52 protein-coding genes (1 of these 52 running past the window's edge) are annotated in these 57,103 nt (G+C 62.2%); 26 read left to right on the forward strand and 26 right to left on the reverse strand.

The annotated features are described in order from the left end of the window. Nucleotides 1–28: 28 nt before the first annotated feature. The 5 genes from VRB54_RS24025 to VRB54_RS24045 all read right to left on the reverse strand — a co-directional run bounded on the left by VRB54_RS24025 (nt 29) and on the right by VRB54_RS24045 (nt 3,503). The gene (locus VRB54_RS24025) at nt 29–274 is read right to left on the reverse strand and encodes a GlsB/YeaQ/YmgE family stress response membrane protein (RefSeq protein WP_057006311.1); all 246 of its coding nucleotides are present in this window, start codon (nt 272–274) and stop codon (nt 29–31) included. 105 nt (nt 275–379) lie between these two features. Then, nucleotides 380–1,465 carry a 5-(carboxyamino)imidazole ribonucleotide synthase gene (locus tag VRB54_RS24030; RefSeq protein ID WP_338479001.1) on the reverse strand — a complete coding sequence of 362 codons (1,086 nt, stop codon included), beginning with the start codon at nt 1,463–1,465 and terminating at the stop codon, nt 380–382. Nucleotides 1,466–1,476: 11 nt separating this feature from the next. Further along, on the reverse strand, nt 1,477–1,968 hold the full coding sequence (gene purE, locus VRB54_RS24035) for a 5-(carboxyamino)imidazole ribonucleotide mutase (RefSeq protein WP_003231730.1): 492 nt from the start codon (nt 1,966–1,968) through the stop codon (nt 1,477–1,479). A gap of 196 nt (nt 1,969–2,164) precedes the next feature. Beyond that, on the reverse strand, nt 2,165–2,410 hold the full coding sequence (locus VRB54_RS24040; protein WP_338479002.1) for a hypothetical protein: 246 nt from the start codon (nt 2,408–2,410) through the stop codon (nt 2,165–2,167). 172 nt (nt 2,411–2,582) lie between these two features. Further along, on the reverse strand, nt 2,583–3,503 hold the full coding sequence (locus tag VRB54_RS24045) for a LysR substrate-binding domain-containing protein (protein ID WP_338479003.1): 921 nt from the start codon (nt 3,501–3,503) through the stop codon (nt 2,583–2,585). A gap of 182 nt (nt 3,504–3,685) precedes the next feature. Here VRB54_RS24045 and aspA point away from each other — a divergent pair, with 182 nt between their 5' ends. Beyond that, a complete protein-coding gene (gene aspA, locus VRB54_RS24050; RefSeq protein ID WP_338479004.1) occupies nt 3,686–5,110 on the forward strand; it encodes an aspartate ammonia-lyase in 1,425 nt (474 codons plus the stop codon). Nucleotides 5,111–5,203: 93 nt separating this feature from the next. Here the strand turns inward: aspA and VRB54_RS24055 are convergent, their stop codons facing one another. After that, nucleotides 5,204–6,409 carry an ISL3 family transposase gene (locus VRB54_RS24055; RefSeq protein ID WP_338479005.1) on the reverse strand — a complete coding sequence of 402 codons (1,206 nt, stop codon included), beginning with the start codon at nt 6,407–6,409 and terminating at the stop codon, nt 5,204–5,206. 405 nt (nt 6,410–6,814) lie between these two features. Between VRB54_RS24055 and VRB54_RS24060 the strand changes: the two genes are divergently transcribed. The 4 genes from VRB54_RS24060 (at nt 6,815) to VRB54_RS24075 (ending at nt 14,175) form a co-directional block, all read left to right on the forward strand. Beyond that, complete coding sequence (locus VRB54_RS24060) at nt 6,815–8,260, forward strand: alanine/glycine:cation symporter family protein (protein WP_338479006.1); 1,446 nt, start codon at nt 6,815–6,817, stop codon at nt 8,258–8,260. Nucleotides 8,261–8,337: 77 nt separating this feature from the next. Continuing rightward, nucleotides 8,338–9,315 carry an asparaginase gene (locus tag VRB54_RS24065; protein WP_338479007.1) on the forward strand — a complete coding sequence of 326 codons (978 nt, stop codon included), beginning with the start codon at nt 8,338–8,340 and terminating at the stop codon, nt 9,313–9,315. A 94-nt stretch (nt 9,316–9,409) separates the two neighbouring features. Then, complete coding sequence (locus VRB54_RS24070; protein WP_338479008.1) at nt 9,410–9,589, forward strand: hypothetical protein; 180 nt, start codon at nt 9,410–9,412, stop codon at nt 9,587–9,589. Further along, nucleotides 9,586–14,175, forward strand: coding sequence for a dermonecrotic toxin domain-containing protein (locus VRB54_RS24075; RefSeq protein ID WP_338479009.1), 4,590 nt, complete (start codon nt 9,586–9,588; stop codon nt 14,173–14,175). The genes VRB54_RS24070 and VRB54_RS24075 overlap by 4 nt, the downstream gene beginning before the upstream one ends. Here the strand turns inward: VRB54_RS24075 and VRB54_RS24080 are convergent. Then, a complete protein-coding gene (locus VRB54_RS24080) occupies nt 14,172–15,722 on the reverse strand; it encodes a PLP-dependent aminotransferase family protein (RefSeq protein WP_338479010.1) in 1,551 nt (516 codons plus the stop codon). The two genes, VRB54_RS24075 and VRB54_RS24080, sit on opposite strands and share 4 nt — an antisense overlap. Before the next feature lie 91 nt (nt 15,723–15,813). Here VRB54_RS24080 and VRB54_RS24085 point away from each other — a divergent pair, with 91 nt between their 5' ends. Genes VRB54_RS24085 through VRB54_RS24095 form a run of 3 tightly spaced genes read left to right on the forward strand, consistent with a single transcriptional unit; the run spans nt 15,814 to nt 17,577 of the window. Continuing rightward, complete coding sequence (locus VRB54_RS24085) at nt 15,814–16,452, forward strand: FMN-binding negative transcriptional regulator (protein ID WP_338479011.1); 639 nt, start codon at nt 15,814–15,816, stop codon at nt 16,450–16,452. Then, nucleotides 16,449–16,895, forward strand: a complete 447-nt coding sequence (locus VRB54_RS24090) for a GNAT family N-acetyltransferase (protein ID WP_338479012.1) — start codon at nt 16,449–16,451, stop codon at nt 16,893–16,895. Before VRB54_RS24085 ends, VRB54_RS24090 begins: the two co-directional genes overlap by 4 nt. 10 nt (nt 16,896–16,905) lie before the next feature. Further along, nucleotides 16,906–17,577, forward strand: coding sequence for a GNAT family protein (locus VRB54_RS24095; protein ID WP_338479013.1), 672 nt, complete (start codon nt 16,906–16,908; stop codon nt 17,575–17,577). 269 nt (nt 17,578–17,846) lie between these two features. Here VRB54_RS24095 and VRB54_RS24100 read toward each other — a convergent pair whose 3' ends face one another. Continuing rightward, entirely contained in the window at nt 17,847–18,749 is a 903-nt protein-coding gene (locus VRB54_RS24100) for a homocysteine S-methyltransferase family protein (RefSeq protein ID WP_338479014.1), read from the reverse strand. A gap of 114 nt (nt 18,750–18,863) precedes the next feature. On the opposite strand from VRB54_RS24100, the gene VRB54_RS24105 reads away from it, so the two are divergent. The 3 genes from VRB54_RS24105 (at nt 18,864) to VRB54_RS24115 (ending at nt 21,884) form a co-directional block, all read left to right on the forward strand. Beyond that, nucleotides 18,864–19,685, forward strand: a complete 822-nt coding sequence (locus tag VRB54_RS24105) for an ABC transporter substrate-binding protein (RefSeq protein WP_338479015.1) — start codon at nt 18,864–18,866, stop codon at nt 19,683–19,685. Further along, on the forward strand, nt 19,682–20,452 hold the full coding sequence (locus VRB54_RS24110) for an amino acid ABC transporter permease (RefSeq protein ID WP_338479016.1): 771 nt from the start codon (nt 19,682–19,684) through the stop codon (nt 20,450–20,452). Before VRB54_RS24105 ends, VRB54_RS24110 begins: the two co-directional genes overlap by 4 nt. Nucleotides 20,453–20,594: 142 nt before the next feature. Further along, entirely contained in the window at nt 20,595–21,884 is a 1,290-nt protein-coding gene (locus VRB54_RS24115) for an autotransporter outer membrane beta-barrel domain-containing protein (RefSeq protein ID WP_338479017.1), read from the forward strand. A gap of 84 nt (nt 21,885–21,968) precedes the next feature. Here the strand turns inward: VRB54_RS24115 and oadA are convergent, their stop codons facing one another. Continuing rightward, nucleotides 21,969–23,777, reverse strand: coding sequence for a sodium-extruding oxaloacetate decarboxylase subunit alpha (gene oadA, locus VRB54_RS24120; protein WP_338479018.1), 1,809 nt, complete (start codon nt 23,775–23,777; stop codon nt 21,969–21,971). An 11-nt stretch (nt 23,778–23,788) separates the two neighbouring features. Then, a complete protein-coding gene (locus VRB54_RS24125; RefSeq protein ID WP_338479019.1) occupies nt 23,789–25,204 on the reverse strand; it encodes an acetyl-CoA carboxylase biotin carboxylase subunit in 1,416 nt (471 codons plus the stop codon). A 194-nt stretch (nt 25,205–25,398) separates the two neighbouring features. Between VRB54_RS24125 and VRB54_RS24130 the strand changes: the two genes are divergently transcribed. Further along, the gene (locus VRB54_RS24130; protein ID WP_209986569.1) at nt 25,399–26,373 is read left to right on the forward strand and encodes a LysR family transcriptional regulator; all 975 of its coding nucleotides are present in this window, start codon (nt 25,399–25,401) and stop codon (nt 26,371–26,373) included. On the opposite strand, the gene VRB54_RS24135 is transcribed toward VRB54_RS24130, so the two are convergent. The 3 genes from VRB54_RS24135 to VRB54_RS24145 all read right to left on the reverse strand — a co-directional run bounded on the left by VRB54_RS24135 (nt 26,303) and on the right by VRB54_RS24145 (nt 30,612). Further along, nucleotides 26,303–26,500, reverse strand: a complete 198-nt coding sequence (locus tag VRB54_RS24135; RefSeq protein ID WP_338479020.1) for a PA3496 family putative envelope integrity protein — start codon at nt 26,498–26,500, stop codon at nt 26,303–26,305. The genes VRB54_RS24130 and VRB54_RS24135 overlap by 71 nt on opposite strands. Before the next feature lie 209 nt (nt 26,501–26,709). After that, nucleotides 26,710–27,576, reverse strand: coding sequence for a transcriptional regulator HexR (hexR, locus tag VRB54_RS24140; protein WP_003177007.1), 867 nt, complete (start codon nt 27,574–27,576; stop codon nt 26,710–26,712). Nucleotides 27,577–27,738: 162 nt separating this feature from the next. After that, nucleotides 27,739–30,612, reverse strand: coding sequence for a putative bifunctional diguanylate cyclase/phosphodiesterase (locus VRB54_RS24145; RefSeq protein WP_338479021.1), 2,874 nt, complete (start codon nt 30,610–30,612; stop codon nt 27,739–27,741). A 275-nt stretch (nt 30,613–30,887) separates the two neighbouring features. Between VRB54_RS24145 and uvrD the strand changes: the two genes are divergently transcribed. The 3 genes from uvrD (at nt 30,888) to VRB54_RS24160 (ending at nt 34,677) form a co-directional block, all read left to right on the forward strand. Further along, on the forward strand, nt 30,888–33,071 hold the full coding sequence (gene uvrD / locus VRB54_RS24150) for a DNA helicase II (protein ID WP_338479022.1): 2,184 nt from the start codon (nt 30,888–30,890) through the stop codon (nt 33,069–33,071). Between the two features lie 189 nt (nt 33,072–33,260). Beyond that, entirely contained in the window at nt 33,261–34,133 is an 873-nt protein-coding gene (locus tag VRB54_RS24155; RefSeq protein ID WP_209986582.1) for a Tim44 domain-containing protein, read from the forward strand. 136 nt (nt 34,134–34,269) lie between these two features. After that, complete coding sequence (locus VRB54_RS24160) at nt 34,270–34,677, forward strand: SMI1/KNR4 family protein (protein ID WP_003195742.1); 408 nt, start codon at nt 34,270–34,272, stop codon at nt 34,675–34,677. Between the two features lie 144 nt (nt 34,678–34,821). On the opposite strand, the gene VRB54_RS24165 is transcribed toward VRB54_RS24160, so the two are convergent. Next, entirely contained in the window at nt 34,822–36,585 is a 1,764-nt protein-coding gene (locus tag VRB54_RS24165; protein WP_338479023.1) for a cation:proton antiporter, read from the reverse strand. Between the two features lie 292 nt (nt 36,586–36,877). On the opposite strand from VRB54_RS24165, the gene VRB54_RS24170 reads away from it, so the two are divergent. After that, complete coding sequence (locus VRB54_RS24170; protein ID WP_028618540.1) at nt 36,878–37,354, forward strand: acyl-CoA thioesterase; 477 nt, start codon at nt 36,878–36,880, stop codon at nt 37,352–37,354. A gap of 62 nt (nt 37,355–37,416) precedes the next feature. Here the strand turns inward: VRB54_RS24170 and pdxY are convergent, their stop codons facing one another. After that, on the reverse strand, nt 37,417–38,289 hold the full coding sequence (gene pdxY / locus VRB54_RS24175; protein WP_209986591.1) for a pyridoxal kinase PdxY: 873 nt from the start codon (nt 38,287–38,289) through the stop codon (nt 37,417–37,419). A gap of 117 nt (nt 38,290–38,406) precedes the next feature. Here pdxY and VRB54_RS24180 point away from each other — a divergent pair, with 117 nt between their 5' ends. After that, the gene (locus VRB54_RS24180; protein ID WP_338479024.1) at nt 38,407–38,802 is read left to right on the forward strand and encodes a DUF3301 domain-containing protein; all 396 of its coding nucleotides are present in this window, start codon (nt 38,407–38,409) and stop codon (nt 38,800–38,802) included. On the opposite strand, the gene VRB54_RS24185 is transcribed toward VRB54_RS24180, so the two are convergent. The 4 genes from VRB54_RS24185 to dksA are packed head-to-tail and all read right to left on the reverse strand — an operon-like array spanning nt 38,796 to nt 42,084. Next, nucleotides 38,796–39,758 (reverse strand): CobW-like GTP-binding protein, encoded by a 963-nt coding sequence (locus VRB54_RS24185; RefSeq protein WP_338481154.1) that lies wholly within the window; start codon nt 39,756–39,758, stop codon nt 38,796–38,798. The two genes, VRB54_RS24180 and VRB54_RS24185, sit on opposite strands and share 7 nt — an antisense overlap. Nucleotides 39,759–39,802: 44 nt before the next feature. Further along, nucleotides 39,803–40,447: a DUF1826 domain-containing protein gene (locus VRB54_RS24190; RefSeq protein WP_338479025.1), complete on the reverse strand. Its 645-nt coding sequence runs from the start codon at nt 40,445–40,447 to the stop codon at nt 39,803–39,805. Then, on the reverse strand, nt 40,447–41,652 hold the full coding sequence (zigA, locus tag VRB54_RS24195; RefSeq protein WP_338479026.1) for a zinc metallochaperone GTPase ZigA: 1,206 nt from the start codon (nt 41,650–41,652) through the stop codon (nt 40,447–40,449). The genes VRB54_RS24190 and zigA overlap by 1 nt, the downstream gene beginning before the upstream one ends. Nucleotides 41,653–41,679: 27 nt before the next feature. Further along, nucleotides 41,680–42,084: an RNA polymerase-binding protein DksA gene (gene dksA, locus VRB54_RS24200; protein ID WP_338479027.1), complete on the reverse strand. Its 405-nt coding sequence runs from the start codon at nt 42,082–42,084 to the stop codon at nt 41,680–41,682. Nucleotides 42,085–42,209: 125 nt separating this feature from the next. Between dksA and VRB54_RS24205 the strand changes: the two genes are divergently transcribed. Beyond that, complete coding sequence (locus tag VRB54_RS24205; RefSeq protein WP_338479028.1) at nt 42,210–42,578, forward strand: glutamine synthetase; 369 nt, start codon at nt 42,210–42,212, stop codon at nt 42,576–42,578. On the opposite strand, the gene VRB54_RS24210 is transcribed toward VRB54_RS24205, so the two are convergent. Then, entirely contained in the window at nt 42,575–43,786 is a 1,212-nt protein-coding gene (locus VRB54_RS24210; protein ID WP_338479029.1) for an N-acetylmuramoyl-L-alanine amidase, read from the reverse strand. The genes VRB54_RS24205 and VRB54_RS24210 overlap by 4 nt on opposite strands. A gap of 128 nt (nt 43,787–43,914) precedes the next feature. Between VRB54_RS24210 and folE2 the strand changes: the two genes are divergently transcribed. The 6 genes from folE2 to VRB54_RS24240 are packed head-to-tail and all read left to right on the forward strand — an operon-like array spanning nt 43,915 to nt 49,124. After that, nucleotides 43,915–44,805 (forward strand): GTP cyclohydrolase FolE2, encoded by an 891-nt coding sequence (folE2, locus tag VRB54_RS24215; RefSeq protein ID WP_338479030.1) that lies wholly within the window; start codon nt 43,915–43,917, stop codon nt 44,803–44,805. Continuing rightward, a complete protein-coding gene (locus tag VRB54_RS24220) occupies nt 44,802–45,470 on the forward strand; it encodes a metal ABC transporter ATP-binding protein (RefSeq protein ID WP_338479031.1) in 669 nt (222 codons plus the stop codon). The genes folE2 and VRB54_RS24220 overlap by 4 nt, the downstream gene beginning before the upstream one ends. Continuing rightward, a complete protein-coding gene (locus tag VRB54_RS24225) occupies nt 45,470–46,336 on the forward strand; it encodes a metal ABC transporter permease (protein ID WP_003231793.1) in 867 nt (288 codons plus the stop codon). Before VRB54_RS24220 ends, VRB54_RS24225 begins: the two co-directional genes overlap by 1 nt. 11 nt (nt 46,337–46,347) lie before the next feature. After that, nucleotides 46,348–47,226 (forward strand): metal ABC transporter substrate-binding protein, encoded by an 879-nt coding sequence (locus VRB54_RS24230; RefSeq protein ID WP_338479032.1) that lies wholly within the window; start codon nt 46,348–46,350, stop codon nt 47,224–47,226. Next, the gene (locus VRB54_RS24235) at nt 47,223–47,783 is read left to right on the forward strand and encodes a DapH/DapD/GlmU-related protein (RefSeq protein ID WP_003231797.1); all 561 of its coding nucleotides are present in this window, start codon (nt 47,223–47,225) and stop codon (nt 47,781–47,783) included. The genes VRB54_RS24230 and VRB54_RS24235 overlap by 4 nt, the downstream gene beginning before the upstream one ends. A 3-nt stretch (nt 47,784–47,786) precedes the next feature. Then, nucleotides 47,787–49,124, forward strand: a complete 1,338-nt coding sequence (locus tag VRB54_RS24240) for a dihydroorotase (RefSeq protein WP_338479033.1) — start codon at nt 47,787–47,789, stop codon at nt 49,122–49,124. A gap of 10 nt (nt 49,125–49,134) precedes the next feature. On the opposite strand, the gene VRB54_RS24245 is transcribed toward VRB54_RS24240, so the two are convergent. Next, the gene (locus VRB54_RS24245) at nt 49,135–49,656 is read right to left on the reverse strand and encodes a DUF3617 domain-containing protein (RefSeq protein WP_015373352.1); all 522 of its coding nucleotides are present in this window, start codon (nt 49,654–49,656) and stop codon (nt 49,135–49,137) included. 89 nt (nt 49,657–49,745) lie between these two features. On the opposite strand from VRB54_RS24245, the gene cls reads away from it, so the two are divergent. Together cls and VRB54_RS24255 are read left to right on the forward strand one after the other, a co-directional pair. Further along, complete coding sequence (gene cls, locus VRB54_RS24250; protein WP_338479034.1) at nt 49,746–51,230, forward strand: cardiolipin synthase; 1,485 nt, start codon at nt 49,746–49,748, stop codon at nt 51,228–51,230. 123 nt (nt 51,231–51,353) lie between these two features. Beyond that, nucleotides 51,354–51,776, forward strand: a complete 423-nt coding sequence (locus VRB54_RS24255) for a hypothetical protein (RefSeq protein WP_231422254.1) — start codon at nt 51,354–51,356, stop codon at nt 51,774–51,776. Here the strand turns inward: VRB54_RS24255 and cfaB are convergent. From cfaB to VRB54_RS24280, 5 genes are all read right to left on the reverse strand, one after another. Then, entirely contained in the window at nt 51,764–52,951 is a 1,188-nt protein-coding gene (cfaB, locus tag VRB54_RS24260) for a C17 cyclopropane fatty acid synthase CfaB (RefSeq protein WP_231422253.1), read from the reverse strand. The two genes, VRB54_RS24255 and cfaB, sit on opposite strands and share 13 nt — an antisense overlap. 64 nt (nt 52,952–53,015) lie before the next feature. Then, nucleotides 53,016–54,923, reverse strand: a complete 1,908-nt coding sequence (locus tag VRB54_RS24265; protein WP_338479035.1) for a cation-translocating P-type ATPase — start codon at nt 54,921–54,923, stop codon at nt 53,016–53,018. Continuing rightward, nucleotides 54,920–55,954: a protease modulator HflK gene (locus VRB54_RS24270; protein ID WP_338479036.1), complete on the reverse strand. Its 1,035-nt coding sequence runs from the start codon at nt 55,952–55,954 to the stop codon at nt 54,920–54,922. Before VRB54_RS24270 ends, VRB54_RS24265 begins: the two co-directional genes overlap by 4 nt. Beyond that, the gene (locus VRB54_RS24275; protein WP_338479037.1) at nt 55,951–56,934 is read right to left on the reverse strand and encodes a protease modulator HflC; all 984 of its coding nucleotides are present in this window, start codon (nt 56,932–56,934) and stop codon (nt 55,951–55,953) included. The genes VRB54_RS24270 and VRB54_RS24275 overlap by 4 nt, the downstream gene beginning before the upstream one ends. A 12-nt stretch (nt 56,935–56,946) precedes the next feature. Further along, nucleotides 56,947–57,103, reverse strand: the end of a protein-coding gene (locus VRB54_RS24280; RefSeq protein WP_338479038.1) for a protease modulator HflK. The gene runs 1,748 nt beyond the window's last position; the window shows 157 of its 1,905 coding nt (coding positions 1,749–1,905); its start codon lies beyond the right edge, outside the window — the gene reads right to left on this strand; it ends in the stop codon at nt 56,947–56,949.

Genomic DNA, 57,103 nt, shown 5'->3' on the forward strand with positions numbered 1-57,103 from the left:
GCGCAGCGCAGAGGACTTTGTCGGCTGATCACTTCCTTTTGATCAGGCCGTAGATCACCAGCAGCACGATGGCACCGACCAGTGCACCGATGAAGCCTGCGCCTTGACCGGCCTGGTAGATACCCAGCGCCTGACCACCGTAGGTCGCGGCCAGGGAGCCGGCGATACCCAGCAGGATGGTCATGATCCAGCCCATGCTGTCGTCGCCGGGCTTGAGGAAGCGCGCCAGCAGGCCGACGATCAAGCCGATAAAGATGGTTCCGATGATACCCATGGCATTTCCCTCTGATTGGTGTGAGTCATGCCAAAGCCTGGTCAGGCTTTGCCATCCTGCAATCAGAGGGACGGCGGCAACCAATGGTTCCCGTCATCGCCAGGCTTATTGTTCGGCGATCAGCGCTTCGACCTTGAGGATCTGCGCCTGCAGCGTCGCATGGTCCTTGCAACGCAGGTTGGCGTGGCCGACCTTGCGCCCGGCCTTGAAGGCCTTGCCGTAGTGATGCAGGTGGCAATCATCGATGGCGATCACACGCTCCACGGGCGGCACCGAACCGATGAAATTGAGCATGGCGCTCTCGCCGACTTTGGCCGTGGAGCCCAGCGGCAAGCCCGCCACCGCCCGCAGGTGGTTTTCGAACTGGCTGCACTCGGCGCCTTCGGTGGTCCAGTGCCCGGAGTTGTGCACCCGTGGCGCGATTTCGTTGGCCTTGAGGCCACCGTCCACTTCAAAGAACTCGAAAGCCATCACCCCGACGTAGTCCAGCTGCTTGAGCACGCGGCTGGAATAGTCTTCGGCCAGGGCCTGCAACGGGTGATCGGTACTGGCAACGGACAGCTTGAGGATGCCGCTGTCGTGGGTGTTGTGCACCAACGGGTAGAAGCGGGTTTCACCATCGCGGGCACGCACGGCGATCAGCGATACTTCGCCGGTGAACGGCACGAAGCCTTCCAGCAGGCAGGCGACGCTGCCCAGCTCGGCGAAGGTGCCCACCACGTCGGCCTCGGTGCGCAGCACTTTCTGGCCCTTGCCGTCGTAACCCAGGGTGCGGGTCTTGAGTACCGCCGGCAGGCCGATGCGGGCGACGGCGGCGTCCAGGTCCGCCTGGGACTGAATGTCGGCGAAGTCCGGGGTCGGAATACCCAGGTCCTTGAACATGCTCTTTTCGAACCAGCGGTCGCGCGCAATGCGCAGTGCTTCGGCGCTCGGGTACACCGGCACGAATTGCGACAGGAACGCCACCGTTTCAGCCGGGACACTTTCGAACTCGAAGGTCACCAGGTCGACTTCCTCGGCCAGTTGGCGCAGGTGATCCGGGTCACTGTAGTCAGCGCGCAGGTGTTCACCCAGGGCGGCCGCGCAGGCGTCCGGCGCAGGGTCCAGGAAAGCGAAGTTCATCCCCAGCGGGGTGCCCGCCAGAGCCAGCATACGACCCAGTTGGCCGCCACCGATTACACCGATTTTCATCAATAACAACCTCAGGCGATGCGTGGGTCTGGATTGTCCAGCACGCTGTCTGTCTGCTCGGCACGGAATTTTTTCAGCACCGCGTGAAACTGCGGGTGCTTGGCGCCCAGGATGCTGGCCGCCAGCAAGGCGGCGTTGATCGCGCCGGCCTTGCCGATCGCCAGGGTGGCCACGGGGATGCCGGCGGGCATCTGCACGATGGACAACAGCGAGTCCACGCCCGAAAGCATCGACGACTGCACCGGCACCCCAAGCACAGGCAGGTGGGTCTTGGCCGCACACATGCCTGGCAAATGCGCCGCACCGCCGGCACCGGCAATGATCACCTCGATGCCACGGGATTCTGCCTCATCGGCATACTGGAACAGCAGGTCCGGAGTGCGGTGGGCGGAGACCACCTTCACTTCGTACGCAATGCCGAGTTTTTCCAGCATATCGGCGGTGTGGCTAAGGGTGGACCAATCGGACTTGGAGCCCATGATCACGCCAACCAATGCACTCATCGTCGTGCCTCTTCTCTCTGGGCGCCCGCGGGCGCGTCAAAAAACAACAAGCCACGCAGGAAATCCGGCGTGGCTTGTTGTACGAATTCAGGCCGGCGGGACCGGCCAAAGGCCGCGCAGTATACCGTAATAATCGGGATAAACAGCCCCTTGGATGACCATCTGTCCAGCAGCGCAAAGTGGCGGTTTTATTGACTCAGGAGTCAGCGACAAGGTTCAAGCGATGGGTCTTGGCAATGGCGCTGATCATGGCCGGTGAGACGCCCACTTTTGCAGCTATCGCTGGCCATTGCCGTACGGCCTCATGCACCTCTCGGATGATGTGCAGGGCTTTCATTCCCTTGATCTGACTTCCCACACTGAGCAGGTCATCCACCCCAAAGTTGTCGCGCTTGCCGTTAATGCTCATCTGATGGCTGTCGACCCAAAAATTTCCAGGCATGTAAATGCGCACAGTGTCGCTGTGTGAATTTTGTCGCCATCATCCGTACGGTCAAATCGCCTGGTCATAAATACGAATCACATGAGGGCGTACTTAATAAAATTTATGGATACAAAGATGATCAAAGTTTTACCAAAACCGACCAAATGATCAGAAAGTTATTCAATTTCAATCAGGCAGCACCTTGCCCACCCTGTGCTGCTCCACCTTCCAACTTGCGCCACAACAACCGCACATTCGCCTTGCGCACCAACGCGCAGCGATACAGGCGAATCTCCAGCGGCACATGCCATTGCGGCCCGCCGCACACCACCAGCTCACCCCGCGCCAGTTCCGCCCGCACGCTCAACTGCGGCACCCAGGCAATGCCCAGGCCCTCCAGCGCCATACTCTTGAGGCTGTCGGCCATCGCAGTTTCGTAAACGGTGGTAAAACGCAACGCACGCTGGCGCAGCAGTAAATGCACCGAGCGTCCGAGGAATGCGCCGGCGCTGTAGGCCAGCAGCGGCACGCTGCCCTCGCCTTCCAGGTCGAACAGCGGCTGGCCGTCGGCGTCGGCGGCGCATACCGGGAGCATTTCGGTGTTGCCCAGGTGCAGCGACGGGAAGATTTCGGCGTCCATCTGCATCGCGGCATCCGGGTCGTAGAACGCCAGCATCAGGTCGCAGCCGCCTTCGCGCAGGGCGTGCACGGCGTCGCCAACGTTGGTGGCGACCAGCCGCGTGGCGATGTTCAAACCTTCGTTGCGCAGTTGTGCGATCCAGCGCGGGAAGAAACCCAGCGCCAGGGAGTGGGCGGCGGCCACTTGCATGACTTCGCCCTGCCCGCCTTCCAGGTGATGCAAATGGCGCAGCACTTCACCCAGCTGTTCGACCACCGTACGCGCGGTGACCAGAAACAGTTGCCCCGCCGCCGTCAGCTCCACCGGTGTGCGCGAACGGTTGACCAGGGTCAGGCCCAGTGCGGCCTCCAGGCTGCGGATGCGCCGACTGAACGCCGGCTGAGTGACGAATCGCCGCTCCGCCGCCTGGGAAAAGCTGCGCGTCGCTGCCAGGGCGCTGAAGTCTTCCAGCCATTTGCTCTCAAGGTTCATCACTGCCTCCCAAGGCCACGCACCATTTTGGCACACACGCCCGTCATGATAGCCGGGTCACGCCGACATTATGCCGTTTGTGCATAGCCCAGTGTTTAACAGCATTGGCCCAAAAACGTCTACACGCCTAGCATTCGCAGCGTTCCGGCCTGTTCCGGGTCCCTATCGAGATGATTTCCGTCATGTCCTCCGCTGCATCATTCCGCACAGAAAAAGACCTGCTTGGCGTACTCGACGTACCCGCTCAAGCGTACTACGGCATCCAGACCCTGCGAGCGGTGAACAACTTCCGCCTCTCGGGCGTTCCGATTTCGCATTACCCGAAATTGGTGGTCGGTCTGGCAATGGTCAAGCAAGCGGCGGCGGATGCCAACCGCGAGTTGGGCCAGCTCAGCGAAGCCAAGCACGCGGCCATCAGCGAAGCCTGTGCCCGTCTGATCCGCGGCGATTTCCACGAAGAGTTCGTGGTGGACATGATTCAAGGCGGCGCCGGCACTTCAACCAACATGAATGCCAACGAAGTCATCGCCAATATCGCGCTGGAGGCCATGGGTCACCAGAAGGGCGAATACCAGTACCTGCATCCCAACAACGACGTGAACATGGCGCAGTCGACCAACGACGCCTACCCGACCGCGATCCGCCTGGGTCTGCTGCTGGGCCATGACGCGCTGCTGGCCAGCCTCGACAGCCTGATCCAGGCCTTCGCCGCCAAGGGCGTGGAGTTCGGCCATGTGCTGAAAATGGGCCGCACCCAGTTGCAGGACGCCGTGCCGATGACCCTCGGCCAGGAATTCCGCGCTTTCGCCACCACCCTCGGTGAAGACCTGGCCCGCCTGAAAACCCTGGCGCCAGAGCTGTTGACCGAAGTGAACCTGGGCGGCACCGCCATCGGTACCGGCATCAACGCCGACCCGCGTTACCAGGCCCTGGCCGTACAGCGCCTGGCCGTTATCAGTGGCCAGCCAGTGGTCCCGGCCGCGGACCTGATCGAAGCCACTTCCGACATGGGCGCCTTCGTACTGTTCTCCGGCATGCTCAAGCGTACCGCCGTGAAGCTGTCGAAGATCTGCAACGACCTGCGCCTGCTGTCCAGCGGCCCACGCACCGGCATCAACGAGATCAACCTGCCGGCCCGCCAGCCAGGCAGCTCGATCATGCCTGGCAAGGTCAACCCGGTGATACCGGAAGCGGTCAACCAGGTGGCGTTCCAGGTCATCGGCAACGACTTGGCGCTGACCATGGCGGCCGAAGGCGACCAACTGCAGTTGAACGTGATGGAGCCGCTGATCGCCTTCAAGATCTTCGACTCGATCCGCCTGCTGCAACGCGCCATGGACATGCTGCGAGAACACTGCATCGTCGGCATCACCGCCAACGAAGCGCGCTGCCGCGAACTGGTGGAACACTCCATCGGCCTGGTCACCGCGCTGAATCCCTACATCGGCTATGAAAACGCCACCCGCATTGCGCGAATCGCCCTTGAAAGCGGTCGCGGCGTGCTGGAACTGGTGCGCGAAGAAGGCTTGCTCGACGACGCCATGCTCGACGACATCCTGCGCCCCGAAAACATGATCGCTCCACGTCTGGTCCCGTTGAAGGCCTGATGTTCGTTGCACTGCTCACCAGGTTGAGGGACTAGACACCTCTCACCTTTTGAGGGCCTGAAGGCTCGTTCTTCAGGCCCTTTTTTTGGTTCTTCACGGATTACCGGGAAAGACGCTCTTGATCTTCATGAAAAAGAACTCGCTATCCCGGTAACCGTACGCCATCCGCTTGATGACCTTTATTCGATTGTTTATTCCTTCCAACTGACCCGTATGCATCGGCCAGCGAACCCGGCTTACGATGCCTCGCCAGTAACCCTTTAGCCGTTTGGCAAACTGCACCAGAGCCGGTATTTCGCTTTCATGAGCATGGCGCAGCCATTGTTTCCAAGCCGCTCGCCAAGCCCAGGCAGCGCTTGCTGTCCAGAGCGTTTTGAGCTCAGCCTTCATCAAATAAACCGTCATCAGCGATTGGTTGGCCGCCAACAAATCCTGCAAACGAACCTGTTGTTCCGGCGTTTTCAGATTCTGCGGATTGCGCAGCAACAGCCATCGCGCCTGCTTGATGACCTTGCGAGCCGGCTTGTCATGACGCAGTCGATTGGCCTCGTCGACGCGGACCCGATCTATCACCTCTCGGCCATATTTGGCCACCACATGAAAGAGGTCGTAGACCACTCGCGCTTTCGGGCAGTGCTGACGGACCTCCAGGTCAAAAGCGGTATTCATGTCCATCGCAACCGCTTCGATTCGAGCACATCCCTCTGGCCCCAGCTCTTCGAAAAAGGGCCGAACCGCCGCCCTGCTACGGCCTTCGCCAATCCATAGCACTCTTCGCGTATCGGCATCCAACACCACACTGGCGTAGCGATGCCCTTTGAACAGCGCGAATTCATCCATCACTAGGCGTCGTGGCTGCGCCTTTGGCAGCGTGCTCAACGCCGCCTGTAAGGCTCGACGCTCCAGCAACCGAACGGTGTCCCAATGCAGGCCAAACATCTGTGCCACGTGCAGGGTTGGAAGGCGCTCGCAGGCTTGAATGACCGCATCCGCCAAGCGGCGCGTCATCCGGGCATAGCGATCCAGCCAACTGACGGCCTCCATGCGTTTGCCACAGTCGCGGCAGCCAACCCGCCTGAGCAAAACGCTGAGGCGTACCGCGCGACCGAGAATGGGAAGATCACGAACGGTTCGCTCGCAATACTCATGAGTGGTTGAACAAGGTTTTTGGCAGCCACCGCAGGAAGGAAATCGAGTGGCGTGGGGAGCCAGATCGATCTGTAGGGTGTCACCATCAGTCTTGATCGTGACGACAGAAAAGCCCTCCCAAAAAGGAAGGAAAGTATTAATATCGCGCATAAGAACGCCGGTTTGTTAGATGTGTTTGCTCGCACGAACATCATCAACCAAATCGGCGTTCTTGTTTCTGTCTTTCCCGGGATTCCGTGAAGAACCTTTTTTTGCCTTGAGGTTGCGAAATGACGCCTATAAAAAATCCAACATCGCCCTGCAAACCCGACTTGTCCGATTCAGTGCTGCTGAAACCTTTAATCGGCCCGTGCAGACGGATCACGCGCGCCTAGGTATAGTGCCGCCCCTCATCGCGTCTGCGGCCATCGGTAACGGGGCCCGGAACAACGCGAAAGCGCATGAATAACAACACCCGCAAAAGGATTGGGGTCGAAGCATCGTGCACTGCCTGGTGCCGAGCGATGCATCGAACCGTCCTGCGTTTGCCATTAAAAAATCAGCGAGGAACACTCCATGCTCGAAGTCATCAACGACTTCCTCTCAGGGAAAGTACTGATCGTGCTCATTGTCGGGCTCGGTGGTTATTTCACGATTCGCTCGCGTTTCGTGCAGTTGCGCCACTTTTTCCACATGTTCTCGGTATTCAAAGACAGCCTGAAGAGCAGCTCCGGCCAACTCAGCTCGTTCCAGGCGCTGATGCTCAGCCTGGCGGGCCGCGTCGGTGCAGGTAACATCGCAGGCGTCGGCATTGCCGTGACCCTGGGTGGCCCGGGCGCCGTGTTCTGGATGTGGGTCACCGCGCTGGTGGGCATGTCGTCGAGCTTTATCGAGTGCTCACTGGGCCAGCTGTACAAGCGCACCGACGCTGACGGCGCCTACCGTGGCGGCCCGGCTTATTACATCCAGCACGGCCTGCACAAACGCTGGCTGGGCATGGTCATGGCGTTCCTGCTGCTGGTGACCTTCGGCTTTGCCTTTAACGGCCTGCAAGCCCACGCCGTGACCCACTCGCTGAACAATGCCTTCGGCCTCGACACCACCTACACCGGCCTTGCGCTGGCGGTGTTGCTGGGCCTGGTGTTCATCGGCGGGATCAAGCGCATCGCCTCGATCGCCGACCTGCTGGTGCCGGTCAAGACCCTGGTGTACATCGCCGTAACCCTTTACGTGATCGTGCTGCAGTTCGACCACGTACCGGCCATGCTCGCGACCATCGTCAAGAGCGCGTTCGGCCTCGACCAGGCCTTCGGTGGCCTGGTGGGCAGTGCGATCATCATGGGCGTAAAACGCGGCGTGTTCGCCAACGAAGCAGGTCTGGGCAGTGCGCCCAACGTGGCCGCCGTCGCTTCGGTAGAGCACCCGATTGCCCAGGGCGTGGTGCAAGCGTTCAGCGTGTTCCTCGACACCTTCGTGATCTGCACCTGCACCGCGTTGCTGATCCTGCTCTCCGGCTTCTACACCCCGGGCTTTGAAGGCGACGGCATTGCCCTGACCCAGAACTCCCTGGCCGCCGTGGTCGGTGACTGGGGCCGCATGTTCATCTCGGTAGCCCTGGCGTTGTTCGTGTTCACCTCGATCATGTACAACTACTACCTGGGCGAGAGCAACCTGCGCTTTCTGGTCGGCAATAACCGCAAGGTGTTGATGGGCTATCGCGCGCTGGTGCTGGTGCTGATCTTCTGGGGTTCGATCGAGAACCTGAGCACCGTATTCGCCTTCGCCGACATCACCATGACCCTGCTCGCGTTCGTCAACCTGTTCGCCCTGGCGTTCCTGTTCAAGATCGCCATGCGCATCCTGAACGACTACGACAACCAGCGCGCAGCGGGCATCAAGACGCCGGTGTTCGACTCCAGCCAGTTCCCGGACCTGGACCTGGACCGCAGCGCCTGGCCGGCCAATCCTGCGAAGCCGCAGCAGGCGCCAGCGGCTGAACTGAGCGCGCACCCACAGCGCTGAGCCTAGAGAGATGACACGCCGCCCGGCCTTGGGCATGCTCGGGGCCCGGCGGCGTTTTTCGTTCAGGAGATTCTTTGATGCAATCAGCCAACAACGTGATAGTGCTCTACACCGGCGGCACCATCGGCATGCAGGCCAGCGCCAACGGCCTGGCACCTGCTTCGGGCTTTGAAGCGCGCATGCGTGAGCAGCTTGCCGATGCGCAAGTGCCCACGTGGTGCTTTCAGGAAATGGCGCCGCTGATCGACAGCGCCAACATGACCCCTGCCTACTGGCAGCGCCTGCGCACCGCGGTGATCGAAGCAACGGACGCCGGTTGCGACGCCGTGCTGATCCTGCACGGCACCGACACCCTGGCCTACAGCGCCGCCGCCATGAGTTTCCAACTGCTGGGCCTGCCGGTGCCGGTGGTGTTCACCGGCTCGATGCTGCCGGCGGGCGTGCCCGACAGCGATGCCTGGGAGAACGTCAGCGGCGCCCTGGCCGCCCTGGGTACAGGCCTGGCGCCGGGTGTGCACCTGCACTTTCACGGCGCGCTACTGGCGCCGACCGCCTGCGCGAAAGTCCGCAGTTTCGGGCGCAATCCCTTTGCAGCCCTCAAGCGTCAGGGCGGCGTGGCACGCGCTACCGCTCTCCCGGCGGCACTGGATTATCGCCAGCCGAAAACCCTGGCCAGCGTCGGCGTGCTGCCGCTGGTGCCGGGCATCGGCGCAGCGCAGTTGGACGGCCTGATCGACAGCGGCATTCACGGGCTGATTCTCGAATGCTTCGGCAGCGGCACCGGCCCCAGCGACAACCCCGACTTCCTCGCCAGCCTCCAGCGTGCGCAGGACAAGGAAATTGTTGTGGTCGCGATCACCCAATGCCATGAAGGCGGCGTGGAACTGGACATCTACGAAGCCGGCAGCCGCCTGCGCGGTGTGGGCGTGCTGTCCGGTGGCGGCATGACCCGCGAAGCAGCGTTCGGCAAGCTCAACGCGCTGCTCGGCGCCGGACTGGATCACGCCCAAGTGCGGCGCCTGGTGGAAGCCAACCTGTGCGGCGAATTGGGCTGAGGCCCGCCCTTACATAATCACCGCCCTCCTGACCGAGCGGTTCCTAGTATGGAAACACCCCAGTTTCCATACTCAGGCTCGTCAGGAGTTTTCCATGGCTTCAACGCTTCCCCCACGCCCCAACCTCGCCGCCGTGCTGCTGCGCGAACAACTGCGCGAGCGCTACCCGACACTGGCCATCGACTCCGAAAACACACTGTTCGGCACCCCTGTGTGGGAGATCGTCGAAGACCAGGTGGTGGCCCGCCCAACAGGCCAAGGAGTGCCTTTATGAACGACCTCGTATTGACCGACAGCGAAACGCTGCTGACGCAATTGACCACCAATCCATCTCTGCGCGAAGTGGCCTCAGGCACTTTGAAAACGGCACTGCACGAGCTGTATCCGACACTGGATATCGACCCGAATCTGGCCATCGTCAGGACCCCGAGATGGACTGTTCTGAATGGCGAACTCATTCCCGAGAAAGCCCTTGGAGAAACCCTCACCGGCGCTCTCATACGCAGTGCAATCGCCCAGGCGCCGGTAACTTACCTCGATAACGAGCACTACCTGGTGAACTTCTCGGGCAGCGCCCGCGACACGCACCTGCCCGTGAAGATCGAAGCGATTGGACGGCTGATCAATGAACTGGCGCCCCTGCTGAATGTGGCGTTCCAGGAGCAACAGCTGGATTTCTGGAACCAGAGTGCAGGCACCGATGGCCCGCGCTGGCGACTGTTGGCCAAGGTACTGCGCGATGTCTGGAACGTGCAGGAAATGGATGACTGGGATGCTGACGACTGCGCCGTGGCCCATCTGGTGTATCACTATCCCGATTACGCTGAGCGTTTGCCACACGACAAATACGCAACTCGCACCTACCTTGTGGACATCGACCGACAAGACGGCACTAACCTCCAGCATGTCTGCCTGTTGTCCACTGCCGTGCTGGTCGCGCGCCACGAGCAGAAAACCATCCTTCTCACGTACTCGATCAACGCCGGGTACGAAAAATTTGCCAGCCTGGAGGACTTCGGCAAAACACTTGCGCCTTATCGAGGCGCCGCCCCCGGAGCGCAACTGCACTGGCGGCTGCTGGAACAGGATGCCAGTTTTTTCGAGTACCAGGCCTTCAGTCTGATCGACCTGCAACTCGATGCCATCAGTGGCATCGACTATTTCGCCACTCAAACAGCGACCCTGCTGTCCACACATAACCTGAATACGCAGGCAACCGGCGCGGTGATCAACCCGTCGAAGCTCGATAACATACGCAACGCATTACCCGACTGGTTGTTGAACGCGGCACAGACCGATCAGACCGCTTACGCGCGCTACATGATGGACCTGGGCAACCTGTCCGTTCAAAACGAGGGCAAGACCTTCACCGATGAACTGCCGTCGATCACCGATTTTGCGCGCCAGGCGCTGCGTACCCAGTTGCTCAGGGACCATCCCGAGGCCACGCAACTGAACCTGGACAAGATAGAGATTACCGTCACCAGCCAGGTGGTCTGGGGCACCGTCGCGATACCCGGCGCCACCCAAACCGAAACCTTCAACCTGATCGAACTCGCCCTGCAGAATCTTGCCGCGCTGCCGCTGGGCAACAAAACCCTGAGCTACCGAAATGGCAGCGCAACGCCGGCCTGGATGACCGTCGCCTACCTGGAGCAACTGATTACCTGGGCCGATATCGGCCGCCACTACCCCGAACAGGTCAACACACGACTGCTCAAAGACCCTGTGCAAACCCAACGCCGTCAACGTCTGTACACCGAGCAATTGCGCCTGCAACTGCCGCTGCTGGCTCTGCAGTACAAGATTCGCCAGGCGTTCGAGCTCGACGAACTGGGTTATCGGTATGTGCGCGCCGTGATGCTCGAAGACGCTGCGCAGCGCCAGGTGGACGGCTATGCAGTGGTCATCCGGCCCATGGCTTTGCGCCCAACGAGGCGGCTGGGCGGCACGGCAGACCGAGTTGAAAATATGTTCATCATCGGCCCGCAGGACTCGAAGAGGGGCCCCTGCCTGCTTTATCAGCCGCTATCCGGCGTCCCCCTGATGCAGTTTCCTTCACCGACCAACCTCCTTTATGCGATCAAACAGGACACTGCGCTGCGCCGGTCGGTCCTCGCCTGGCTGGCGGACGACGTGCGCAACGACTACGCGCAATTCGTCTTCCCAGGCAGCCTACCCTCACCCTGGGTGCTGCCGGAACTGCTCAGCGCGCCCCTGAGTTCGTGGGTGATGAGCGGGCCTGTCGAGCTCGATACCCAGCCGCTGGACGGCGATGTGTTCACAGCGCTTTACGAGGCCAACGCCCGGGCGCTGGTGACATTGGCGGATCGGCAATCGGTTTCGAATGCGCAAGCGCGCTGGGCCAGCTTCAAGCACGCCGGCTGGGTGCTGCTCAACGCGGCATTGCCCTTCATGGGCCGCACGGCAGGCGCGGCGGCGTGGGTCTGGCAACTGGTGGACGACCTGCAGCAAGGCATCGATGCCAAGGAAAGTGGCGACACATCCAAAGAGGTCAGCGCAGCCGTGGATTTTTTCCTGACGCTGGGCATGGCGCTGGCGCTGCACGTCAGCCAGCAGCACAGGCCTGCGGTTGCGCTTGAAAAAACGCCGGCGCCCAAGGCGCCGCTGCCGGCCAAACTGTCGATTATCCAGAAACCGACCCTCGACACCGCTGACCTGACCACCGCCCATGACATAAGCCTGCACACCAGCGGCGCGCTGACGCGCAGTCGTCTCAACCTGGCAGCGACGCTGGACAGTTTCGGCCTGTCCAAGCCCGATGGACTGGGCGAACCCAATGCCACACCGGGTGCCCATATGCATCTTTATCCAAAGGGCCCGAAGTGGTACGCCCCGGTGGCACATCGCTGGTTTGAGGTAACACTGGACGAAAACGATACGGTACTGATCATCGATCCAAAAAACGCGGATCGCCTCGGCCCACCGCTGATCAACAATCGCCTCGGCCAATGGTTCATCGACACCCGCCTGCGCTTGCGCGGCGGCGGGCTGCGCAGCCGACGGCAGAAAGGCCAGCGCCTGAGGCCGCCGAAAATCCATGACCTGCGCGAGCAGCTGGATGCCTTCGATACCCGGCTGGAGCAGCGACGCCAGCAACTGGTGGACCTGCAAGAGGCGATCGAAAAGGCAGCCCCGGCCGATCGTGCACAGGTCCGCAGCACTTACCTAGCGAACGTGACCACTCGCCTTGAAGAATTGGACCTGCCTATCTCCCAGCTTAAATCGCTGAATATCCTCGATACCGTGCCGACTTTTCAGCAGGCCATGCTCGGCTACCTGGGCGATCAGATCATCCTGGCACGCAGTGCCACCGCCGAACAAATGACCCATCTCGAAGAAGATCTGCTGAGCGTCTCTGACTATCTTGACCTTGAAGACGAGCCGGTGCCCCTCACAGCCCTTGAGAATTGTCGCCGTGCCGATGTGTCCACCCAGGCGTTGATAGACCGCATCAGCTACCTCGATGCACACCTCAAGGACGCACGCGCATTGGGCGCCGACGGCGTGCTGTTTGCCGATCAACAGGCTTCGCTCCTGCCCAGGCTGGCTGTGGATAACTTGAAGGCTTTTCGCATCACCCTGGCCCGTTTTCTGTGCTTGAACGAGGGCGCCGCGGCCAATGCTCGCTCGACCCTGAGCCAGATGGTCGACAGGGCAGACCTGGCGGTACAGAGCCTGTGCGAGGCCTTGCAGCCGGACAACCCGGCTACGCTGGACGAGCAGGTTCAGCTGCTCGACAGCCTGGTGGAGCAGTTTGCCGCACTGGATCAAAGCATGGCCGACTTGCCGGCCGACTTCCCGCAGGATGTGCACAGGCCAGCCCTTGACACCCTGCAACAGCTGACCGAGCAGTTCTCTCAACGGGCCACCAAACGACTGGCCAGCCTGTTGCGCGAACGCAAAGCGCTGGAGTCGTTGATTGCCGGCCCGTCCAAGCCTGCACCGCGGCCTCGCACAAGGGTGATCAAGACCCGCTTCAAGGGCGTGGTGGTGGGCGAGGAGCGCCCGTCGCACAGCGGCGAGCCGGATACGCTGGTGGAGGTCAAGCAGCCACTGACCGGGAAGGTGATAGCCCTGTTTCATGAGAAAGACGGCGTGTGGGTCGAACGCCGACGCGTGTCGCCACAGGCTGCACGCGGGGGTGCGCGTGAGGTGGCCGCCAGTATCGCCGGCGCTCAGGAGTTGCTTGATGATGTTGAGCATTTCATCGAACGCACCAAAGGGCTGGCCAGCGACGCACGACGTCTGCCGGTCGAAATCGAAGAACGCTTTCACCGCAAGGCCGACGAGCTGGAGCAGGCCAGCCGCGATATCGACTCGGCATTGACTGCCAGTAACCAGACCGAAAGCGGTTCGCCGTCGGCGGCACTGACCAATCACAGCCTCGACAGTGCCGTCAAACGCCTCTACACAGAGGGTCGCCGGGTCAAGCTGGACATGCTCAAGCGACGCCCACCGACGGCCGCTCATGTCGAACTGCTGTACCGCGAAAAAGAGATCACCATCAACCCGTTGCCGGGTGCACGCAGCAAGCTCGCCGGGCGTCACAAAGGCTACTTGAAAGAATACGAAATCCTCGACGCGCAAAACGCCAATGCGCTGTGGTATGCGCATTTTCACTACAAGGACCTGGTCAGCCCTGAGGAAAGCTACACCGCCGCGCACCTTAAAACCAAGGCACAGCGACGTCTGGGGGGCAAGTATCAGCCACCCGGCCGCGGCGACGAGCGCGACAGCATCGCGGTGTACCGCAGCGAGATAAGCCCGCAACTGGCCCGATCACTGTTTTTCACCCCTCCCGCTGCAGGCGCAGGCGCGCTCCTCCAAGTGCCCTAGCCACCCCAGGCCTGGCGCAGGCGCGCCAGGGCTTGCGCGATCTGCGCCGGGGGCACCGCGGCAAATCCGAGCACCAGCCCGGCACGTTGGTCGGGCGGCGTACTGGAATCGGGTAGCCAGTATTTGCTCAGGCCGGTGATCTCAACCCCCACCGCCTCGGCCTGTGCCAGCAATTGCTGCTCACGGACGAGGCTCTCCACACGAACGCTGAGGTGCAGGCCAGCGGCGACTGTGGGCAGGCAGTTCACGCCTGGCAATGGGCCCGGCCAGCCGCTGAGCAGCGCATCACGGCGGCTGAGGGCGGCGCGGCGCATGCGCCGGATGTGCCGCTGGAAATGCCCTGCCGCCATGAAATCGGCCATTACCACCTGGGTGCTGACCTCCGAGTGGCGCATGTCGACGGCACGGCGTCGGGAGAACGGTTGCACCAGACCTGGCGGCAGCACCAGGTAGCCCAAACGCAATGCCGGGAAGGCCACCTTGCCGAAGGTGCCGACATAGAGCACGCGCCCGCTGCGGTCCAACGCCGCCAACGGCGCCAGGGGGGCGCCGCTGTAGCGGTATTCGCCGTCGTAATCGTCCTCGATCACCCAACCGCCGGTACGCTCGGCCCAGGCCAGCAGTTCCAGACGTCGCGCCAGACTCATCACCACGCCCAGCGGGTATTGATGGGCCGGGGTGACATAGACCAGGCGGCAATGCTCAAGGGCATTGAGCGCACCACAGTCGATACCTTCGCTGTCCACCGCCACGCCGTGCAATCGGCCACCAGCCACGGCAAACGCACGGGCGGCGGCCTGGTAGCCCGGATTTTCGATGGCAACCGAGGCACCCGGCTCCACCAGCAGCTGTGCACAAAGGCTGATGGCCTGCTGCGCGCCATTGGTGATCACTATTTGCTCAGCCGTGCAGTGCAAGCCACGGGCACTGCGCAGGTAGGCAGCGATCAAGCCGCGTAGACGCAGATCCCCTGCCGGGTCGCCATAGCAGAGCTGTTGCAGGTCCGGGCTGCGCCAGAAAGCCGCGCTCAGCTTGGCCCACACCTCGAAAGGAAACAGATCGAATGCCGGCACGCCCACACGAAACGCACGCGGTGGGCCGCTGGGCGAGTGTGCCAGGTGGTGGTTTTGCACGCGCTCCAATGCGCTGCTGTGGATAACTTGAGCGCAGGCAGCAGGCGCTAGATCTGCACAATTTGTGGATAAAGCTGTGGGTAAGCCTGTTGATAAGCCTGTGGACACTTTTGTGGATAGTTTTTTTGCTGGCGTGACTGCACGCGGTAACCGGGCCACGTAGGTGCCGTCTCCGACCCGCGTTTCGATGAAGCCTTCGGCATACAACTGGTCGTAAGCGCGCACCACGCTGTTGCGGGAAATCCCGAACACTGCCGCCAGGTCGCGACTGGCCGGCAGCCGCGTGCCGCTGACCAAACGTCCATCCAGAACTCGCTGGCGCAGAGCCTGATACAACTGGCGAGTCAGGCCCTGGCGACGGTCCAGTTCGATACCGATGGGGTTGAACGACAGAGGCGGCTCGATGGCGGGCATGGCATTGGACCTATCAAATGGGTCGGAGATGGCTCTTACAACGAACCATTAGCCTGCCTAGGATGCAGGCATTCGCCAAGGAAAAACTTTCATGTACACACCCCGCGCCTTCGCCGTCGATGATCTGCCCGAACTCCAGCAATGGATCCGCCAAACCCGTCTGGCACAGTTGGTGACGTTCGGTGAGCAAGGCCTGCTGGCCAGCCATCTTCCGCTGCTGCTCAACCCCGATGAGAGCCCTAATGGCACGCTCTATGGGCATTTGGCCAGGGCCAATCCCCAGTGGCGCGAACTGCAAAATGGCGCCGAGGCTCTGGTGATCTTTGCCGGTGCCGACGCCTATATCAGTCCGTCGTTCTATCCGGCCAAGGCCGAGCACGGCAAAGTGGTGCCGACCTGGAACTACCTGGCGGTGCACGCTTACGGCAAAGCCGAGGTGTTCAACGATGCGGCGCGCCTGCTCAATGTGGTCACGGCCTTGACTGATCGCCACGAGGCCCGGCGCGAACAGCCATGGCAAGTCAGCGACGCGCCGGCCGACTATATTGACGGCATGCTCAAGGCCATCGTCGGCTTCGCGCTGCCCATCGAACGCCTGATCGGCAAACGCAAACTCAGCCAGAACCGCAGCCCGGCCGACATCGCCGGCGTACGCGAGGGCCTGGCGGCCAGCGACGATGTGGGTGACCAAACCGTGTCCCGCCTTATTCCCCAGGGAGTCTCAGAATGAGCCCGATCGATATCCGCCGCGTCACTGCCGCCGACCACGACGCCTGGCTGCCGCTATGGCAGGCGTATCTGAAGTTCTACAACACCGAGCTGCCGCAGGCCGTCAGCCACAGCACCTGGCAACGCCTGATCGACCCCGACGAACCGACCCATTCAGCGTTGACCTGGCAGGATGGCGAGGCAGTGGGCATGGTCAACTTCATCTACCATCGCTCCAACTGGAGCATCGAAAACTCCTGCTACCTGCAGGACCTGCTGGTGGCCCCGTCCCAACGTGGCACCGGTGTGGGCCGCAAGTTGATCGAATTCGTATATGCCACCGCCAGGGCCGACGGCTGTGCCAAAGTGCACTGGTTGACCCATGAGACCAATGCCACGGCGATCCAACTCTACGAACGTATCGCCGAACGCCCAGGCCTCATCCAATTTCGCCAAGCCCTTTAAGGAGCGCCGCATGTCCACTTCCCTCCCCGACTGGAAAGGCGTCCAGGCGCCTGCCGTGCAACGGCTCGACGGGCGTTTCATCCACCTGGAAAAACTCGACCCGGCGCAGCATGGCGACGACCTGTTCGACGCGCTGCAAGGCCCCGGCGCCGACCCCAGGCTGTGGGATTACTTGCCCTACGGCCCGTTCCCCGAGCGCGGCGCCTTCGATGCCTGGCTGGACAATCATGCCGCGCACAGCGACCCGTATTTTTTCACTGTGATCGACCGCGCGAGCGCCCGCGCCCAGGGCATCCTCAGCCTGATGTCGATCGTGCCCGAACACGGGCGCATCGAAATCGGCCACGTCACCTTCGGCGCACCGATGCAACGCTCGCCCAAAAGCACCGAGGCGGTGTACCTGCTCGCCAGGCACGCGTTCGACCTGGGCTATCGCCGGCTGGAATGGAAATGCAACAACGCCAACGACCGCTCCCGCTACGCAGCCGAACGGTTGGGATTCAGTTTTGAGGGGGTGTTCCGCCAGCATTCGGTGATCAAGGGCCACAACCGCGATACTGCGTGGTATTCGATCATCGACTCGGAGTGGCCGACGGTGGGTGCAGGATTTGAAGCGTGGTTGTCAGAGGCCAACCAGTCAGGCGCCGGCCAACTGAAAACCCTGGCCGAGTGCCGGGCCTGAACACAACACGGGAGGGGGCTTGCTCCCTCTTGTTAGACACAAATAACTTGTCGATTTTAGCCTGGAGTTTCAGGCAGCCACACTCCTGTGGCGAGCGGGCTTGCCCCGCGTTGGGCTGCGCAGCAGCCCCAAAACCATGCTCCGCGCAGTGTCAGGTACACCGCGTTTTATTCAATTAGGGGCGCTTCGCACCCCAACGCGGGGCAAGCCCGCTCGCCACAAAAAGCCCGCTCGCCACCCAGCCTCCTGGATTTTCAGCCTGTGGTGAATCAGCGATTCAGTTGCTCGGCCAACACCGCAATATGCTCCGGCCCGATCCCGCAGCAGCCGCCCAGGTGGCTCGCGCCCCGTGCCTGCCAATCGGCGGCCCAGTGCAGGTAGCCCGGTGGGTCGAGGTCGTCGCGCAACGGGTCCAGGCCGTCGTTGGCCGTGGCTTCCTTGGGTTGCGGCGGGAAAGCATTAGCGTAGGCGCCGATCTGGATCGCTGCCCCCAGGCGCTCGAAGGTGTGGCGGGCGGCATCAATCGCTGCGCCGATCACTTCCGGTTGGCTGCAGTTGAACAGCAGCACCTGCACGCCCAGCTGCACCGCCGCCTCGGCCGCCTCCGCCACCGGCTCGCCGGAGCGCAGGCGCGGGACGTCGTCGGTGTCTTCATCCTTCAAGGTAAACGACAGCCAGAACGGTTTGCCGTCCTGCGGCAATCCGGCATGAATCGCCCGCGCCTCGACGATTGAGCTCTGGGTTTCCGCCAGCCAGAGATCCACATGGGGCGCCAGACCCTGCACCAACGGGCTCAGCAGTTCGTTCACACGCTCGGCCTGGAACAGATCCGGGCGGTAAGACCCGAACAGCGGCGGCAGCGAGCCGGCCACGCGCACGGCCTTGCCCGAAGCGTCCACCGCCCGCCGCGCCAGTTCTCCGGCGAGGGAGGCCAGTGCCTGGCCTTCCTGGGCAAACCGCGCTTCACCGATATGAAACGGCACTACCGCGTAGCTGTTGCTGGTAATCACGTTGGCGCCGCTGTCGATATACGCCGCGTGCACCGCCTCTACCGCTTGCGGCGCCTCGCTCAAGGCCAGTGCCGACCACTCCGGCTGGCGAAACGGCGCGCCACGGCGTTGCAGTTCGCGGCCCATGCCGCCATCAAGAATGACTGTGCTTGCTGTGCCCATATGCTTTTTACTCATATGCTTATGAAAATAACTCACTATGAGAGTCGTTCTTATAACTATTTAATGCGTACCATTCGGTTAATAACAACCTCTTTTTTATTCAGGTGTTCAATTTTGAAAATCAAACCGCTGCTCGCCCTGGGCCTGACACTGCTGGCTGCCTCCACCCAGGCCTTTGGTGGCGCCACTCTGGACCGCATCGAGCAAAAGCAGGAACTGGTCGGCGTGCTGATGGAAAGCTACCCGCCGTTCTCGTTTCTCAATGACCAGAATCAGCTCGACGGTTTCGACGTGGATGTGGGCAAGGCCGTGGCGCAGAAACTGGGGGTGAAACTGCGCCTGGAAACCCCCTCGTGGGACGTGATCGCCGCCGGCCGCTGGAGCGGGCGCTATGACATTTGCATCTGCTCCATGACCCCGAGCAAGGCACGCGCCGAGGTGTTCGACTTCCCGGTGGAGTACTACGCCTCGCCTGCCGTGATCGTGGTTAATGCCAAGGATGACCGCATCCACGAGGCCAAGGACCTGAGCGGCAAGAAAGTCGGCCTCACCAGTGCCTCCAGCTACGAAAGCTACCTGAACAAGAACCTGGTGATCGAAGGCGCCGAAGACACGCAGTTGCAATACCCGTTCGAAGACGTGCAGATCGCACCGTACGATACCGACAACGTGGCCTTCCAGGACCTGGGCCTGGGCGCCGGTGTGCGCCTGGATGCGATCCTCACCAACCTGGTCACCGCCCAGCCACGCCTGAGCCAGGACAAGCGCTTCAAGCTGGCCGGCGCGCCGCTGTATTCGGAGCCCAACTCGGTGGCCATCGAGAAAGGCGACCCGCAGTGGGACAGCAAGGTGCGTGAGGTCTTCGCCCAGCTCAAACAGGACGGCACCTTGAGCAAGCTGTCGCAAAAATGGATCGGCGCCGACATCAGCCAATGAGTTTTCGCACACGGCTTTACCTGACCTGGGCAGCGCTGTTCATCCTGTTTGCGAGTTTTTTCCTGAGCTTCGACCTGAAGTTTTCGATCATCCTCGACAAGCTGCCCAACCTGGTCGGCCTGCACCTGGCGCCCAACGGGTTCCTGCAAGGTGCCGCGCTCACGCTTTTCCTGTGCCTGTGCTCGATGCTGGCATCGTCGGTGCTGGGATTTGTCACGGCCCTGGGGCGCCTGTCGAAAAGCGCGGTGGCGTTTGGCATCGCCAGTTTCTACGCGTCGTTCTTTCGCGGCACGCCGCTGCTGATCCAGATTTTGCTGATCTACCTGGGTCTGCCGCAGCTGGGCCTGGTGCCGGGCGCCATCGTTGCCGGGATCATTGCGCTGTCGCTCAACTATGGCGCCTACCTGAGCGAGATTTTCCGCGCCGGCATCCTCGGCGTAGCCCACGGACAACGCGAGGCCGCACTGGCTCTGGGCATGCGCGACAGTGCAATCTTCTGGCACGTCACCCTGCCCCAGGCCATGCGCACCATCATCCCGCCGGCGACCAACCAGTTCATCTCGATGCTCAAGGACTCGTCGCTGATCTCGGTGATGGGGGTGTGGGAAGTGATGTTCCTCGCGCAGTCCTACGGCCGCTCCAGCTACCGCTACATCGAGATGCTCACCACCGCGGCGATCATCTACTGGGTGATGTCCCTGGCACTGGAGTTGATCCAGGCGCGCATGGAGCGGCACTTCGGCAAGGGGTATGTGCGGCGCGGTTGAAGCGCTTCAGTGTTGGGAATGAAGTGTTTTTAATCGCCGCCAAGTAAAGACAACTCCCGCAAAACAGCAGTCGCCAGCCTGACATTTATCATCAGCCCATCTCGCTAAATTCCCGGCCTCATTTATCAGAGGTTGGGATTACATGCTTCTTACACCCCACAGATTTGCCCTGGTCATGGCGCTTGCGATCAGCACGGTCAGCCTTTCACCCGCCTATGCGCGAGGTGAGTTCGACTACTTGCACCACCACTCGCAACCCGACGACATAGAGGATGCCGAGTGGTATGAAGTGCCTAAAGTCGACACACCGCTGGTGAACGGTTATCTGATCCAGAAGGCCACGTCTTACAACGGCTTGCAGCTTGCTGCCGTGCTTGATCCCGCGCTCACCAAGCTGATGGACGCGGAACTGACATCGGAGAAGGAAAAAGAACTGGAAACAATCGCTGACGCCCTCACCCGGGACCCCGGAGGAATGGGTGCCGCCCTTGAACAACTGGCCGGCAGCCAGAACGCCAATCTCGCCGCAGCCACTCAAAACACCACGCAGCAGCTTGGCAGCCAGCTGCTTTCAACCCTGCACGCATTGCCCGACACCGATGAGGGCCACTTCTGGACCAAAGGCGTGCGCAATGAAGGTCGCCTGGCCAGGCAAGGCGGCAGCGCCGGTCTGAGCACCGACTCCCAAGGCTTGATGCTGGGCGCCGATTGGGCACTGGACCAAGCCTGGCGCGTCGGCATGATGGGCGCAAAAACCAGCAGCCGCTTCAACACCCAACGCTTCAACGCCGACCTCGACAGCTGGCACCTGGGTGGCTACGCGGTGCGCCAGGACGGTCCCATGGCCCTGCGCCTGGGAGGCATCTACAGCCGCCATGCCGGCACCAACAAGCGCCGCATTCAACTGCTCGACTATGAGGAACAACTCAAGGGGAGCTACGACGCCCAGAGCCAAACCCTCTTCTCTGAGCTGGGCTACCAGTTGGGCAGCGCGGGTTTCAGCGCCGAGCCGTTCATCGGGCTGGGCTACCAGCGCTATCATCGCGACAGCTTCAAGGAGCGCGGCGGTCTGGCCGCGCTGAACGTCGGCTCGCAAACCCAGCAAAACCTGAACAGCACCGTTGACCTGCGCCTGGCGACGGAGTATCGGTTCGATCACCAGGTCAGCCTCACTCCCCACCTCAGCACCCGCTGGAAACACCTCTACGGCGCGGTTGACAGCCAGGTGCGTCAGTCCTATCGCCACACCCCGGGGCTGATTGACGACTTCACCATCACCGGCACCTCGCTCGACCGCGACAGCCTGGAATTGCAAGCCGGTCTGGACCTTGCGCTGTCTGCGCAACACACCGTCGGCCTGAACTACAGCGGCCAGGCCGGTACCCACAGCCGTAACCAGGGCCTGATGGGGCAGTGGACGATGAGTTTTTAAGCGCCGCGGCCGCCAAATTACAGGCAAAAAAAGGGGAGCACCTGCTCCCCCGAGGATTAAACGGTAGCGGTCGAAGGCTGTGGGTCAGCCTTCGATTTCAATCAGAATTTCGCCCGGATTGACCCGGTCGCCCTTGGCCACATGAACAGCGCTCACCTTGCCGGCAATCGATGCCTGCACTTCGGTTTCCATCTTCATGGCTTCGGTAATCAGTACCGCCTGGCCGGCCTTGACCACGTCGCCTTCCTTGACCAGCACATCGACGATATTGCCCGGCATTGCCGTGCTGACGTGCCCTGGCTCGGTAGCGTGCTTGCGCTTGCTGCCGCCGCTGCTGACAAAGTCGTTGAGCGGTTCGAACACCACTTCTTCGGGCATGCCGTCGATGGACAAGTAAAAGTGGCGCTTGCCTTCGGCCTTCACGCCCACACCAGTGATGTCCACGCGGTAGCTTTCGCCATGCACGTCGATCACGAACTCGGTCGGCACGCCCTCACCGCCTGCACGGGCCACGCCGCCAGCTTCAGGGATCGGCAGCAGCACTTCCGGCGCCAGGGTGCCGGCGTCGCGCTCTTCGAGGAACTTGCGACCGATATCCGGGAACATGGCGTAGGTCAGCACGTCTTCTTCGGACTTGGCCAACGCCCCGATTTCGCCGCGCAGCTTGGTCATTTCAGGTTTGAGCAAATCAGCCGGGCGTACGTCGATCACGTCTTCGCTGCCGATGGCCTGGCGGCGCAGCTTCTCGTTCACGGTGCCGGGCGCCTTGCCGTAGCCGCCTTGCAGGTAGAGCTTCACTTCGTTGGTGATGGTCTTGTAGCGCTCGCCGGCCAGCACGTTGAAGAACGCCTGGGTGCCGACGATCTGCGAGGTCGGCGTGACCAGCGGCGGGAAGCCCAGGTCCTCACGCACACGCGGGATTTCGGCCAGCACTTCGCTCATGCGATTGAGGGCGCCCTGCTCTTTCAATTGGTTGGCCAGGTTGGAAATCATCCCGCCCGGCACCTGGTTGACCTGCACGCGGGTATCGACGGCGGTGAATTCGCTTTCGAACTGGTGGTACTTCTTGCGCACCGCATAGAAGTACAGGCCGATTTCCTGCAGCAGTTCCAGGCTCAGGCCGGTGTCGAATTCGCTGCCTTTAAGCGCGGCGACCATCGACTCGGTGCCCGGATGGCTGGTGCCCCAGGCGAAGCTGGAGATCGCGGTGTCGATGTGGTCAGCACCGTTTTCGATGGCCTTGAGTTGGCACATCGCAGCCAGGCCGGCGGTGTCGTGGGAGTGGATGAAAATCGGCAGGTTCTGCTCGGCTTTCAGCGCCTTGACCAGTTCGCCGGTGGCGTAGGGGGTCAGCAGGCCGGCCATGTCCTTGATCGCAATCGAGTCGCAACCCATGGATTCCAGCTGCCTGGCCTGAGCCACGAACGCTTCGACGGTGTGCACCGGGCTGGTGGTGTAGGCGATGGTGCCCTGGGCGTGTTTGCCGGCGGCTTTGACTGCTTCGATGGCCACGCGCAGGTTACGCACATCGTTCATGGCGTCGAAGATGCGGAATACGTCGATGCCGTTGACGGCAGCCTTGGCCACGAACGCCCTGACCACGTCGTCGCTGTAATGGCGATAGCCCAGCAGGTTCTGCCCGCGCAACAGCATCTGAAGGCGCGTATTGGGCAACGCGGCGCGCAGTTGGCGCAGGCGCTCCCACGGGTCTTCTTTCAAAAAGCGCACGCAGGCGTCGAAGGTCGCGCCGCCCCAGACTTCCAGGGACCAGTAGCCGACTTTATCGAGCCTGTCGCAGATCGGCAGCATGTCTTCGGTGCGCATGCGCGTGGCCAACAGCGATTGGTGGGCGTCGCGCAGGATGGTGTCGGTTACAAAGATTTTCTTGGACATTGTTGTATTCCTCACAGGCCTGCGTGGGCGGCGATGGCGGCGGCGATGGCCAGGGCCAGCTCTTCGGGTTTGCGCTTGATCGAGTAGTTGGTCAGCTCAGGGTGACTTTCCACAAAGCTTGTATTGAACTGGCCGCTGCGGAATTCCGGGTTACGCAGGATTTCCTGGTAATAGGCGGCGGTGGTCTTCACGCCCTGCAGGCGCATGTCGTCCAAGGCACGCAGGCCGCGGTCCATGGCTTCTTCCCAGGTGAGCGCCCATACCACCAGTTTCAGGCACATGGAGTCGTAGAACGGCGGGATGGTGTAGCCGGTGTAGATCGCCGTGTCGGTGCGCACGCCAGGGCCGCCGGGTGCGTAATAACGAGTGATCTTGCCGAAGCTGGGCAGGAAGTTGTTCTTCGGGTCTTCGGCGTTGATGCGAAACTGCAACGCGAAACCACGGTGCTGGATGTCTTCCTGCTTCACCGACAGTGGCAGGCCCGAAGCGATGCGGATCTGCTCGCGGACGATATCGATGCCGGTGATTTCTTCGGTGATGGTGTGTTCCACCTGCACCCGGGTGTTCATCTCCATGAAATACACTTCGCCCTCGGCGAGCAAAAACTCCACGGTGCCGGCGTTCTCATAGCCCACAGCTTTGGCGGCGCGCACCGACAGGTCGCCGATGTAAGCGCGCTGCTCAGGGGTGAGCTGAGGGCTGGGGGCAATTTCGATGAGCTTTTGGTTGCGGCGCTGGATCGAGCAATCGCGCTCGAACAGGTGCACCACGTTGCCAAAGCTGTCACCGAGGATCTGTGCCTCGATGTGCTTGGGATTGACGATGCATTTTTCCAGGAACACTTCTGCCGAACCGAAAGCCTTGGTGGCCTCGGAGATCACGCGGGGGAAGGCTTGTTCGAGTTCTTCACGGCTGTTGCACCGACGAATGCCGCGCCCGCCGCCGCCGGACGTGGCCTTGAGCATCACTGGGTAACCGATGCGATCGCCCTCGGTGAGGGCCTCGGCGATGTCGGCGACGTTGCCTTCGGTGCCGGGGGTAACCGGCACGCCGGCCTTGATCATGCTGCGGCGTGCTTCGGTCTTGTCGCCCATGCGGCGGATAACTTCAGCCGAAGGGCCTATGAACTTGATGCCACGTTCGGCGCAGATGTCCGCCAGTTCGGCATTTTCCGACAGGAAGCCGTAGCCGGGGTGCAGCGCGTCGCAACCCGTCTCCACGGCCAGGTTCACCAGCTTGCGCGGGTTGAGATAACCAGCCAGGGGCTCGGCACCAATGCTGTGGGCTTCGTCGGCACGTTTGACGTGCAGCGCATGGCGGTCGGCATCGGAAAACACTGCGACCGAACGAATGCCCATCTCGGCACAGGCACGCACGATGCGGACGGCAATTTCCCCACGGTTGGCGATCAGGATCTTTTTTATCACTTGGAAATTCCCTTGAGCCGATTGCTGCGTCTTCGACCCGATGAAGCGGGGCCGACGCGTGACCAAATGTTTCATGACAGTCGCGAGACACACACTAAGCCGCCGGAGGGATTAACAAAAATCAATAATTATTGGGCTGTGTATAAGTAAAGACTTATAGTCACTTCATCAGGGTTGGCCGAGGTGATTTAAAAATGCGTAAGTCATTGATGCGACTGACATTGCGTCAGCTGCAAATCTTCAATGAGGTGTGTGATCTGCGGTCCTACAGCCGGGCAGCCGAGGAAATGTCCCTCACACAACCGGCCGTCAGCCTGCAAATTCGCCAGATTGAGGAGCTGATTGGCCAGCCGCTGTTCGATTATGTCGGCAAAAAGCTCTACATGACGGAGGCCGCCGAAGCCCTGCAGCGGGCCAGCCGCGATATTTTCGGGCGCCTGGAGAACCTCGACATGCAGCTGTCGGACATGCAAGGGTCGCTGCAGGGCCAGCTGAAACTGGCGGTGGAGTCCAGCGCCAAGTATTTCGTGCCGCACCTGTTTGCCGCCTTCAAGCGCCAGCATCCGGAAGTGCAACTGCACCTCACGGTGGTGAACCGCGCGCAGGTCATTCGCAGGCTGTCGGACAACCGTGACGACCTGGTGATCATGTCCATGGTGCCTCAGGACATGGGCCTGGAATTTCTGCCTTTCCTCAACAACCCGATTGTGGCGGTGGCGCCCCCGGATCATCCGTTGAGCCTCAAGGGCCCGCTGCGCCTGCAGGACCTGGAACCTTACACGCTGCTGCTGCGCGAACCGGGCTCCGGCACGCGGATGGCCTGTGAGGAGTACTTCAAGGAAAAACGCGTGCACTTCACCCAGACAGTAGAGGTGGCTTCGGCCGAGGCGCAACGCGAATGCGTGTGCGCCGGGCTCGGCGTGGCGCTGCTGACGCGCCATGCGGTCAACATGGAACTGGCCACCGGCGGGCTCAGGGAGCTGCCGGTGGAGGAACTGCCGCTGTACCGCAGCTGGTGCCTGGTGCAGGCCAAGGCCAAGCGCCTGTCACCGGTGGCCCATGCCTTCCTGGGCTTTATCCGCAGCGAGCGGTTGCAGATCAGCGCGCTGGCTGAGCGCTTCGCTGGGCGGCCGCGGGTGCCTGCCAATGCAGTTCCGGGTAGTCACTGATGCTCTGCAGCAGTTGACGCTGGTCGCAACGGTCTTCAATCGCGCGACGGAACGCCATGCGGCGCTGGTCTTCCTGCTGACGACGGGTTTTGACGGAGCTGCTGCTTTCTTCGTAGTGCCGGGCCATTTCGAGTCTCCCAATGCGAGTACGGGAGCTCAGGATGGTCCTGGGGGATGACGCGGCGATGACAGCCTGATGAAGATTTTGGGCACGCAGGAGATGCAAATGTGGGAGGGGGCTTGCTCCCGATGGCAGTGGGTCAGTGTCAGATGAGCTGATTGATACACCGCTATCGGGAGCAAGCCCCCTCCCACATTTTCGAGTGCGACCTTGAATCAGTCGTCCAGGGCTTTGACCGACTTGGGCGATAACCGCAGGCTGCGCAAGCTGCGCTTCACACTCTTGAGGTGGTTGACCAGGCTCGGCCCGCGCGCCATGGCCACGCCCATGGCCAGTACGTCGATCACCACCAGGTGGGCGATGCGCGAGGTCAGCGGCGTGTAGATTTCGGTGTCTTCGTGCACATCGATTGCCAGGTTGACCGTGGACAGCTCCGCCAACGGGGTCTGGCTCGGGCACAGGGTGATCAGCGAGGCGCCGCTTTCGCGCACCAGGTTGGCGGTGATCAGCAGGTCTTTGGAGCGGCCGGACTGGGAAATGCAGATGGCCACGTCGGTAGGCTTCAAGGTCACCGCCGACATCGCCTGCATGTGCGGGTCGCTGTAGGCAGCTGCGGTGAGCAGCAAGCGGAAGAACTTGTGCTGGGCGTCGGCCGCCACCGCACCCGAGGCGCCAAAACCGTAGAACTCCACGCGCTGGGCCTGGGACATGGCGGTCACGGCTTTTTGCAGTTCCACCGGGTCGAGCTTCTCGCGCACTTCCATCAGGGTGTGCAGGGTGGTGTCAAAGATTTTCAGGCTGTAGTCGGCGACCGAATCGTCCTCGTGGATCGCAAACTGGCCAAAACTCGCACCGGCGGCCAGGCTCTGGGCCAGCTTGAGTTTCAGGTCCTGGAACCCCGAGCAACCGATGGCGCGGCAGAAGCGCACGATGGTCGGCTCGCTGATGCCAACGCTGTGGGCCAGGTCGGCCATGGAACTGTGCATTACAGCCGCAGGGTCAAGCAGCACGTGATCGGCAACCTTGAGTTCCGATTTGCGTAACAGGTGGCGCGACTGGGCGATATGTTGCAACAGGTTCAAAGGGCAGGACTCTTGTTATTGGCAGATGCCAGGGATGTAGCAAGCTTGTAGTTATACTACAAGAATTGCCGTTTTGCCCGCGTGATCCTTCACTAAATAGCCTTCTTCCCCTGTGAATCTGAGGCCACACACCATGTAGCAACAGGGGCGCCCCCGGCGTCGTTAAGGAAAATCCGCATTCTCGCGCAACAATTGCGCGAACTGTTCAGCCGGAATCGGCCGGCTGATCAGGTAGCCCTGCACCTCGTCGCACTGTTGCGCGCGCAGGAAATCCAGCTGCTGCTGATCTTCCACGCCTTCGGCCACCACCTTGAGCGCCAGGCCGTGGGCCATGGCGATGATTGCGCGGGTGATTGCCGCGTCTTCGCGCCCCTGCCCCAGCCCACGAATAAAGGTCTGGTCGATCTTCACGTAGTCCACGGGGATGCGCTTGAGGTAGCTCAGGGACGAATAGCCGGTGCCAAAATCGTCGATCGCCAGCTTCACCCCCAGGTCGCGCAGTTGCTGGAAGGTGGCGATGATATGCTCGACGCTGTCGAGCAACTGGCTTTCCGTCAGCTCCAGCTCCAGGTATTGCGGGTCCAGGCCGGTTTCTTCGAGTACCTGGCGCACCAGGCTGACCAGCTTGCCCTGGCGCAACTGATGCACCGACAGGTTCACCGACACCCGGATCGGCGCAAGCCCCTGGCGCTGCCACTCACAGGCTTGCCAGCAGGCCTGGCGCAGCACGAACTCGCCCAGCGGCACAATCAGGCCGGTCTCCTCGGCCAGGCCGATAAAATCCCCCGGCGGCACCATGCCCCACTGCGGATGCTCCCAGCGCACCAGCGCTTCGGCCGCATTGAGCGTGCCGCTGGCCAGGCACAGCTTGGGTTGGTAGAACACCGTGAGCTGGCGCTCTTCGATGGCCTTGCGCAGGTGGTTTTCCAGTTGCAGACGCTCCAGGGTGCTGGCTTGCAGGCTGTCGGTGTAGAACTGGAAGTTATTGCCGCCCAGGTGCTTGGCGTGTTGCATGGCCATGTTCGATTGGCTAACCAGCTCGGAAATTTCCCGCGCGTTATCCGGCAACAGGCTGACCCCCATTGAGGCGCTGACCACCAATTCATGCCCCTCAACCGTCACCGGCACGCGCAGCTTGGCCAACAATCGTGTGGCCACCCGGGCCAGGCTGGACAGGTTGCCGTAGGCGTCAAACAGCACGGCGAATTCGTCACCGGACAGGCGCGCGATGGTATCGGCCTCGGGCAAGGCGTTGATCAAGCGTCGCGCCATCTTTTGCAACAACTGGTCGGCCACTTCATGGCCCAGGCTGTCGTTGAGCAACTTGAAGCGGTCCAGGTTGATATGCAGCAACGCCAGGCTGCGGCCGCCCTGACGCACGCGCTGGTGCGCCTCGCGCAGGCGCTCGCGAAACAGCGAGCGGTTGGCCAGCCCGGTCAATTCGTCGTAATGAGTGAGGTAACGCATGCGCTCTTCCGACTCACGCCTGGCGGACAGATCGGCGAAGAAGCCCACAATATGGCTGACGTTGCCGCGAATATCGCGCACCACGTTCAGTTGCAGCCATTGCGGGTATAACTCGCCGTTCTTGCGCGTTTCCACCAGTTCACCTTGCCAGGTGCCATGGCTGAGCAGCGCCTGATGGATCAGCGGGAAGTGGCGTCGAGCGTCGCGGCTACAGGGCAATTCCACGACGTTGCGGCCGAGCATGTCGTCGATATCGAAGCCGGTGACCCGGCTGAAGGCCTGGTTGACGGCGATCAGCGCGTAGTTCGGGTCAAGAATCACGATGCCTTCGCTGGCCGCCTCGAACACCGTCGAGGCCAGCCGCTGCTGCTCCTCCAGGACCTTGTCGGCGCTGATATCTCGGCGCGTGCCGAGCATGCGGATCACGCGCCCGCTGGGTGAATGCTCCACCGCGCGGCCACGGTCTTCGATCCACACCCAGTGGCCATCGCCGTGGCGCACGCGGTATTGCACCTGATAGTCCTCGCTGCGGCCCTTGAGGTGATCCACCAGCGCACGCTTGAGCAGCGGCACATCCTCGGGGTGCAGGCGCGGCTTGAGATGACTGAGCATGGCCGTGATGTACTCGGATTCCAGGCCGAACAATTCCTTGAGGTGGGAGTGGTGGACTTCGTCGGTTTGCAGGTTCCAGTCCCACAGGCCCAGTTCGCTGGCTTGCAGGGCCATGGCCAGGCGCTCTTCGCTCTTATTCAGGGCAAGGCTGGCGGCATCCAGTTCCTGGCTGCGTTGCGCCACACGGTCCTGCAGGCCGATTTGCGCCTCGCGCAGGTCCTGTTCGACCTTGCGTCGCTGCTCGACTTCGCGCACCAGGTCCTGATTGAGCTGCTCGCTGCGCTGCTGGGCCTGTTGCAGGTGTTCGATCAAGGCCTGGTTCTGGAAGCGTCGCACCAGCCCGCGCTGGATCAGGCGGTTGACCTGCCAGGCGACCAGGCTGAGCGATGCCAGCAGAATCAGTCCGAGCACCGCCCAGCCACGCTGCTGCGGTGCGCCGTCCCAGAACAGATAGGCAATGGCCGGTACCAGGCACGGCAAGGCAAACGACAGGAATGCCGACAGACTCACGGCGTAGGCCACGCTGGCCGACAAGGTGGCCGCCCCGAGCAGGCCGAACACCCAGGCCTGCTGCATGAAGCTGTCTTTGGGCACCAGGGCGATGGCGGCGATGGCCAGGGTCAGGCCGCTGACCGCCGAGCCGAGCATGAACATGCGCCGCCACACCGGTTGCGCCTGCCGACTGGGCATCGCCGAATCAAATGCCGCCACCTGGATCACGCGCATCGCCACCAGGGCGAGCAACCAGACCATCCAGAAGCTGTCGAGCAGGTATTGCCGGGGGTTCCACAGCAGCCAGGCACAGACCAGACCGTTCACCAACATCAATAAGGTCGGCAGCAGCGAGCCCTGATAAAGCAGGCGTGTGCGCTCGACCGCCATCTCGGTGGCGTAGTGTTTGCGGATAACCTGCGCGGGCGCGGCCGTGAGGCCAGACAGGTCAGTGCTGAGGGTCATAGGCGATGTTCTTATAATGGTGAGCCCGAACGTTCGCGGAGCATACACAAGCAAGTGCCCAGGCCAAACCGCCCTGTGTGATAAAAGTCACCGGCCAAAGACGCGCAAAGCTTGTGCCCTGAGGACTTCAGCGAGACGCAGCGCGGGCTGTGGCCATGACTTACCGGTCATCCCGTGCGAAAGAATGTTTAGCGGACCGCAGCGCGCCGCAGGTTTTCCGTCGACCGAGCGGCATTGGGATTTGCCCGACTCCCCCGGCACCCTAGAATGCGTCGATGCGCGATGATCTCTCCCTTCTGCTGAACTCCCTCAACGATGCCCAACGCCAGGCCGTAGCCGCCCCCGTTGGCCGTCAGTTGGTCCTGGCCGGTGCTGGCTCCGGTAAAACCCGAGTGCTGGTGCACCGTATCGCCTGGTTGATCCAGGTCGAGAACGCGTCGCCGCATTCCATCCTCTCGGTGACCTTCACCAACAAGGCGGCTGCCGAGATGCGCCACCGCATCGAGCAGTTGATGGGCATCAGCCCGGCCGGCATGTGGGTGGGCACCTTCCACGGCCTGGCGCACCGCCTGTTGCGCGCGCACTGGCAGGAAGCGGGCCTGAGCCAGACCTTCCAGATCCTCGACAGCGACGACCAGCAACGCCTGGTCAAGCGGGTAATGCGCGAGCTGGGCCTGGACGAACAGCGCTGGCCCGCGCGCCAGGCGCAGTGGTTTATCAACGGCCAGAAAGACGAAGGCCTGCGCCCGCAGCATATTCAGGCCAGCGGCGATCTGTTCCTGGCCACCATGCGCAGTGTTTATGAAGCCTACGAGGCCGCCTGCCTGCGTGCGGGCGTGATCGACTTCTCCGAATTACTGTTGCGCGCCCTCGACCTGTGGCGCGACAACCCGGGCCTGCTGGCGCATTACCAAAAGCGCTTCCGCCACATTCTGGTGGACGAGTTCCAGGACACCAACGCCGTGCAGTACGCCTGGTTGCGCCTGCTGGCCAAGGGCGGTGACAGCCTGATGGTAGTGGGCGACGACGATCAGTCGATCTATGGCTGGCGCGGCGCGAAAATCGAGAACATCTACCAATATTCCGATGACTTCCCGGACGCGGCCACCATCCGCCTGGAGCAGAACTACCGCTCCACCGCCGGTATCCTCAAAGCCGCCAACGCCTTGATCGCCAACAACACCGGGCGCCTGGGCAAAGAGCTGTGGACCGACGGCGGCGAAGGCGAAGCGATCAACCTGTACGCCGCGTTCAATGAGCACGATGAAGCACGCTACGTGGTGGAAACTATCGAAAGCGCGCTGAAAACCGGCCTGGCGCGCAGCGACATCGCCATTCTCTATCGCTCCAACGCCCAGTCGCGGGTGCTGGAAGAAGCCTTGCTGCGCGAACGCATCCCGTACCGCATCTATGGCGGCCAGCGCTTCTTCGAGCGCGCCGAAATCAAGAACGCCATGGCCTACCTGCGTCTGCTGGAAGGCCGTGGCAACGATGCGGCGCTGGAGCGGGTGATCAATATCCCGACGCGTGGCATCGGTGAAAAAACCGTTGAAGCGATCCGCGACCATGCGCGCCACGCCGATGTATCGATGTGGGAAGCCATGCGCTTGCTGATCACCAATAAAGGCTTGACCGGCCGTGCGGCCGGGGCATTGGGCGGGTTTGTCGAGCTGATCGAGACCCTCGCCGCCAAGTGCATGGAAATGCCCCTGCACTTGATGACCCAGACCGTGATCGAACAGTCCGGGCTGATCGCCTATCACGAAGCGGAAAAAGGCGAGAAAGGCCAGGCCCGGGTAGAAAACCTTGAGGAACTGGTCAGCGCCGCGCGGGCGTTCGAAAATGCCGAGACCGAAGAAGACCTTACACCGCTCGCCGCGTTCCTCGGCCATGCGTCGCTGGAGGCCGGCGACACCCAGGCCGACGAGCATGAAGACAGCGTCCAGCTGATGACCTTGCACAGCGCCAAGGGCCTGGAGTTTCCGTATGTGTTCCTGGTGGGCATGGAAGAAGGCCTGTTCCCGCACAAGATGAGCCTGGAAGAGCCGGGCCGTCTTGAGGAAGAACGCCGCCTGGCCTACGTGGGCATCACTCGGGCGATGCAGAACCTGGTGATGACCTACGCCGAGACCCGACGCCTGTATGGCAGCGAGACCTACAACAAGGTGTCGCGCTTCGTACGTGAAGTGCCGAAGGGGCTGATTCAGGAAGTGCGTCTGTCCAACAGCGTCAGCCGCCCGTTCGGCGGTGGTCAGCAACAGAACAGCAGCACCCTGTTTGCAGGGTCCGAGATTCCCGAAACCCAGTTCAGCCTGGGCCAGCAGGTGCGGCATTCGATTTTCGGCGAAGGGGTGATCCTCAACTTCGAAGGCGCCGGCGCCCAGGCTCGGGTGCAGGTGAACTTCGCCGAAGGCAGCAAGTGGCTGATGATGGGTTACGCCAAGCTCGAGGCGGTCTGACACATTTGCCTACATGAAGGCTGTTGGCCCGCCCTTGTTTTTAACGAGCGCGGGCCAATATCTGTAATTAGTCCTACAGACCCTTCGGGATAGGTCCTACGCAAAAGCCCGAAACACTCTGCCGCTAGCCAGTGCCACAACACCTGTGCAACATGGCGCGCGTGCAATCCACAAATGGGAATTCCCTTTATGAAACGTTTTCTTAGCATCGCCATGGCGTTGTGCATCGGTTTGACGATGAGCATCGACGCCAACGCCAAACGCTTCGGTGGCGGCAAAAGCATGGGCTCGGCACCGACTCACCAAACCAGCCAAATGGCTCCTTCCGCTGGTGCCGGCGGTGCTGCAGCTACCGCAGGTGCAGCCGGTGCTGCTGGCGCTGCTGCCAAAGCCGGCGGTGCTTCGCGCTGGCTCGGCCCTCTGGCCGGCATCGCAGCCGGTGGCCTGCTGGCCTCCATGTTCATGGGCGGCGGCTTCCAGGGCATGCAGATCTTCGACATCCTGATCCTGGCGGTCATCGCCTTTGTGATCTTCCGCTTCATCGCCGCCCGTCGCCGCAAGCAGCAGGAGCATATGGCCCCGGCCGGCGCGCCGATGCAGCGTGAAGTGTTCGAGCAGAAGCCTGCGGCAATGGGTTCGATCTTCGGTGGTTCGGCAGCGCAGGCTCCCGCTCGTCCGGTGATCAATGCACCGGCCTGGTTCAACGAGGAGCGTTTCGTCGAAGCGGCCCGCAGCCACTTCCAGTCCCTGCAGCAGCACTGGGACGCCAACGAAATGGACAAGATCGCCGAGTTCGTGACCCCGCAACTGCTGGAGTTCCTCAAGCGCGAACGTGCCGAAATTGGCGATGCGTTCCAGTCGACCTACATCGACGACCTGCGCGTCCAGCTGGACGGTGTGGATGATCGCGCCGACAAGACCATCGCCACCCTGACCTTCAGCGGTGTGTCGAAGACCTCGCGCTTCGACCAGGGCGAAGCGTTCAGCGAAAGCTGGAACATGGAACGTCCGCAGGGCGAGAACCAGCCATGGCTGGTCGCCGGTATCCGCCAGAACAGCTGATACCCGCACGCTTGAGCATGCGGTAATAAAAAACCCCGGACTTGTCCGGGGTTTTCTATTTCACGGTTGCACTTATAGCGAGCTACTGTATAAAACGCCCCTATTAACCGCGCCATCTAGCAAGAGGATCCCGGCCGTGGAAGAAATCATCGAACAATTGCGTGAAGCCAACGAGCCCGTACCGGTTCCTCTGGAACTGCCTGACGAAGACCAACTGGTGGAAATCGAAGAACAGCTGTTCATCGACATCCCGTTCGTCTTCCGCGAATTCCTGCTCACCGTCAGCGACGTGGTGTACGGCAGCCTGGAGCCGGTGACCGTCACCGACCCCCAATCGCACACCTACCTGCCCGACGTGGCGGCCAACGCCTGGGATGCGGGTGTGGACCGCAGCCTGATCCCGATCTGTCAGGACGGCGACGACTACTACTGCGTCGAGGAAGACGGCACCGTGGTGCTGTGGTCGGCTGAAGAAGAACTGGTCCAGGAAGAAACCTGGGAATCGGTATGGCACTGGGCGCGGGACGTATGGCTGGAAAGCTGATCGCGACTGCATGGGCGCAGCCAAGCCGATTCAAATGTGGGAGGGGGCTTGCTCCCGATAGCGGTGGATCAGTCAAAACCCTCAGTGACTGACACACTGACATCGGGAGCAAGCCCCCTCCCACATTGGATACTCAGCGCATCCTCAGTGCTCCGACGTATCCTTATGGTTATCCAGCGTCTCCAGTAACGCCACCTGCATCCGCGTATGCACGCGGATGAACCAGCGCCAGAGCACCGCCGCTACCGCCGCCGTCACCACGGCGATCAACACCAGCAACTTGTTGGTCGGCAAAATGCTGGCCGACAAGGCTGCCAGCAGCACGAAAATCACCAGCAGCGACAGAATCGGAATCAGCTCCGCGATCACCCGCCGCACACGCTGGGTATGCCGCCCGGCCATCTCCGGCTTCACGCTCATCTCGGCCAGCAACATCGACAGCGCCTTGAGCTTGCGGTACGCCGCGATCAGAAACGGCAGCGACAACAGCAACGCCCCGCCCCAGATCAAAGCCTTCTGCCAGCTTGGATCGCTGATCCAGCCTTCCAGATAACCCCCGATGCGCGCCGCAAAAAAACTGCCGGTGAAGAAGATCGCGATCACCAGCGCCAGGTTCACACCCACCTGCAGGATGATCTTGCGGATCATCGACGCCAGCATCGCGCCCTCGCCTTGCGGCTGGATACTGCGCAACCACTCGCCATACAGGCCAAACACCCGGCTCATGCGCGTGGGCATTACGGCGGCAATCTTCAGTGACAGCGGGTCGGCACCGCGAATCAGGTAGGGCGTGAGCAAGGTGGTAATCACCGAGACGGCCACCGCCACCGGGTAAAGAAAATCGCTGGTTACCTGCAACGTCATCCCCAGCGCCGCGATGATGAAGGAAAACTCACCAATCTGTGACAGCCCCATACCCACGCGGAGTGAGGTGCGGCCGTCATTGCCGGCGATAAACGCCCCGAGGCCGCAGGACAGCATCTTGCCCAGCACCACCGCCACAGTGATCACCGCGATCGGCCAGGCGTATTGCAGCAGGATCTGCGGGTCGATCATCAAGCCGATCGCCACGAAGAAGATGGCACTGAACATGTCGCGAACCGGTTCGATCAGGCGCTCGATCTTAATCAACTGGCGGGACTCGGCCATGATCGCGCCAATCAGGAACGCCCCCAGCACCATGCTGTACTCCAGCTTGACCACCAGCAGGCAGAAGCCGAAACACAGGCCCAGGACGGTGATCAGCAGCATTTCGTTACTTTCAAACCTGGCCACATAGGCCAGCAGGCGCGGCACCAGCAGAATGCCGATCACCAACGCCACGATCATGAACAGCGAGAGCTTGCCGACCGTGGAAAACACCTCGCCGGAGCTGACCGTGCCACTGACGGCGATGCTCGACAGCAAGGCGATGATGCCGATACCCAGGATGTCCTCGACGATCAGCACGCCGAAAATCAGCTGGGCAAAGCGCTCATTCTTCATCTTCAGGTCATTGAGCGCCTTGACGATGATGGTGGTCGAGGAGATGGCCAGGATCGCACCGAGGAACAGCGAGTCCATGGTGTTCCAGTCGAACCACTGGCCGATCTCGTAGCCGATCCAGATCATCAGGATGATTTCGAGGAACGCCGCGATAAACGCCGTGGCGCCCACCTTGAACAACTTGCGCAGGCTGAACTCCAGGCCCAGGCAGAACATCAGGAAGATTACCCCCAGCTCGGCGAGGGTCTTGATGGTGTCCTCGTCATGGATCAGGCCGAATGGCGGGGTGTGGGGGCCGATGATGAAGCCGGCAACGATGTAACCGAGTACCACCGGCTGCTTGAGGCGGTGAAACAGGATGGTGACCACCCCAGCCACCAGCATGATCACGGCCAGATCCTGAATAAAGCTGATGGCGTGCATGACGAGGGGCTCCTTGAGGGTACTGGCGCTTTTCCCACTTCCGCTCGCGCCGCTGAACAGTCGCCAAGAGCGGAAGGAAAAGTCTACCTTGATCGTAAGAAATGCCCTGAGATGGGCGTTTGAAGGTTAACACCGCGACTTCCAGCGAAAAGCCGGTGCAATATATGGAAACAATCGCTGCGGGGCGTGACGACAAGCCGCCCGTCGGCGTCCCGTTACCGATAGCGCTGCAAATGATTCCAGCACCCGCAGAGGTGCCTCCCCAACCAATGCCTACAACCGTGAGTGTGCTATGGAACCCGGAAACGCCCAACTGTCGATGACGGTATTGATGACCCCAGACATGGCAAACTTCTCAGGCAATGTCCACGGCGGCACGTTGCTCAAGTACCTCGACGAAGTGGCCTACGCTTGTGCCAGCCGTTATGCCGGCCGTTATGTAGTCACCTTGTCGGTCGACCAGGTGATTTTTCGCGAACCGATCCATGTCGGCGAACTGGTGACCTTCCTCGCGTCGGTCAACTACACCGGCAATACCTCGATGGAAGTGGGCATCAAGGTGGTGACCGAGAACATCCGCGAACGCTCGGTGCGCCACACCAATAGCTGCTTCTTCACCATGGTTGCAGTGGACGACCAGCGCAAACCCGCCGCCGTGCCGCCCCTGCAACCGCAGAACAGCGAAGACAAGCGCCGCTTCGTGCAGGCCCAGCAGCGCCGGCAGATTCGTCAGGAGCTGGAAAAGCGATATCAGGAAATTAAAGGCTGACAGGCTCACCGAATCAAAATGTGGAAGGGGGCTTGCCCCCTCCCACATTTTTTTCTGCGTGCTTATAGACCGATCGGCGTGGCCTCAAACCGCACGCGCGGGTGGGCGATTCGATCCTGGGCCCGCACCAGCTCCAACTCGTAACTGGCGCAGGCCTGGGTTTCCAGCAGCACTTCATGCACTGCCGCCGCAGTGAATTCGAACGCCGCCAGCAGGCTGTCGCCCAGCAACACCCGCGCCAGGAACAGCCCCGAGGTCAGATCGCCCACGCCCACCGGTTGGCGCGGGAATGCCAGCAGCGGCCGACGCAAGTGCCAGCTGCCGTCGGCGGTCACCAGCAGCATCTCGAAGCCGTCCGGCAACTTGCCCGGGTAATCGAGGTGCTTGACCAACACCGCCTTTGGCCCCCGCGCCAGCAAGGCCTTGGCCATCGCCAGGCAATCGAACAATGACTGCGGCTTGCGCCCGGCAAAGCTGTCCAGCTCAAGCTGGTTGGGGCAGAGGAAATCGGCCATGGCGGCGGCTTCATCCAGCAAGAAATCACTGACCTCCTGAGGCACGACGCAGCCTTTCTCCGCGTGGCCCATCACCGGGTCGCACAGGTAAAGGGCTTTGGGGTTGATCGCCTTGATGCGCGCCACGCCGGTGAGGATCGCGCGGCCCTGAGCGGCGCTGCCCAGGTAGCCAGAGAGAATGGCGTCGCAGTTGCCCAGTTCGCCAATCGCCGCAATGCCTTCCACCAGCGCCGGAATCTGCTGCGGCGCCAGCACCTCGCCGGCCCACTGACCATACTGGGTGTGGTTGGAGAACTGCACCGTGTTGAGCGGCCAGACATTCACCCCGACCCGCTGCATGGGGAATACGGCGGCGCTGTTTCCGGCGTGGCCAAAGACCACGTGAGACTGGATCGCAAGCAGATGGGGTGTACGTTTCATGCAGGAAATGTCCATAAAGCCGTTGAAATTCCGGCCGCGCAGTATGCGACTAAACGCAGCCTGTACGACAGACCGGCGACACAGTTAAGCTGCTCTCACTTTGTTGGAGTTCATCACATGCTGACCCTGGGAAACATCTTCGTGTTGATGCTGCTGGCGACCGGCGCCGCCTGGGTCTGGCACAACCACGGCTTGCGCGAACGCGCGCTGGCGCGGGTCAAGCAACATTGCGCCCGGCTCGACATCGAACTGCTCGATGGTGCGGTGGCGCTCAAGCGCATCGGTTTTGTGAAGGACGCCAACGGTCGACGGCGCCTGGCACGGATCTACAACTTTGAATTTACCGTGACCGGCGAAACCCGCCACGCCGGCGTCATCACGCAGTTCGGCGCCCACAGCGCGCAGATCGAGCTGGCGCCCTACCCGTTCGAGGCCAAAGAGCCAATGCCCAGTGCCGAGGTGATCGAGCTGAGCCAATGGCGCCAGGATCACCCGGCCAAGAATCGTCAGTAACGACAGGCGGCAAGTGCAGTCTGCAACGCGGTGACTGCCTGTGGTTCGCTGAAGATCAATTCGATACGCGAGTCCCGCCGCCACTCGCTGGGCTGCCAGGCGAGCACGCTGTTATCCACAGCGTTGGCCGAGAGCCAGCCTTGGGTGCTGTGGATAACCAGCTTGGCGCGGCGCCAATCCAAACCTGACAGCCAGTGCTGCAGGCGCTCAACGTCAAAGCGCTGGCTCGGATGCCAGCGCCAACCGATGCTCCAGCCGCCCTCCTGGCCCTGGCTCAAGCAGATGGGCAGCGCGGGATCGCTCCAGATCGCCGGCAGTTGCGCCAACCCCTTGGGCAATTCGACGTTATCCACAGCCGCTTCGGCCTGGGTGTTCAAACCGGGCAGATACTCAATCGGCACCTGCGCCTGGCGCGTCCAATACACTTCACAATCGGGTAATTGCCGTTCGATGGCCTGGCGCTGTTCGGTTTCCAGCCCCTCATCCTTGTTCAACACCAACAGACCCGCGCTGGCCAACGCCTCCCGCTGCGCGGGCGGCAGGGGTTTGCCCGACGCCAGCGCCTGAGCGTCCAGCACCAGCACACAGGGCTGAACCGCCAGCACGTTCTGCCACGGCGTCTCGCGCAGCTGTTTGAGCAGCTGCGCCGGGTGGCCAAGGCCCGAGGGCTCGATAAACAAACGGTCCGGCCTGGCCTTGCGCAACAGGCGGCCAAGGCCTACCTGAAACGGCGCACCATTGACGCAACACAGACAGCCGCCCGCCACCTCGCCCAAGGCGATACCGTCGTCATCCTGAGTGAGCAAGGCGGCGTCCAAGCCGATCTGCCCGAACTCGTTGATCAGCACCGCCCAGCGCTCATTGGCCGGGCGCTGGGCAAGCAGGTGCTTGATCAGGCTGGTCTTGCCGGCGCCCAGGGGCCCGGCGATCACGTGGGTGGGAATGTTCTGCAGCATCTTGGGCATCGTTCAGGCCGTGTAGAGCGCTTGATCCTACGCGGTTATGCCAGCCAATCCAGCGTCAGGATCAACCGGCGTTGGCCGGCCTTGAGAGCGGGCGAGCGATGAATCAGGCCGTGCTCTTCGTTGCCATGCCATTTGGTGCCTTTGAGCAGGGCCACTTCGCCGCACTGGACCTGTTCGATGCGCTCGCTGGGTTCGGCTTCCGGCTGGCCGAGTGCGCGCCGGTCCATCACGCCCTCGCGCAACCACTGGCTGCCGATACCGGCGTAGGTGGTGATCAGCCGCACCGGCACATGGTCCACGTGAAAGCGCGGGCACATGGCTTTGTCCAGCAGCCGCAGGCGCACGCCGATACGTTTGGCCCCGAGCAGGCAGGCAAACGCGCTGACCAGCCATGACACATCGGCAATAAAGCCCTCATAGCCTTCCAGATCGCTGCAACTGGACGCCAGGCCCTGCAAGTTCGGCATCGCGTCTTCATCATTGAGTTCGATGACCATGGAGTCGGCCAGCGGCTCATCGAGCGCTACCAGCAACTGGCCGAATTCAGCAATATGCAGCGGCAGCTGGCGCTGCCACAGGGCCAGGTTCACGCCGTCTTCGAGGATATCGGACAGCGCCAGCGGGGTTTCTCCGCGCGTCTGGCGCACCACGGGACGCAGTTGGAGGGTCGGTGCAAGCATCAGGCGGCCTCTTCATACCAGGGGCCAAACGGATCGGCCAACAAGCGCCATCCTTCGACGCCCAGAGCCATTTCTTCATCGGTGAGCAAACAGGCATCCAGTTCGGCACGCATCTGTGCGAAATCGATGTTCTGCCCGATAAACACCAGTTCCTGACGGCAGTCGCCGGTGCTCAGCTGCCAGTTGCCCATGATCGCTGCGACGCTTTCCTCGTCCCCGGGCCATTGGTTTTTCGGCACGAAGCGCCACCAGCGTCCGGCAAAACCGTGACGCATCAAGCCACCGGCCTGAGACCAACTGCCCGCATCCTGATGCTTGCTGGCCAACCAGAAAAAGCCCTTGGAGCGCAGCAGCTTGCCGTTGACCCAGGGACGGTCGATAAAGTCGAAAAAGCGTTGCGGATGAAACGGGCGACGCGCGCGGTAAGCGGTGGATGCGATGCCGTACTCTTCGGTTTCCGGCACATGCTCGCCGCGCAATTCCTGCAGCCAGCCTGGAGCCTGGGCTGCGCGTTCGAAGTCGAAGCGGCCGGTGTTGAGGATCTTGTTCAGCGGCACATCGCCCATGACCATCGGGAGGATTTCGGCCTGGGCGTTCAGGCGTTCGAGGATGGCCATCAGCTCTTCGCGTTCGTGGCTGCTGATCAGGTCGATCTTGCTGATCAGGATGACGTCGGCGAACTCGATCTGTTCGATCAACAGGTCGGTGATGGAGCGCTCGTCGTCTTCGCCCAGGGTTTCGCCGCGTGAGGCCAGGCTTTCAGCCGCCTGGTAATCGAGCAGGAAGTTCATGCCGTCGACCACGGTGACCATGGTGTCCAGCCGCGCGATATCCGCCAGGCTCTGGTCGTTTTCATCGCGAAAGGTGAAGGTTTCGGCCACCGGCAGCGGTTCGGAAATGCCGGTGGATTCGATCAGCAGGTAATCGAACCGGCCCTCTTTGGCCAGCTTGGTGACTTCTTCGAGCAGGTCTTCACGCAAGGTGCAGCAGATGCAGCCGTTGCTCATCTCCACCAGCTTTTCTTCGGAACGGTTGAGGGTGACGTCGCGCTGCACTTCGCTGCCGTCGATGTTGATTTCGCTCATGTCGTTGACGATCACTGCCACCCGCAGGTTTTCGCGGTTGCGCAGGACATGGTTGAGCAGCGTGCTTTTACCGGCGCCGAGAAAGCCGGACAACACGGTCACGGGGAGACGATTGGGCATCAGGTTTTCCTCATCAGGGTTGGCCGGTCAAACAGCCCGTTTATGGCGTTCGCGCAGCTCTTCACGTTCTTTGGCTTCGATACACAGGGTGGCGGTGGGACGCAGCAGCAAGCGTTGCAGGCCGATGGGTTCACCGGTTTCCCGGCACCAGCCGTATTCGCCGCGCGCCAGCAACTCGAGGGCGTCGTCGATCTTGTCCAGCAGCTTCTTTTCCCGCTCCAGCAGGCGCAGTTGCCATTGGCGCTGTTCTTCGGCACTGCCCACATCGGCGGGGTCGCTGTTGATTTCCTGCTCGCGCAGCACCAGAAATTCGGCTTCGATGCGCACTTGCAACGCCTTGCGTTGGGCCATCAACAACGCACGGAAGAAGCCTTGCTGGGCTTCATTCATGTAATCGTCAGGCGATTGGGCCAGGAGTTCTTGTTCAGTCATGGGCAGCGGTTCACGGGTGGGGCTGGTTTTTAATGTTATAGTATAACAACACAAATAAGCCAATCCCCTTGTCTGCGGCGACGAAGGGCGCAATGCTTGCGCACTGTCCACTCCCGAGAAACCTTATGAAATACCTGGTGTGCGCCCTGTTATTGGCAACGGCAGGACCGGCCTGTGCCGAGGTTCCGAACCTGCTGGCCAGCTGCACGCGCAGCGCCACCCTGCTGGCCTGCATGGATCCGCTGGGCAATGCCTACAGCGTGGCCACGGTGGGCAGCACCACGTATCTGCGCGGGTTCGAGGTGATCGGCAAACGTTACTGGGCACAGACCAACAGCCGTTACGGGCAACTGACGTTCTTTACCGGGCTGGCCTCCGATGGCGAGGCGTGGGTAGGCTACACGCGGCGCGTGGGCTGGACGACGATCAACCGGTTTTCCAGTTCGGGTGGGGCCAGCGCAAAATTCACCTGCAGCCGGATAACCGGCTGCTAGACCAGGCCGTTCTTCTGCTCCTGGGCCCACGCCATGTAGCTGTTCATGGGCGGGTTCTTCTGGAAATATTTTTTCAGGCCCTCGAACAACCCATCTGCCACCGCCTGTTGATGACGCGCCGTGACCAGCCGCGCACTGTCCCGTACATTGGAGATGAACCCGGTTTCCACCAGGATTGATGGCACGTCCGGTGACTTGAGCACCGCAAACCCGGCCTGTTCCACGCGCTTCTGATGCAGGCTGGTAATACCCTCCAGGCTGCCCAGGATCGAGTGGCCCAATTGCAGGCTGGACGCGATGGTGGCGTTCATCGACATGTCGAGAATCACCCCGGCCAGCATCGGGTCCTTGTCCTTGAGGTTCAGCAGGCTGGTGGCACCCAGCAGGTCGGCACCGTTTTCCCGCTGCGCCATGAACCGCGCAGTGGCGGACGTGGCACCGCCTTCGGACAACGCATACACCGAGGCGCCCGACGCGGTGATACGCGGCGCTGCATCCGCATGAACCGAGATGAACATGTCGGCATTGTGCTTGTGCGCAATCTCCACACGCTTGCGCAAGGGCACGAAGAAGTCGTCGTTGCGCACCAGCTTCACGTCGAAGCCCTTCTCGCGCTTCAAGCGTTTGGCCAGCAGTTGGGCAATCGACAGCACCACGTCTTTTTCGCGCTGGCCCTTGGAGCCCACGGCGCCCGGGTCCTTGCCGCCATGGCCGGGGTCGACCACCACAATGATGTCGCGACGGGGATGGGCTTTATCCACAGGCGCCACCAACGGCGCGGGTTCGGCGGCGATCTGCCGCGGTGCATGGGTGATGCCGCTGAGGTCCAGCACCAGGCGATGGCCCTGGCCGTCCTGGGGTGGCAACAGAAAGCTGTTGAGCTGCATCGGTGAGGCCAGGTCCAACACGATCCGCGTGTCGTTGGTGCCAAAGTGCCCCGAGCGAATCGAGGTAATCCCGCTGTTCTTCAGCATCAGCTGAGAAAAATCCCCCGTCAGACCGGCGCCGCTCAAGTCGATGATCACGCGCTCCGGTGCGGTCAGGGAAAAGGTCTTGTATTGCACCGGCCCGCTGAGATCGAATACCAGCCGCAGCTTGTCTTCCGAACGCCACAAGCGGGCATTGCGAATCTGCGTAGCGTGGGCCGCGAACGGCAAGGTAAATAACGGGCTGACCAGGAGCAGGTTGAGGAGCTGACGTCTGTGCATGACCTATACCGCAAATAAAGGAGCGTCCCTGCTCGACATGACTGAGCAAAACCTGGAGCAGAAAATTAATCGTCGACTTTGTCGTTATACTATAACATGTCTAAATATTTCCAACGACGGACCTGCTCATGAATGCGCTGACTCTGCCGGATATCGCCGCGCAGGCTTCACGCCAGGCCATGCCACTGGACTGGGTGGGCATGTGCGGCATCGCCCTGCCCATCCTGCTCGACGGCCAACGTCTGCCTGCCACCGCCGACGCCGGCGTGAGCCTGGATGACGGCGCCGCCCGTGGCATTCACATGTCACGCCTGTACCTGGCGCTGGAGCTGCTTGACCAGCAAACCCTCACGCCTGCACTTCTGCGCAATGTACTGCAGCGCTTTCTCGACAGTCATGAAGATTTATCTAAGAACGCCTACCTGCGCATCCACACCGATTTGCTGCTCAAACGCCCGGCCCTGGTCAGCCCTCTGGCAGGCTGGAAAAGCTATCCGGTGAGCATCGAAGCGCGTCTGGAAAATCAGATGTTCCACGTGGAACTAAAAATTGACGTGAGTTACTCCTCAACCTGCCCTTGCTCCGCTGCCCTCGCCAGGCAGTTGATTCAACGGCAGTTTCTCGATGACTTCGGTGACAAGCCGCTGCAGCACGAAGCCGTAATGACCTGGCTCGGCAGCGCTAATGGCATCGTTGCCACGCCCCACAGCCAACGCAGCAGTGCGCAACTGCATGTCGAATTGCAAGGCGAGCACCTGCCATTGGTCGACCTGATCAACGGCGCCGAAGCCGCCCTTGGCACCGCCGTACAAACCGCCGTAAAACGCGCGGACGAACAAGCCTTCGCCCTGGCCAACGGGCAGAACCTGATGTTCTGCGAAGACGCCGCCCGCCGCCTGAACCTCGCCTTGAAACGCTCGGACGCCGTCAAAGCCTTCCACCTCAAAGTGATCCACGCCGAAAGCCTGCACGCGCACGATGCCGTGGCCGAAAGCCGCTGGACGAGAAACCCTGCATGATCACCTGCACTGCCCTGCGCTGGGGCGCCCCCGGCCAACCGCTCACACCCGCCATCGATTTCACCCTGGAAAAAGGCAGCCTCACCGGTGTCATAGGCCCCAATGGCTGTGGCAAGAGCAGCCTGCTCAAAGTCATCGCCGGCTTGCAGAAACCGCTGGCCGGGAAAGTCGTCGTGGAAGTGCCACGTCGTGGCGGCCTGGCGTTCCTGCCCCAGCAGCAACAGCTCGACCGCCAGTTCCCGATCAACCTGCAGGAACTGGTCGCCGCCGGTTTCTGGGGCGCGCGGCTTTCTGCTGCGCAGCGCAGCGAACGCCTGAAAGCGGTGCTCGAAGACTGGTGCCTCAGCGGCCTGGAGCTGCGCCCGTTGATGGCGTTGTCCGGCGGCCAATTGCAACGTGCCCTGCTTGCCCGCATGAGCCTGGCCGACTCGCCTGTGCTGCTGCTCGACGAGCCCCACGCCGCCCTCGACGAAGAAGGCCAGGCGCTGTGCTGGAATCACATTCATGCCTGGCATGCCGAAGGTCGCACGGTGGTGGTCGTTTGCCACGACCTGGCCTCGGTGCGTCATCACACCCAGCAGGTGCTGCAGATCAAAAGCAACGGCTGCGTGTTCGGCTCGAGCAAAGAGCTGATTCGCGCGCAACCTCAAATGCAGGTGGCCTGATGCATTTTGCTGCTCACCTGTGGATGCCGTTTCTCGATTTTGTGTTCATGCGTCGCGCCCTCATCGGCGGCCTGGTACTGGCTTGCAGCACTGCGCCGCTGGGGGTGTTCCTGATCCTGCGGCGCATGAGCCTGATCGGTGATGCCGTCGCCCACGGCATCCTGCCCGGCGCAGCGCTGGGCTTCTGGTTCGCCGGGCTGAGCCTGCCCGCGCTGACCATCGGCGGTCTCGGCGCCGGCCTGAGCATGGCCGGGCTGTCGGCGTGGATCACCCGCCGCACCGGCCTGCGCGAAGACGCCAGCCTGGCCGCCATCTACCCCATCTCCCTCGCCGCCGGCGTGCTGATCCTCGGTATCGCCGGCAAACGCCTGGACCTGCTGCACCTGCTGTTCGGCTCCGCCCTGGCGGTGGACGAAACCACCCTCACCGGCATGCTCTGGGTCTCCAGCTTCAGCCTGCTCGCCATGGCACTGATCTACAAACCGCTGCTGCTGGACACGCTGGATCCGCTGTTCCTGCAAACCGTCAGCCGCCTGGGGCCACTGGCCCACGGCCTGTTCCTGACCCTGGTGGTGCTGAACCTGGTGATCGGCTTCCAGGCCATCGGCGCATTGATGGTGGTGGGCCTGATGATGCTTCCGGCCATCGCCTCACGCTTCTGGAGCCGGCGCCTGCCGGTGTTGATCGCAATATCGGCGGTGCTGGGATGCCTGTCGGTATGGCTTGGCTTGTTGCTGTCGTTTTACTACTCGCTGCCCAGCGGCCCGGCCATCGTGCTGGTGGCTGGCGGCGGGTATCTACTGTCCGTGGTCTTTGGTCCGGTGCACGGCCTGCTGCGCCGCCCGCCCTTGCTTACATCCCAATGAGGTGTTTCCCGATGCGCGCTCTACTCGTGCTGTTCAGCCTGCTGCTATCTCTGTCGATGGCCCATGCCGCCGACAAACTCCAGGTGGTCACCAGCTTCAGTATTCTCGATGACATCACCCACCAGATCGGTGGTGATCACATCCAGATCAGCAACATGGTCGGCCCCGACGCCGATGCCCACACCTACGAACCCACGCCGGATGATGCCAAGGCGCTGCTCAAGGCCAAACTGATCATCAAGAACGGCCTGGGCTTCGAGCCGTGGCTGGATCGCCTGATCACCAGCACCGAAACCAAGGCCACGGTGGTCACCGCCAGCAAAGGCGTGATTTCCCACACCATGGACGAAGACGGCGAAACCATTCCCGACCCGCACGCCTGGCACAACCTGGCCAATGCCGAAATCTACGTGAACAACATCACCAAGGCCCTGATCGCTGCCGACCCGGCCAACCAGGCCGACTACCAGCGCAACAGCCAGGCCTACCTGAAAGAAATCTACCGCCTGCTGGCTGAAGCCAAGGCCAAGTTCGGCGCACTGCCAGCGGGTAACCGCCGCATCGTCACCTCCCATGACGCCTTTGGTTACCTGGGCCAGGCCTACGGTATTCAGTTTCTCGCGCCCCAGGGATTGTCCACCGAGCGTGAACCGTCCGCCGCCGAAGTGGCTGCGCTGATCACGCAGATCCGCAAAGACAAGGTCAAGGCCGTGTTCATGGAAAACATCAAGGACTCGCGCCTGCTCAAGCAGATCGCTGACGAAAGCGGTGCGCAGATCGGCGGCACGCTGTACTCAGACGCCTTGGCCGCCGAAGGCCCTGCCAGCACCTTCACCGGGTTGTTCGAATACAACCTCAACACGCTTTGCGCAGCGTTGAGCAAACCATGATCCGTAAAAATCCCTCGGGCGACCTGCCGGTCATTGCCGAATCGGCCTACGTCGACAAGACCGCAATCATCTGCGGCAAAGTCATCATCGGCGAGAACGTGTTCGTCGGACCCTACGCCGTAATCCGCGCCGACGAAGTCGACGCCAGCGGCGCCATGGACCCGATCACCATTGGCGCCAACTCCAACATCCAGGACGGCGTGGTCATCCATTCCAAATCCGGTGCGGCGGTGACCATCGGCGAGTTCACATCCATCGCGCACCGCTCCATCGTGCACGGCCCCTGCACGGTGGGTGACCGCGTGTTTATCGGCTTCAACAGCGTGCTGTTCAATTGCGTCGTCGGCGACGGCTGCGTGGTGCGCCACAACTCGGTGGTCGACGGTCGCGACTTGCCCGACGCATTCTACGTGCCCTCCACTACCCGCATCGGGCCGAATACCGACCTGTCGCAATTCCCGCCGGTGAGTGTCAGCGCCTCGGAGTTTTCCGAAGACGTGGCCCGCACCAACGTCGACCTGGTGCGAGGTTATAAAGCCCTGCAAAACGAGTTCTGAACCATGACCCGCCTGTTGATCCGCAACGCCCGCCTGGTGAACGAGGGCCAGGCATTCGACGCCGATGTGTTGGTCGCCAATGGACGCATCGAGAAAATCGCCAGCAGCATCCAGGATTGTAAGGCGCCCCTGGCGATTGATGCCCAGGGCCAATGGCTGCTGCCGGGCATGATTGACGATCAGGTGCACTTTCGTGAACCTGGCGCGCCGGAAAAAGGCAGCTTCTACAGCGAATCACGGGCGGCAGTGGCCGGTGGCATCACCAGCTTCATGGACATGCCCAATACGCGTCCGGCCACCCTGACCCTCGAAGCGCTGGCCGACAAGAAACGCCGTGCCGGCCTGCATTCGGTGGCCAACTATGGTTTTCACTTTGGCGTCAGCAACGACAACCTCGACACCGTGGCGGCTCTGGACCCGCGCGAAGTGGCCGGGGTCAAGGTGTTCATGGGCGCGTCCACCGGCAATATGCTGGTGGATGACCCACGGATACTGGAGCGTCTGTTCGCCGAAGTGCCGACTATTCTGCTGGCCCACTGCGAACACACCCCCAGCATCCTGATCAACGAGCAGCGCCTGCGCGAGCGCTTCGGTGACCACATCCCCGCCGTCGCCCATCCGCTGATTCGCGACGCCGAGGCCTGTTATCGCTCATCGTCCCTGGCGGTGGAGCTGGCCCAGCGGCATGGCACGTGCCTGCATGTGTTGCACATCACCAGCGCCCGTGAACTGGCGCTGTTTGAAGACAAACCCCTGGCCGATAAACGCATCACCGCCGAGGTGTGCGTGCATCACCTGCTCTTCGATGACCGCGACTATGCGCGGCTGGGCCACCTGATCAAATGCAACCCGGCGATCAAGAGCCGTGCCGACCGCGACGCGTTGCGCCAGGCTTTGCTGAGTGATCGGCTGGATGTGATAGGCACCGACCACGCGCCCCATACCTGGGCGCAAAAACAGTTGAGCTATCGCGAAGCGCCGTCGGGCTTGCCGCTGGTGCAGCATGCGCTGCCGGCGTTGATGGAGTTGGTGGCCGACGGCCTGCTGCCCATCACCACGCTGGTCGCCAAGACCAGCCACCGGGTAGCCGACCTGTTCGCTATCCCGGATCGCGGCTACCTGCGCGAGGGTTACTGGGCCGACCTGGTGCTGATCAAACCCGAGCCAGAGGGCAAGCCGGTAAGCGACGAGCCGATTTTGGCACGCTGCGGCTGGACTCCGTTCACCGACCGCCGCTTTCGCCACAGCGTCAGCACCACTCTGGTCTCCGGTCACCTGGCGTGGCACAACGGCCAGGTGGTCGAGAGCTGCCAGGGATTACCGCTGCACTTCCTGAGGTAGGCGCAGCCCGTTATGCGCGAGGCTTGACGGTGCCGCAGTCATTGCCCAGCCATTGGGCGTGGCTGTCCAGGCTGCCTTTTTGCTGAATGCCGGTAGCATTGAAGGTGCCGTTGACGGTGGTGGTGAAGGCCTTCTGGCTCTGGAAAGTCGCCACGCCAGTGCCTTGGGCTTTGGGGCAACTGAAGCGGAATTTCCACTGGTTGCCAGTCTTCTCGGTGATTTGCTGCTTGCAGCCCGATTGCGGGTCGGTCAGCGGGATGGAGTCGGTCGCCACCTGGGCGGGCGTGAGACACACCTGCACGCCTTTACCGGCCATGGTAATGCCCTGCTTTTCGAGCATGGCGCGCTGTTCAGGGGTCATCTGTTGCTTGAGCTGACCGAGGATCAGCGACAGGTCCGGCAGGTCCTGGTTATCGACCTTCATATTGCTGGTGGTCAATTCCCACAAGCCCGGCGCCAGCATCTGCGCCTGTGCCGCCACCGGCAGCGCCAAACCAACAACCATGGACAAACACAGCAGACGAGCCTTCATCGGGTAACTCCTGGGTAATTGTGGGCGTTAGACGCCGCGGACGTGACAGTGTTGCACGGCAAATAAAATAGCGACATTCGTGGCCGAACATGGTCTGTTACGCACTGCACTGGATTGTCTGGAGTATCGCCGTTCATGGATTTTTTGGCCCGCACCTGCTCGCCTACTTCATCGCCACGCTGCATTTTTTAGGGACACTCGCCGCGATCCACGCAGTGCTGACGGTGCGCACCGCCCAAGGCTCGATCGCCTGGGCATTGTCGCTGATGTTCATGCCGTACCTCACGCTGATCCCCTACCTGATCTTTGGCCGCAGCACGTTCGATGCGTACATCCAGGCGCGTCGCCAGGCCAACCAGGAAATGCACACCGCCATCAATGAGCTGAACTGGCGCCCGTGGGTCGAGGAAGCCCTGGCCGCGCGCAATTCTGCCGCCTACACCTCCCTGCGTGCCATGCCCAAACTGGGACGCATGCCGTGCCTGGTCAATAACCAAGTGCGCCTGCTGATCAACGGCGAGGCTACCTTCAGCGCGATTTTCGACGCCATTCGCGGCGCAAAATCCGCCGTGCTGTTCCAGTTCTTCATCATTCACGACGATGCGTTGGGCCGCCAGTTGCATGCCCTGCTCAAGGCGAAGGCTGCCGAAGGGGTCGACATCCATGTGCTCTATGACCGCATCGGCAGCCACGCCCTGCCCCATCGCTACGTGCAGTCACTGCGTGACGCCGGAGTGAAGGTCAAGGCGTTCGCCACCCGCAGTGGCTGGCTCAATCGCTTCCAGGTCAATTTCCGTAACCACCGCAAAATCGTGGTGGTGGATGGCGTTACCGGGTTTGTGGGCGGGCATAACGTGGGTGATGAATACCTCGGCAAAAAGCCGCCGCTGGCGCCCTGGCGAGATACTCACGTGCAGGTTGTCGGCCCGGTGGTGGCGTGCCTGCAGGAGTCATTCGCCGAAGACTGGTTCTGGGCCGCGCGGGAGTTGCCACCGCTGATCCTGCCGGACACCTACCCCGAAGACGGCGTGCTCTGCCAACTGCTCGCCAGTGGGCCGGCCGACCCGTATGAAACCTGCTCGCTGTTCTTCGTCGAAGCCATCCATGCCGCCACCGAACGGGTATGGATCACTACCCCGTATTTTATCCCCGACGAAGCCGTGTTCGCTGCGCTGCGCCTGGCGGTACTGCGCGGCGTCGATGTGCGCATCCTGCTGCCGTCGCGCCCCGACCATCGCATCGTGTATGCCGCGTCCAGCCTGTACGCCATCGAAGCGGTACGCGCCGGCGTGCGGGTGTTTCGCTACACGCCCGGTTTTCTGCATCAGAAAGTGGTGCTGGTGGACGGCGAAATCAGCGCCATCGGCAGCGCGAACATGGACAACCGTTCTTTCCGGTTGAATTTCGAGGTGATGTTGCTCACGGTTGACGAGGCCTTCGCCAAACAGGTGGAGCAGATGCTGCTGGAAGATTTCGCCCAGGCCCATGAGATGAGCCTGGCGGAAAGCCGCGAGACCCGGCGCCTGCAGCAACTGGGTATGCGAATCGCGCGGCTTATTTCACCCATCCTCTAACTGCCAACACAACGTCCTGTGGGAGCGGGCCTGAAATGTCAGGCAACCACACCCTGTGGCGAGCGGGCTTGCCACAGAGGTGGTTTAGAATCAGGCCGTCTCCCTCGCTAAGGAACGCAGACCATGCAAGACAACGCTGTCACGATCCCTGTGGAACTGGGTGCGCCCACTTACAAAATCGACTTGCTCTACGCCGTGCTTTACGAGGCCAAACCGTTCACGGACGCGGTGCTGCTTCTCTACGATAACGGCGTGTACAAAATACTCTCCCCTGGCGAGAACCATTACGGCGTCTACGTCACCAAGGGGCACGTGGACGGCGGCACCTGGGAGATGACCTTCATCTCGCTGCCCCATGCCGACTGGTACGACAACGTCGCGCTGCACACGCTCACCTTCGACAAACCCGCGATGACGTTCGGGCAGCAAGCCTACCTGCCTTCAGACCCGAACATTCCCAAGCAGCACGGCACCTTCCAGATACACCCGAATGACATCGTCGACCCACGCGATATCTCGTGGGACGACCTGCCTCATCCTCGATAAATATCGTCGCGCGTCCACGGCAGTTCATGGCTGCCGTCCGCATGGGGCTTGAGCGCAAGAATCTGATGCAGATTGATCCAGCCCCGTGCAAACGCGTATGCGCATCCGGCCAGATACAAGCGCCAGATGCGCAGCGCCTGCTCCGGCACCATCCGCGCCGCCGCTTCCAGGTTGTCTTCCAGGCGTTCGCTCCAGTGGTCCAGGGTGCGCGCGTAGTGCAGACGCAGGCTTTCGACGTCGACCACTTCCAGCCCCGCGTCACTGATCTCGGCGGTCATCATCGCCAAATGCGGCAGCTCACCGTTGGGGAACACATAACGCCCGATAAACTCACCGGCGCCACGCCCCACCGGGCGACCGTCGGTGTGCCTGGCGGTGATGCCATGGTTCATTACCAGGCCACCTTCACGCACCGCGCCGAACAGCGTCTTGCAGTATTGCGTGAGGTTGGCATGGCCGACGTGTTCGAACATGCCCACGCTCACCACCTTGTCAAAACGCCCGTCCTGGGGCAGGTCGCGGTAATCCAGCAGTTGCAGGTCGACCTGGTCTTCCAGCCCCTCGGCTTTCACCCGCTCGCGCGCCAGGGCCAATTGCGCCTTGCTCAGGGTGATGCCCAACACGTTCACCCCGAACTCACGCGCCGCATACCGTGCCAGCCCGCCCCAACCGCACCCCACGTCCAGCAGGTATTCGCCGGGCTGCAAGCGCAACTTGCGGCACAGGTGGCGAAATTTGTCCTGCTGGGCCTGGTCGATGGATTCGCTGCCGGTTTCGAAATAGCCGCAGGAGTACGCCATGTCCTGATCCAGCCACAGCTGGTAGAACTCATTGGAGAGGTCGTAATGGTAGGAAATGGCCGCCGCATCGGTGGCCTTGTCGTGGATCGAGCGCACCGGGCGAGTGTCTTCGTCATCGTCGATCAGGGCGTGACTCAGCTCGTCACACACCCGGATGACGTCGGTGATGGAGCCTTCCAGCTCGAGCTTGCCCTCGACGAACGCTTCGCCCAGCGAGTCGAGCGTGGGGTGGGTCAGCTGTGTGACGACGGTGGGGTCCTTCACCACAATGGTCACACTGGGCTCGGGGCCCAGGTTGAATTCATGGCCATCCCAGAGTCGCAGACGCAGCGGGAGCTGAAGATTCTGTAAGGCCGGTGGAAGTTGCGCGAGCATGAGTAGTCCCCCCTTGTTCAGAAGTCCGAATTGAGGGTAGACCATCCGCAGACAAAGTAGGAGGCTATCTATCTGCCAGCGGACTACCGGCATCCTCTTCGAGCTTCAACAGTGGCTCCTGAAAACGCAGCAAACGCCCCGCGTTGCCCAGCACCAGCAAGGTGCTGAGGTTATGCAGCACCGCCGCGATCATGGCTCCGGCCGCGCCCAGCCAGCCAAACGCAGCGAACACCACAATGGCGAGGGTCCAACCCAGACCGATGATCACGTTGACCTGCAAGGTGCGCCGGCATTGGCGACTCAGCCGCACGCAGGTGCCGAGGCGACGCAGGTCGCTGCCGATCAGCACCACGTCCGCCGAGGCCAGGGCGATATCCGCGCCTCCCGCGCCCATCGCCACGCCGACCACACCCGCCTTGAGCGCCAGCGAGTCGTTGATGCCGTCGCCCACCACCATCGGCCGAAAGCCGCTGCCGATTTCGCCCAGCACACGGTTGAGCTTGTCTTCCGGCAGGGCCTGGGCTTGAACGTCGCTGATGCCCACCTGCGCCGCCAGGCTGTCGGCCACGCTCTGGCGATCGCCGGTGAGCAGCAATTGACGGCCCAGGCCCAGCTCGCGCAGTTCCTGCAGGGCCTGGCGCGCTTCCGGCTTGACGCTGTCGGCCAGCAGCAGCCAGGCCAGGAACCGCCCGTTCAGCGCCAGCCCGGCAATCGGGCCGTCGTGACGGGGAACCGCCGTGGTCATGATGCCCAACTGCTCGAACAATTCCGGCCGCCCCAGCGCGGCTTCGCCCTCCCCGGTCTGTGCAACCACACCGAGGCCCTGACGCTCGCGAATATCGGTCAGCGCCGGCAACTGCGTACCCAACCCCGCCAGCGCACGGCTGACCGGATGACTGCTGGCCGAGCCGAGGCTGGCCGCCAGGTTGAGCACCGCCGCGCGGTCCGTAGATGCGCCCTCGATGGACTGCAACCGCAGGGTGCCAAAGGTCAGCGTGCCGGTCTTGTCGACCACCAATGAGGTGAGATCGGCCAATTCCTCCAGAAACGCCGAGCTGCGAATCAGAATGCCATGGCGCGCCGCCACCGCAATGCCGGCAATCGCCGTGGCCGGCGCCGACAGCACCAGGGCGCAGGGGCACGCCGCCACCAGCACCGCGAGCATCGCCTGGGCGTCGTTGGTCACAAACCAGGTCACGGCCGCCAGCAACAGCACCAGCACCATATAGCTGCCGGCGTAACGCTCCAGCAACCGAGTGATCGGCGGCTTGGCGCGCTCGGCGTTCTGCATCAGGGCGATGACTTTGCCCAGCGTCGACTCATCGCCGGTGCGCGTTACCTCCAGGCGCAGCAGGCCGTCGAGGTTGATCGCGCCGCCGAACACCTGCACCCCGGCCGAAGCCTCCAGGGGCACCGACTCGCCGGTGATCGGCGCCGTGTCGAGGCTCGCCTGGCCCGACAGCACCACGCCATCGGCGGGCACGCGGTCGCCGGCGCGCACTTCAACGATATCGCCGGTATTGAGCGTGCCGTTATCCACTTCCACGATGCTGCCATCGGCCTGCACCCGGCGCGCCTGGCTGCGGGTGAGCTTGCCCAGGGCATGAATCGCCTCCTGGGAGCCGATGACGCTGCGCTCTTCCAGCACATGCCCGAAAATCATGATGATCGGCAGCAGCGCGGCGGTCAGCAGATCGCCCGTGGCCCAGGCGCCGAGCATGGCCAGGGCGATCAATTGGTCAGTGATGCCGTGCAGGCTGGGAAAGCGCAGGCTGTACCAGGCCGAACGCATCACCGGCACAGCCACCAGCAGCGAGGCCACGCCCAGTAGCAATTGGCTGACACCGCTCTGGTCGGGGGCCAGCCAGCGCCAGACCAGACCCAATACCAGCAAGCCCAAAGCCAGCATCGCCAGAGTCAATTGCCGTGCAGCGCTGCGCTGCTCGGCGGACGTCAGCATGGAATCGCTCATTTCTCGGCGCCCTGAATGATCAAGCGGGAGTCGTCCCTGGGATCGACCGTGGTCACGGAACCGGCCTGGCCGAGGATCTTCGGCAAGCGTTCGCGGTACAGGCGCAGCATCAGCCCAGGGTCTTTGACCTGGGCAAGGCTGGCGACGGTGGCGGTTTGCGCCTGGGCGCTGGCCAGACGTTCGCTGGCCTGGGCATGGGCGACCTGCACCACGCGGTCGGCCTGCTGGTTGGCGGCCTGGGCAAGTTTTTCCGCTTCGGTGCGCGCATTGGCCACGGCCTTGTCGGCTTGCTGGCTGGCGGTGAGTACCGCGTTGAAAGCGTTTACCGCCGGGCCCGGCAGGCTGGACTGCACGTCGACGCGAGTGACTTCGATGCCCAGGCCCAGGCCACTGGCGGCCAACTCGGCCAGGCGCTTGTTGATGCCTTGCACCAGGTCGCCGCGCAGCCGCTCGCGGCGTACAGCGGCGCCGTTATCGCTGCCGATCAGTTCCGGGCGCGCCACCAGAATGGTGTCCAGGTCGCGCGCGGCGGTCAGGGCCACCGCGCTGCGCGTCACCAGCCGATCCAGCGCGGGCAGCACATGATCGCCCTGCAACACGAACGCATAGGGTTCGCTGACCTTGTAGAACACCCGCAAATCCAGCTGCACCACGCCGGCATCGCCGGTCAACAGATAGCCGGAACCGGCCAGGGCGTCGCTCAAGGGCGTGGCAAAACTGGCCACACGGTCGGCCTGCAGCGCCGCATCCGAACGCAGCAGGTTATCCACCCGGCGCTCAATCACACGGTCGGCCGCCGGCAGCAGCACCACCTGCTCGAAGGGCTGCGGCCACGCCAACAGCAGGCCGGCGTTCTGAATGCGGTCCAGGGCGCCGAAGTGCAGCACCACGGCGCGGTTCTGCGGGTCGATCTGGCGCACATTGGAAAATGCCCAGGCCAATGCCGCCAACACCGTCACCGCGTACAGCGCAAAAAAGGTCAGGCGCCCGGCCTGGACCCACGGGCCGTCCGGGCCGTCACGCTCGCTCATGGCTGGATGTCCCCGGGCCCATCGACCAGCGCACGAAAGGGTGCAGCGTCGGTGCGCAGGATGATTTTGGTGCCCGGCGTCACCACCGTGCCCAAGGTATCCAGCGAGCGCAGCAGGTTGTACAGCTGGGGATTGCCGGCATAGGCGCGGCCGTAGATCTGCGCGGCTTCGACCCGCGATTGCGCTTCGATGTCAGCGGCTTTCACCGTGGCATCGGCCTGCATGATGCGGGCGTCGCGCTCGGCCGCCGAGCGAATCTGCGCGGCCTCGCGCTTGCCCACGGCGGTACGCTCGGTGGCGATGGTTTCGCGTTCGGCGCGCATGCGGTCGACGGTGGCGGTGAGGGTCACCGAGGGCAACGTCAGCCGTTCGATGCCGACCTGCGCCACGCGCACGCCATAGGTGGTGAGCAATTGTTGATCGATCTGCTGGCGCAACTGCGCCTCGAATTCGGCGATGCGCACCTGGCCGGCGTCAGTGTTGATCAGGCTGGACAGGTCAAAACTGGCGGCCGTGGTTTCCAGCGCCGAGCCGACAAAGGTGCGAATCTGCCGCGCCGCTTCATCGGGCTGGTTCTGCACCGCGCGCATGAAGCGCTGCACGTTGTCGGCATCGCCCTGTACCTGCCAGGCCACGTAGGCCTGCACGATAATGCGCAGGCCATCGCGGGTGCCCACGTCCTGCAGACCGCTGGAGGTAGTGCGCAAGCGCAGGTCCACCGGAATCGCCGCCTCGAACGGCGCCGACCAGCGCCAGCCCAGGCCCGGCGCCAACAGCACCCGCGACGGATTGCCGAAGCGGGTGATCACCGTGGCCTCGCCGGAGCGCACCTGCACCAGGCTCGCCGCCGCCACGGCAAACAGCACCAGCAGCGCGGCCCAGGCCATGCGCCGCCACGGAAACGGGCCCGCCGCCTGCTCATCGCCGTGATGATGGTGGTGGTGATGGCCGTGATGATGATCGTGAGAATGAGCGCCCAACAGACAGACTCCTTATTGAACGGCTTTACGCGGCGCCACTGGATCGGCCGGCAAGGTAAAAGAACGCAGATCGATCGTCGGAGCGCCGTCGGCACCCAGGCGGTGATCCAGAATCAGCAGGTTGGCGTGGGCCAGGCCCTGGCTGAGTTGGCCGAGGTACTGTTCCAGC

This window comes from Pseudomonas trivialis, from assembly GCF_036864995.1.
Taxonomy (GTDB): domain Bacteria; phylum Pseudomonadota; class Gammaproteobacteria; order Pseudomonadales; family Pseudomonadaceae; genus Aquipseudomonas; species Aquipseudomonas trivialis.

Coding starts and splice junctions, on each gene's coding strand:
- VRB54_RS24025 (WP_057006311.1), bottom strand. CDS start 274: ATGGGTATCATCGGAACCATCTTTATCGGCTTGATCGTCGGCCTGCTG.
- VRB54_RS24030 (WP_338479001.1), bottom strand. CDS start 1,465: ATGAAAATCGGTGTAATCGGTGGCGGCCAACTGGGTCGTATGCTGGCT.
- purE (WP_003231730.1), bottom strand. CDS start 1,968: ATGAGTGCATTGGTTGGCGTGATCATGGGCTCCAAGTCCGATTGGTCC.
- VRB54_RS24040 (WP_338479002.1), bottom strand. CDS start 2,410: ATGCCTGGAAATTTTTGGGTCGACAGCCATCAGATGAGCATTAACGGC.
- VRB54_RS24045 (WP_338479003.1), bottom strand. CDS start 3,503: ATGAACCTTGAGAGCAAATGGCTGGAAGACTTCAGCGCCCTGGCAGCG.
- aspA (WP_338479004.1), top strand. CDS start 3,686: ATGTCCTCCGCTGCATCATTCCGCACAGAAAAAGACCTGCTTGGCGTA.
- VRB54_RS24055 (WP_338479005.1), bottom strand. CDS start 6,409: ATGCGCGATATTAATACTTTCCTTCCTTTTTGGGAGGGCTTTTCTGTC.
- VRB54_RS24060 (WP_338479006.1), top strand. CDS start 6,815: ATGCTCGAAGTCATCAACGACTTCCTCTCAGGGAAAGTACTGATCGTG.
- VRB54_RS24065 (WP_338479007.1), top strand. CDS start 8,338: ATGCAATCAGCCAACAACGTGATAGTGCTCTACACCGGCGGCACCATC.
- VRB54_RS24070 (WP_338479008.1), top strand. CDS start 9,410: ATGGCTTCAACGCTTCCCCCACGCCCCAACCTCGCCGCCGTGCTGCTG.
- VRB54_RS24075 (WP_338479009.1), top strand. CDS start 9,586: ATGAACGACCTCGTATTGACCGACAGCGAAACGCTGCTGACGCAATTG.
- VRB54_RS24080 (WP_338479010.1), bottom strand. CDS start 15,722: ATGCCCGCCATCGAGCCGCCTCTGTCGTTCAACCCCATCGGTATCGAA.
- VRB54_RS24085 (WP_338479011.1), top strand. CDS start 15,814: ATGTACACACCCCGCGCCTTCGCCGTCGATGATCTGCCCGAACTCCAG.
- VRB54_RS24090 (WP_338479012.1), top strand. CDS start 16,449: ATGAGCCCGATCGATATCCGCCGCGTCACTGCCGCCGACCACGACGCC.
- VRB54_RS24095 (WP_338479013.1), top strand. CDS start 16,906: ATGTCCACTTCCCTCCCCGACTGGAAAGGCGTCCAGGCGCCTGCCGTG.
- VRB54_RS24100 (WP_338479014.1), bottom strand. CDS start 18,749: ATGGGCACAGCAAGCACAGTCATTCTTGATGGCGGCATGGGCCGCGAA.
- VRB54_RS24110 (WP_338479016.1), top strand. CDS start 19,682: ATGAGTTTTCGCACACGGCTTTACCTGACCTGGGCAGCGCTGTTCATC.
- VRB54_RS24115 (WP_338479017.1), top strand. CDS start 20,595: ATGCTTCTTACACCCCACAGATTTGCCCTGGTCATGGCGCTTGCGATC.
- oadA (WP_338479018.1), bottom strand. CDS start 23,777: ATGTCCAAGAAAATCTTTGTAACCGACACCATCCTGCGCGACGCCCAC.
- VRB54_RS24130 (WP_209986569.1), top strand. CDS start 25,399: ATGCGTAAGTCATTGATGCGACTGACATTGCGTCAGCTGCAAATCTTC.
- VRB54_RS24135 (WP_338479020.1), bottom strand. CDS start 26,500: ATGGCCCGGCACTACGAAGAAAGCAGCAGCTCCGTCAAAACCCGTCGT.
- VRB54_RS24145 (WP_338479021.1), bottom strand. CDS start 30,612: ATGACCCTCAGCACTGACCTGTCTGGCCTCACGGCCGCGCCCGCGCAG.
- uvrD (WP_338479022.1), top strand. CDS start 30,888: ATGCGCGATGATCTCTCCCTTCTGCTGAACTCCCTCAACGATGCCCAA.
- VRB54_RS24155 (WP_209986582.1), top strand. CDS start 33,261: ATGAAACGTTTTCTTAGCATCGCCATGGCGTTGTGCATCGGTTTGACG.
- VRB54_RS24165 (WP_338479023.1), bottom strand. CDS start 36,585: ATGCACGCCATCAGCTTTATTCAGGATCTGGCCGTGATCATGCTGGTG.
- VRB54_RS24170 (WP_028618540.1), top strand. CDS start 36,878: ATGGAACCCGGAAACGCCCAACTGTCGATGACGGTATTGATGACCCCA.
- pdxY (WP_209986591.1), bottom strand. CDS start 38,289: ATGAAACGTACACCCCATCTGCTTGCGATCCAGTCTCACGTGGTCTTT.
- VRB54_RS24180 (WP_338479024.1), top strand. CDS start 38,407: ATGCTGACCCTGGGAAACATCTTCGTGTTGATGCTGCTGGCGACCGGC.
- VRB54_RS24185 (WP_338481154.1), bottom strand. CDS start 39,758: ATGCTGCAGAACATTCCCACCCACGTGATCGCCGGGCCCCTGGGCGCC.
- VRB54_RS24190 (WP_338479025.1), bottom strand. CDS start 40,447: ATGCTTGCACCGACCCTCCAACTGCGTCCCGTGGTGCGCCAGACGCGC.
- zigA (WP_338479026.1), bottom strand. CDS start 41,652: ATGCCCAATCGTCTCCCCGTGACCGTGTTGTCCGGCTTTCTCGGCGCC.
- dksA (WP_338479027.1), bottom strand. CDS start 42,084: ATGACTGAACAAGAACTCCTGGCCCAATCGCCTGACGATTACATGAAT.
- VRB54_RS24205 (WP_338479028.1), top strand. CDS start 42,210: ATGAAATACCTGGTGTGCGCCCTGTTATTGGCAACGGCAGGACCGGCC.
- VRB54_RS24210 (WP_338479029.1), bottom strand. CDS start 43,786: ATGCACAGACGTCAGCTCCTCAACCTGCTCCTGGTCAGCCCGTTATTT.
- folE2 (WP_338479030.1), top strand. CDS start 43,915: ATGAATGCGCTGACTCTGCCGGATATCGCCGCGCAGGCTTCACGCCAG.
- VRB54_RS24220 (WP_338479031.1), top strand. CDS start 44,802: ATGATCACCTGCACTGCCCTGCGCTGGGGCGCCCCCGGCCAACCGCTC.
- VRB54_RS24225 (WP_003231793.1), top strand. CDS start 45,470: ATGCATTTTGCTGCTCACCTGTGGATGCCGTTTCTCGATTTTGTGTTC.
- VRB54_RS24230 (WP_338479032.1), top strand. CDS start 46,348: ATGCGCGCTCTACTCGTGCTGTTCAGCCTGCTGCTATCTCTGTCGATG.
- VRB54_RS24235 (WP_003231797.1), top strand. CDS start 47,223: ATGATCCGTAAAAATCCCTCGGGCGACCTGCCGGTCATTGCCGAATCG.
- VRB54_RS24240 (WP_338479033.1), top strand. CDS start 47,787: ATGACCCGCCTGTTGATCCGCAACGCCCGCCTGGTGAACGAGGGCCAG.
- VRB54_RS24245 (WP_015373352.1), bottom strand. CDS start 49,656: ATGAAGGCTCGTCTGCTGTGTTTGTCCATGGTTGTTGGTTTGGCGCTG.
- cls (WP_338479034.1), top strand. CDS start 49,746: ATGGTCTGTTACGCACTGCACTGGATTGTCTGGAGTATCGCCGTTCAT.
- VRB54_RS24255 (WP_231422254.1), top strand. CDS start 51,354: ATGCAAGACAACGCTGTCACGATCCCTGTGGAACTGGGTGCGCCCACT.
- cfaB (WP_231422253.1), bottom strand. CDS start 52,951: ATGCTCGCGCAACTTCCACCGGCCTTACAGAATCTTCAGCTCCCGCTG.
- VRB54_RS24265 (WP_338479035.1), bottom strand. CDS start 54,923: ATGAGCGATTCCATGCTGACGTCCGCCGAGCAGCGCAGCGCTGCACGG.
- VRB54_RS24270 (WP_338479036.1), bottom strand. CDS start 55,954: ATGAGCGAGCGTGACGGCCCGGACGGCCCGTGGGTCCAGGCCGGGCGC.